At 65.1% G+C, this 54526-nt stretch carries 59 protein-coding genes and 1 pseudogene (1 of these 60 running past the window's edge); 26 read left to right on the top strand and 34 right to left on the bottom strand.

The features are described from left to right. The first annotated feature begins 318 nt into the window (after window positions 1-318). Window positions 319-1830, top strand: coding sequence for a lipopolysaccharide biosynthesis protein (locus IFT67_RS12935; RefSeq protein ID WP_192238627.1), 1512 nt, complete (start codon window positions 319-321; stop codon window positions 1828-1830). 124 nt (window positions 1831-1954) lie between these two features. Here the strand turns inward: IFT67_RS12935 and IFT67_RS12930 are convergent, their stop codons facing one another. From IFT67_RS12930 to IFT67_RS12885, 10 genes are all read right to left on the bottom strand, one after another. Next, the gene (locus tag IFT67_RS12930; protein ID WP_192238626.1) at window positions 1955-2107 is read right to left on the bottom strand and encodes a hypothetical protein; all 153 of its coding nucleotides are present in this window, start codon (window positions 2105-2107) and stop codon (window positions 1955-1957) included. Between the two features lie 117 nt (window positions 2108-2224). Then, window positions 2225-2752 (bottom strand): peptidoglycan-associated lipoprotein Pal, encoded by a 528-nt coding sequence (pal, locus tag IFT67_RS12925; protein ID WP_107964487.1) that lies wholly within the window; start codon window positions 2750-2752, stop codon window positions 2225-2227. A 52-nt stretch (window positions 2753-2804) separates the two neighbouring features. Next, window positions 2805-4190 carry a Tol-Pal system beta propeller repeat protein TolB gene (gene tolB, locus IFT67_RS12920; protein WP_192238625.1) on the bottom strand — a complete coding sequence of 462 codons (1386 nt, stop codon included), beginning with the start codon at window positions 4188-4190 and terminating at the stop codon, window positions 2805-2807. 227 nt (window positions 4191-4417) lie between these two features. Continuing rightward, window positions 4418-5455 (bottom strand): cell envelope integrity protein TolA, encoded by a 1038-nt coding sequence (gene tolA, locus IFT67_RS12915; protein WP_192238624.1) that lies wholly within the window; start codon window positions 5453-5455, stop codon window positions 4418-4420. Between the two features lie 10 nt (window positions 5456-5465). Then, complete coding sequence (gene tolR / locus IFT67_RS12910; RefSeq protein WP_056053220.1) at window positions 5466-5903, bottom strand: protein TolR; 438 nt, start codon at window positions 5901-5903, stop codon at window positions 5466-5468. Between the two features lie 126 nt (window positions 5904-6029). Continuing rightward, on the bottom strand, window positions 6030-6722 hold the full coding sequence (gene tolQ, locus IFT67_RS12905) for a protein TolQ (RefSeq protein WP_056053223.1): 693 nt from the start codon (window positions 6720-6722) through the stop codon (window positions 6030-6032). After that, window positions 6719-7177, bottom strand: a complete 459-nt coding sequence (locus IFT67_RS12900) for a YbgC/FadM family acyl-CoA thioesterase (RefSeq protein WP_056487236.1) — start codon at window positions 7175-7177, stop codon at window positions 6719-6721. Before IFT67_RS12900 ends, tolQ begins: the two co-directional genes overlap by 4 nt. A gap of 216 nt (window positions 7178-7393) precedes the next feature. Then, window positions 7394-8152 carry a hypothetical protein gene (locus IFT67_RS12895; protein WP_192238623.1) on the bottom strand — a complete coding sequence of 253 codons (759 nt, stop codon included), beginning with the start codon at window positions 8150-8152 and terminating at the stop codon, window positions 7394-7396. Window positions 8153-8488: 336 nt separating this feature from the next. Beyond that, window positions 8489-9508: an NAD(P)H-dependent flavin oxidoreductase gene (locus tag IFT67_RS12890; RefSeq protein ID WP_192238622.1), complete on the bottom strand. Its 1020-nt coding sequence runs from the start codon at window positions 9506-9508 to the stop codon at window positions 8489-8491. A 55-nt stretch (window positions 9509-9563) separates the two neighbouring features. Next, window positions 9564-10817: an aspartate kinase gene (locus IFT67_RS12885; RefSeq protein WP_120301595.1), complete on the bottom strand. Its 1254-nt coding sequence runs from the start codon at window positions 10815-10817 to the stop codon at window positions 9564-9566. Between the two features lie 52 nt (window positions 10818-10869). Between IFT67_RS12885 and ubiG the strand changes: the two genes are divergently transcribed. Both ubiG and IFT67_RS12875 read left to right on the top strand, forming a co-directional pair. Further along, window positions 10870-11610 (top strand): bifunctional 2-polyprenyl-6-hydroxyphenol methylase/3-demethylubiquinol 3-O-methyltransferase UbiG, encoded by a 741-nt coding sequence (gene ubiG, locus IFT67_RS12880; protein ID WP_192238621.1) that lies wholly within the window; start codon window positions 10870-10872, stop codon window positions 11608-11610. 209 nt (window positions 11611-11819) lie between these two features. After that, entirely contained in the window at window positions 11820-13253 is a 1434-nt protein-coding gene (locus IFT67_RS12875; RefSeq protein WP_192238696.1) for a DUF2029 domain-containing protein, read from the top strand. On the opposite strand, the gene IFT67_RS12870 is transcribed toward IFT67_RS12875, so the two are convergent. Genes IFT67_RS12870 through IFT67_RS12860 form a run of 3 tightly spaced genes read right to left on the bottom strand, consistent with a single transcriptional unit; the run spans window position 13195 to window position 15820 of the window. Next, window positions 13195-14379, bottom strand: a complete 1185-nt coding sequence (locus IFT67_RS12870; RefSeq protein WP_192238620.1) for a glycosyltransferase — start codon at window positions 14377-14379, stop codon at window positions 13195-13197. The two genes, IFT67_RS12875 and IFT67_RS12870, sit on opposite strands and share 59 nt — an antisense overlap. Then, window positions 14376-14891, bottom strand: a complete 516-nt coding sequence (locus IFT67_RS12865) for a DUF2141 domain-containing protein (RefSeq protein ID WP_192238619.1) — start codon at window positions 14889-14891, stop codon at window positions 14376-14378. Before IFT67_RS12865 ends, IFT67_RS12870 begins: the two co-directional genes overlap by 4 nt. Next, entirely contained in the window at window positions 14888-15820 is a 933-nt protein-coding gene (locus IFT67_RS12860; protein ID WP_192238618.1) for a hypothetical protein, read from the bottom strand. The genes IFT67_RS12865 and IFT67_RS12860 overlap by 4 nt, the downstream gene beginning before the upstream one ends. 155 nt (window positions 15821-15975) lie before the next feature. On the opposite strand from IFT67_RS12860, the gene IFT67_RS12855 reads away from it, so the two are divergent. Continuing rightward, a complete protein-coding gene (locus IFT67_RS12855) occupies window positions 15976-17031 on the top strand; it encodes a glycosyltransferase (protein WP_192238617.1) in 1056 nt (351 codons plus the stop codon). 222 nt (window positions 17032-17253) lie between these two features. Here IFT67_RS12855 and IFT67_RS12850 read toward each other — a convergent pair whose 3' ends face one another. From IFT67_RS12850 to pyrE, 5 genes are all read right to left on the bottom strand, one after another. Beyond that, window positions 17254-18333 carry an AI-2E family transporter gene (locus IFT67_RS12850; protein ID WP_192238616.1) on the bottom strand — a complete coding sequence of 360 codons (1080 nt, stop codon included), beginning with the start codon at window positions 18331-18333 and terminating at the stop codon, window positions 17254-17256. Between the two features lies 1 nt (window position 18334). Next, complete coding sequence (lepB, locus tag IFT67_RS12845; protein WP_192238615.1) at window positions 18335-19315, bottom strand: signal peptidase I; 981 nt, start codon at window positions 19313-19315, stop codon at window positions 18335-18337. Next, the gene (gene acpS / locus IFT67_RS12840; RefSeq protein ID WP_056066237.1) at window positions 19312-19746 is read right to left on the bottom strand and encodes a holo-ACP synthase; all 435 of its coding nucleotides are present in this window, start codon (window positions 19744-19746) and stop codon (window positions 19312-19314) included. Before acpS ends, lepB begins: the two co-directional genes overlap by 4 nt. 177 nt (window positions 19747-19923) lie before the next feature. Continuing rightward, window positions 19924-20652: a pyridoxine 5'-phosphate synthase gene (locus IFT67_RS12835; RefSeq protein ID WP_056066240.1), complete on the bottom strand. Its 729-nt coding sequence runs from the start codon at window positions 20650-20652 to the stop codon at window positions 19924-19926. After that, entirely contained in the window at window positions 20649-21233 is a 585-nt protein-coding gene (gene pyrE, locus IFT67_RS12830; protein WP_192238614.1) for an orotate phosphoribosyltransferase, read from the bottom strand. The genes IFT67_RS12835 and pyrE overlap by 4 nt, the downstream gene beginning before the upstream one ends. 389 nt (window positions 21234-21622) lie before the next feature. Here pyrE and coxB point away from each other — a divergent pair, with 389 nt between their 5' ends. From coxB to IFT67_RS12775, 11 genes are all read left to right on the top strand, one after another. Continuing rightward, window positions 21623-22789 (top strand): cytochrome c oxidase subunit II, encoded by a 1167-nt coding sequence (coxB, locus tag IFT67_RS12825; protein WP_244647348.1) that lies wholly within the window; start codon window positions 21623-21625, stop codon window positions 22787-22789. 1 nt (window position 22790) lies between these two features. Then, window positions 22791-24455 (top strand): cytochrome c oxidase subunit I, encoded by a 1665-nt coding sequence (ctaD, locus tag IFT67_RS12820; protein WP_192238613.1) that lies wholly within the window; start codon window positions 22791-22793, stop codon window positions 24453-24455. 224 nt (window positions 24456-24679) lie between these two features. Continuing rightward, window positions 24680-26173, top strand: a complete 1494-nt coding sequence (locus IFT67_RS12815) for a hypothetical protein (protein ID WP_192238612.1) — start codon at window positions 24680-24682, stop codon at window positions 26171-26173. 59 nt (window positions 26174-26232) lie between these two features. Further along, on the top strand, window positions 26233-27132 hold the full coding sequence (locus IFT67_RS12810; RefSeq protein WP_192238611.1) for a heme o synthase: 900 nt from the start codon (window positions 26233-26235) through the stop codon (window positions 27130-27132). Continuing rightward, window positions 27129-27266, top strand: coding sequence for a cytochrome c oxidase system small membrane protein (locus tag IFT67_RS12805; RefSeq protein WP_165886435.1), 138 nt, complete (start codon window positions 27129-27131; stop codon window positions 27264-27266). Before IFT67_RS12810 ends, IFT67_RS12805 begins: the two co-directional genes overlap by 4 nt. Then, window positions 27266-27817 carry a cytochrome c oxidase assembly protein gene (locus IFT67_RS12800; protein ID WP_192238610.1) on the top strand — a complete coding sequence of 184 codons (552 nt, stop codon included), beginning with the start codon at window positions 27266-27268 and terminating at the stop codon, window positions 27815-27817. Before IFT67_RS12805 ends, IFT67_RS12800 begins: the two co-directional genes overlap by 1 nt. Window positions 27818-27847: 30 nt before the next feature. Continuing rightward, on the top strand, window positions 27848-28774 hold the full coding sequence (locus tag IFT67_RS12795) for a cytochrome c oxidase subunit 3 (protein ID WP_107964469.1): 927 nt from the start codon (window positions 27848-27850) through the stop codon (window positions 28772-28774). 216 nt (window positions 28775-28990) lie between these two features. After that, complete coding sequence (locus IFT67_RS12790; RefSeq protein ID WP_192238609.1) at window positions 28991-29383, top strand: DUF983 domain-containing protein; 393 nt, start codon at window positions 28991-28993, stop codon at window positions 29381-29383. After that, window positions 29380-30000 carry an SURF1 family cytochrome oxidase biogenesis protein gene (locus tag IFT67_RS12785; RefSeq protein ID WP_342450610.1) on the top strand — a complete coding sequence of 207 codons (621 nt, stop codon included), beginning with the start codon at window positions 29380-29382 and terminating at the stop codon, window positions 29998-30000. Before IFT67_RS12790 ends, IFT67_RS12785 begins: the two co-directional genes overlap by 4 nt. Before the next feature lie 183 nt (window positions 30001-30183). Further along, window positions 30184-31584: a threonine synthase gene (gene thrC, locus IFT67_RS12780; protein WP_192238608.1), complete on the top strand. Its 1401-nt coding sequence runs from the start codon at window positions 30184-30186 to the stop codon at window positions 31582-31584. Beyond that, entirely contained in the window at window positions 31581-32450 is an 870-nt protein-coding gene (locus IFT67_RS12775; RefSeq protein ID WP_192238607.1) for a class I SAM-dependent methyltransferase, read from the top strand. Before thrC ends, IFT67_RS12775 begins: the two co-directional genes overlap by 4 nt. A 162-nt stretch (window positions 32451-32612) precedes the next feature. Here IFT67_RS12775 and IFT67_RS12770 read toward each other — a convergent pair whose 3' ends face one another. The 3 genes from IFT67_RS12770 to rpsD form a co-directional block, all read right to left on the bottom strand. Then, window positions 32613-33584, bottom strand: coding sequence for an agmatine deiminase family protein (locus tag IFT67_RS12770; protein ID WP_192238606.1), 972 nt, complete (start codon window positions 33582-33584; stop codon window positions 32613-32615). Continuing rightward, complete coding sequence (locus IFT67_RS12765; RefSeq protein ID WP_192238605.1) at window positions 33585-35216, bottom strand: M28 family peptidase; 1632 nt, start codon at window positions 35214-35216, stop codon at window positions 33585-33587. It lies immediately after the preceding gene. A 129-nt stretch (window positions 35217-35345) separates the two neighbouring features. Further along, window positions 35346-35960, bottom strand: a complete 615-nt coding sequence (gene rpsD, locus IFT67_RS12760) for a 30S ribosomal protein S4 (protein WP_056053294.1) — start codon at window positions 35958-35960, stop codon at window positions 35346-35348. A gap of 191 nt (window positions 35961-36151) precedes the next feature. Here rpsD and IFT67_RS12755 point away from each other — a divergent pair, with 191 nt between their 5' ends. Continuing rightward, complete coding sequence (locus tag IFT67_RS12755; RefSeq protein ID WP_192238604.1) at window positions 36152-36451, top strand: chorismate mutase; 300 nt, start codon at window positions 36152-36154, stop codon at window positions 36449-36451. Here the strand turns inward: IFT67_RS12755 and IFT67_RS12750 are convergent. The 5 genes from IFT67_RS12750 to rpiB all read right to left on the bottom strand — a co-directional run bounded on the left by IFT67_RS12750 (window position 36448) and on the right by rpiB (window position 40247). Then, window positions 36448-37680, bottom strand: a complete 1233-nt coding sequence (locus IFT67_RS12750; protein ID WP_192238603.1) for a TrmH family RNA methyltransferase — start codon at window positions 37678-37680, stop codon at window positions 36448-36450. The genes IFT67_RS12755 and IFT67_RS12750 overlap by 4 nt on opposite strands. A gap of 178 nt (window positions 37681-37858) precedes the next feature. Beyond that, window positions 37859-38323 carry a transcriptional regulator NrdR gene (gene nrdR / locus IFT67_RS12745; protein WP_056487307.1) on the bottom strand — a complete coding sequence of 155 codons (465 nt, stop codon included), beginning with the start codon at window positions 38321-38323 and terminating at the stop codon, window positions 37859-37861. Next, on the bottom strand, window positions 38324-38500 hold the full coding sequence (locus IFT67_RS12740) for a hypothetical protein (RefSeq protein ID WP_192238602.1): 177 nt from the start codon (window positions 38498-38500) through the stop codon (window positions 38324-38326). It lies immediately after the preceding gene. A 5-nt stretch (window positions 38501-38505) separates the two neighbouring features. Further along, window positions 38506-39816 carry a serine hydroxymethyltransferase gene (glyA, locus tag IFT67_RS12735; protein WP_192238601.1) on the bottom strand — a complete coding sequence of 437 codons (1311 nt, stop codon included), beginning with the start codon at window positions 39814-39816 and terminating at the stop codon, window positions 38506-38508. Continuing rightward, the gene (gene rpiB / locus IFT67_RS12730; RefSeq protein WP_192238600.1) at window positions 39813-40247 is read right to left on the bottom strand and encodes a ribose 5-phosphate isomerase B; all 435 of its coding nucleotides are present in this window, start codon (window positions 40245-40247) and stop codon (window positions 39813-39815) included. Before rpiB ends, glyA begins: the two co-directional genes overlap by 4 nt. 145 nt (window positions 40248-40392) lie before the next feature. On the opposite strand from rpiB, the gene IFT67_RS12725 reads away from it, so the two are divergent. Genes IFT67_RS12725 through IFT67_RS12705 form a run of 5 tightly spaced genes read left to right on the top strand, consistent with a single transcriptional unit; the run spans window position 40393 to window position 43193 of the window. Beyond that, the gene (locus IFT67_RS12725; protein ID WP_192238599.1) at window positions 40393-40830 is read left to right on the top strand and encodes a hypothetical protein; all 438 of its coding nucleotides are present in this window, start codon (window positions 40393-40395) and stop codon (window positions 40828-40830) included. A 10-nt stretch (window positions 40831-40840) separates the two neighbouring features. After that, window positions 40841-41410 carry a sigma-70 family RNA polymerase sigma factor gene (locus tag IFT67_RS12720; protein WP_192238598.1) on the top strand — a complete coding sequence of 190 codons (570 nt, stop codon included), beginning with the start codon at window positions 40841-40843 and terminating at the stop codon, window positions 41408-41410. Further along, window positions 41403-42125: an anti-sigma factor gene (locus IFT67_RS12715; protein ID WP_192238597.1), complete on the top strand. Its 723-nt coding sequence runs from the start codon at window positions 41403-41405 to the stop codon at window positions 42123-42125. The genes IFT67_RS12720 and IFT67_RS12715 overlap by 8 nt, the downstream gene beginning before the upstream one ends. Further along, a complete protein-coding gene (locus IFT67_RS12710; protein ID WP_192238596.1) occupies window positions 42125-42589 on the top strand; it encodes a DUF3429 domain-containing protein in 465 nt (154 codons plus the stop codon). Before IFT67_RS12715 ends, IFT67_RS12710 begins: the two co-directional genes overlap by 1 nt. 31 nt (window positions 42590-42620) lie before the next feature. Then, window positions 42621-43193: a Uma2 family endonuclease gene (locus tag IFT67_RS12705; RefSeq protein ID WP_192238595.1), complete on the top strand. Its 573-nt coding sequence runs from the start codon at window positions 42621-42623 to the stop codon at window positions 43191-43193. A 3-nt stretch (window positions 43194-43196) separates the two neighbouring features. On the opposite strand, the gene hemA is transcribed toward IFT67_RS12705, so the two are convergent. Continuing rightward, window positions 43197-44459: a 5-aminolevulinate synthase gene (hemA, locus tag IFT67_RS12700; protein ID WP_192238693.1), complete on the bottom strand. Its 1263-nt coding sequence runs from the start codon at window positions 44457-44459 to the stop codon at window positions 43197-43199. A gap of 136 nt (window positions 44460-44595) precedes the next feature. Continuing rightward, window positions 44596-45384: a glutamate racemase gene (gene murI / locus IFT67_RS12695; protein ID WP_192238594.1), complete on the bottom strand. Its 789-nt coding sequence runs from the start codon at window positions 45382-45384 to the stop codon at window positions 44596-44598. Between the two features lie 156 nt (window positions 45385-45540). Between murI and plsY the strand changes: the two genes are divergently transcribed. After that, entirely contained in the window at window positions 45541-46155 is a 615-nt protein-coding gene (gene plsY / locus IFT67_RS12690) for a glycerol-3-phosphate 1-O-acyltransferase PlsY (RefSeq protein ID WP_192238593.1), read from the top strand. Beyond that, window positions 46148-46975, top strand: a pseudogene (gene dprA, locus IFT67_RS12685) (DNA-processing protein DprA); the annotation flags it as partial. The gene plsY and the pseudogene dprA, both read left to right, overlap by 8 nt. Before the next feature lie 111 nt (window positions 46976-47086). Here the strand turns inward: dprA and IFT67_RS12680 are convergent. The 6 genes from IFT67_RS12680 to IFT67_RS12655 form a co-directional block, all read right to left on the bottom strand. After that, entirely contained in the window at window positions 47087-47485 is a 399-nt protein-coding gene (locus tag IFT67_RS12680) for a VOC family protein (RefSeq protein ID WP_056019274.1), read from the bottom strand. A 555-nt stretch (window positions 47486-48040) separates the two neighbouring features. After that, on the bottom strand, window positions 48041-50512 hold the full coding sequence (locus IFT67_RS20865; RefSeq protein WP_274602686.1) for an autotransporter outer membrane beta-barrel domain-containing protein: 2472 nt from the start codon (window positions 50510-50512) through the stop codon (window positions 48041-48043). Then, on the bottom strand, window positions 50513-51313 hold the full coding sequence (locus IFT67_RS12670) for a hypothetical protein (protein ID WP_197983034.1): 801 nt from the start codon (window positions 51311-51313) through the stop codon (window positions 50513-50515). Between the two features lie 253 nt (window positions 51314-51566). Beyond that, window positions 51567-51881: a hypothetical protein gene (locus IFT67_RS12665; protein ID WP_192238590.1), complete on the bottom strand. Its 315-nt coding sequence runs from the start codon at window positions 51879-51881 to the stop codon at window positions 51567-51569. Between the two features lie 191 nt (window positions 51882-52072). Further along, window positions 52073-52237 carry a hypothetical protein gene (locus tag IFT67_RS12660; RefSeq protein WP_192238589.1) on the bottom strand — a complete coding sequence of 55 codons (165 nt, stop codon included), beginning with the start codon at window positions 52235-52237 and terminating at the stop codon, window positions 52073-52075. Between the two features lie 17 nt (window positions 52238-52254). Beyond that, the gene (locus IFT67_RS12655; RefSeq protein ID WP_192238588.1) at window positions 52255-52839 is read right to left on the bottom strand and encodes a hypothetical protein; all 585 of its coding nucleotides are present in this window, start codon (window positions 52837-52839) and stop codon (window positions 52255-52257) included. Between the two features lie 107 nt (window positions 52840-52946). Between IFT67_RS12655 and IFT67_RS12650 the strand changes: the two genes are divergently transcribed. The 3 genes from IFT67_RS12650 to IFT67_RS12640 all read left to right on the top strand — a co-directional run. Beyond that, the gene (locus IFT67_RS12650) at window positions 52947-53390 is read left to right on the top strand and encodes a lysozyme (RefSeq protein WP_192238587.1); all 444 of its coding nucleotides are present in this window, start codon (window positions 52947-52949) and stop codon (window positions 53388-53390) included. Further along, the gene (locus IFT67_RS12645; RefSeq protein ID WP_192238586.1) at window positions 53387-53719 is read left to right on the top strand and encodes a PDDEXK family nuclease; all 333 of its coding nucleotides are present in this window, start codon (window positions 53387-53389) and stop codon (window positions 53717-53719) included. Before IFT67_RS12650 ends, IFT67_RS12645 begins: the two co-directional genes overlap by 4 nt. A gap of 361 nt (window positions 53720-54080) precedes the next feature. Continuing rightward, window positions 54081-54526, top strand: the 5' portion of a protein-coding gene (locus tag IFT67_RS12640; RefSeq protein WP_192238585.1) for a hypothetical protein. The gene runs 16 nt beyond the window's last position; 446 of the gene's 462 nt are visible here — the first part of the coding sequence; its start codon is at window positions 54081-54083; its stop codon lies off the right edge, out of view.

The raw sequence follows: 54526 nt of genomic DNA, 5'->3' as shown, positions 1-54526 counted from the left end.
CTTCCGGAAAGCTTGCAGCATCTGGTTTTTTGCGACCGTCGCAGAAGCCCGTAAGGCACTCCGCTGCGGTGACACCCCTCTAGGCGGGGTTCCGATTCGCGTCAAACACAATCTTTCATATTTGTGGCAATTTTTGCCGGCTGACGCGTTTGTAACGCCCATGCCCTTGGAATTGGTGCTCATGGCAATCCGCTGCCAACGGATACGGGATTGCTGGTTGCCCTGATCTCTCAAGATCGACTTCGTGAGTCTGAGATATAGAGCGGACGCGTCGCGCTTAAGCGGTTGTGAAGACCGACCCCTTATACCAGCAATACGATGGACACCGTCGACTTCCCCCCAGTTCCCGGCGCCGGATCCGCGGAAAGCCTTCTGCCCGGACAAATTCGGACGGCGCTCCTGTGGCGCTCGGGTAGCCAGATCGTCGCGCAACTCATCCAGTGGGCCGCCACCTTTGCGGTAATCCGCATTCTGGTACCCGCCGATTACGGGCTGTTCGCGATGGGTCAGGTGGTGATCGCGTTCCTGGCAATGCTCGACGGCTATGGGCTCGCCAATGGGCTGATCCGACAAAAGACCGTCGAACACCGCGACGTGCGCCAGCTGTTCGGCATGCTGATCGTCCTCAACCTTGCCTTGGCCATCGGTCAACTGGCGCTCGCTCCTTGGGCTGCCGCATATTACCGGCAGCCGATCGTCGGCGACATGCTGCGCGTTCAGGCCGTGCTGCATCTGACGACGCCGTTCATCGTATTGCCCTACGCGCTGCTCGCACGGGCGATGGATTTCCGCCACCAGGCCAAGGCGAACGTCGTTGCGTCGGTCGCGTCTGCGATCACCGCACTGGGCGGAGCGCTCTATGGGCTCGGGATATGGACGCTGGTGCTCGCGCCGATCGTCCTGTTCGGGATCCGCGGAGCGATGATGACGTGGGGCGCACGGTCGCTCGTATGGCCGAGTTTCGACTTTCGGGGTGCGGGACCGGTCGCGCGGTACGGCGGCATGATGGCCGCGGGCCAGCTATGCCTGTTTCTCCAGAGCCAAGCCGACGTGGCCATCGCCGGGCGTAGTTTCTCCGCCCACATGCTCGGCATCTATACGACCAGTCTGTTCCTGGCGCAGATCTTCGTCGCGAAGTTCGTGCCGCCGCTGAACGAAGTCGCGTTCTCCGCCTATGCACGGATGTATCATGAGCCGGGTGCGATCGGCCGCGCGTTCGTGAAAGGCCTGCGGATGGTGATGATCGTTGCGATGCCGGTCTATATGGGGCTGGCCGCGACCGCCGAACCGCTCGTGCTGACCATCCTCGGTGACAAATGGCACGAGATGGCATCCGTGGTTAGACTGCTGGCACTCGCGATGCCGTTCATGACGCTGCAGATATTGCTGGTGCCAGCATCCGATGCGTGCGGACGACCGGGGATCGGGGTACAGAACGGCGCGGTCGGGGCGTTGATTCTGACGATCGCGTTCCTGGCCGGCGCGCAGTGGGGACCGATCGGCCTGGGCGCCGCGTGGATCGCGGCGTATCCCGTTTATCTCGGTATAAGCGCGTGGCGGACTTTGCCCGTCATCGGCGTGTCCCTGAGCGACTTTGCGCGCGCCATGGCCCCCCCTGCGCTGGCAGCGATCGCGATGGCACTGATCATCGGACTGATCGACCGCGGCATACGACCATTGGGTGTTACGTTGCGACTGACGATACTCGTCATGGCAGGTGCCTCGATTTATGCCGCCTGGCTGTACGTGTTCTCACGGCCGGCGATACGCGACCTGATGGCGGTGGTGCGCAGACAATCGGTGAGAGACCAGGAAACCACGAGTGACTAGAGCGCATGGTTATTCAGTAGCGTGGTTTGGCGAGCATTGCTGACTGGGCGAGATCACCTGCCGGGCGAGGTCACCGGCCCATCCCGCAACCGCCAAGCCACGGCTACCCAAAGCCTATCGAGGGTTACGCGCGTTGCGCTGGGCACGGCGAGTTTCGATCGCCGATGATCGAGATCGTCCTTCGGACGATTTCCTTGGCGTCGAGGATATCGGAGCGGTCCAGTCCATGTCCCTGCTCGTACGCCTGACCGGGTACGCCGAGGCATCGCGTCCTCATAACGAATGCACCCTCCGCCCCGAAACGCCTGCAAACCGGCCGAGGTGATGTGGGCGATGTCTTACGCACCCAGCATCACCTCAATCCCGATATTATCGCACTTTGCGAGGAAACGCCCTAGTTCAGCACTACCGTGACCGCACGACGGTTCGCTGCCCAGCTCTGGTCGTCCGAGCCCATCGCCACCGGGCGCTCCTTGCCGTAGCTGATCGTCGTCATCCGTGACGACGACACGCCCTTTGCCGCCAGATAGTTCTTGGTCGCGTTCGCACGACGATCGCCTAGCGCGAGGTTATACTCGCGCGTGCCACGCTCGTCGGCATGGCCTTCGATCGTGATGCGCTGGTTCGGGAACTTCGCCAGCCACTGCGCCTGGCTGTCGAGGATCGCGCGCGCGGTCGGATCGATGTCGTACATGTCGAGCCCGAAATTCACCGTGTTCGAGCTGACCGAGCGCTGGAAGTCGGCATCCGACCCCGGCACGATCGCACCACCGACATTGCCGCCGTTCTGGCCCGCATTCGGATCGACCGGCGCGTTGTTGTCGACCGGTGCGGGCGGCAGCACTTCGGGACGCTTCTTGGCACAGCCGGCGACGGCGATCAGCGCGGTGCACGCAAGCAAGATGTTGGAAAGCTTCGACATAGATAGTCTCCCGTAGAAAATCACGTTTCCCGTTAGTGCCCCCATAGCAGGTTCAGGGCCGCAGGGGGCCCCATGCCGGATCGGAGCCGTCGAGCGGCGTCGGGATCTTCCGCTCGTTGACGCCCGTGAGGTCGACCGACCAGAGGTCTGCCTTGCCGCCGCTGCCGCGTCCCGAGCGATAGAAGTTGATCACGCGACCGTTCGGCGACCAGCTCGGCCCCTCGTCCTGCCAGTCGTTGGTCAGCAGCTTCTCGCCGCCGCCGCTCGGGCTCATGATGCCGATGCGGAAGCCGCCACCAAGCTTGGTGAACGCGATCAGGTCGCCGCGCGGGCTCCACACCGGCGTCGCATAGCGCCCGCCGCCGAAGCTGATCCGCTGCTGGTTCGATCCGTCCGCGTTCATCACGTAGATCTGCTGCCCGCCCGAGCGATCGCTCTCGAACACGATCTTGGAGCCGTCGGGCGAATAGCTGCCGCCGGTGTCGATTCCCGGCGAATTGGTCAGGCGTTGCGGCGTGCCGCCCTGCGACGAGACGCGGTAGACGTCGGTATTCCCCCCCTGCGCCATCGAGAACAGGATGTTGCGACCGTCCGGCGAGAAGCGCGGCGCAAATGTCAAATTCGCGTTCGCGACCACCAGCCGCTGCTTGCCCGAGCCGATGTCGTAGACATAGATCGCCGGGCGATTGTTGAGATAGCTCATATAGACGATCGACTGCTGGTTCGGCGCGAACCGCGGCGTCAGCACGATCGACTGGCCGTTGGTCAGGAAGCGGTGATTGGCGCCGTCCTGATCCATGATCGCGAGCCGCTTGATCCGGCGTCCCTTGGGCCCGGTCTCGGACACATAGACGACGCGGCTATCGAAATACGCGCCTTCGCCGGTGAGCCGGGTGTAGACCATGTCGGCGCACTTGTGCCCTGCGCGACGCCAGTCCGAGGGCGGTACGACGAATCCGGTGCGGGTCAGTTCGGCCTTCGACGATACGTCGTAGAGGTAGCAGCCGACGGTCAGATTGCCGTCGCCGTTCGCTCGGATGAAGCCCTGCACCAGCGCCTGCGCACCGGTGCTGCCCCAGTAGTCGAACCCGGGTGCTGTGACTTCGGGGAAGGTGATCGGGCGGAGCTGGCCGGGCGAAAGCGGCGTGAACAGGCCCGAGTTGCGCAGATCGTTGGTGACGATGTCGGCGAGCTGGCGCCCGAGCACGTCGGTCGATCCTGCGGGCGTCGAGACGACCGCGGACGTCGGCATGACGGGAATTGCGATCGGCATCGGCGCGGAGATGCCGCCGGTCACGTCGACCACGAGTCCACCGGACTGATCGCCTGCCGGGGCTGGGGCGGCTGGATCGGCGGGGGCTTGCTGTGGTGCTAGGGCGGGTGCGTCCTGCGCGCTGGCGGTACCGGAGACGGACGCGAGCAGCCCAACCGAAGCCATTACCGATCGAACCTTACGCCCACCCCACACAAACCCCACCCCGGCGGAGGCCGGGGCCCAATTGGGGGACGCCACTGAGGGAGCGTTGCGCATCATTACATCGACCTTCCCAATTGGGCCCCGGCCTTCGCCGGGGTGGTTACTATGCGACAGGTGGTCACCCGCAACTGGAAGCAGCTGGCGCAAAGGGAAAAACCCCAGGATCGATCGAGTCATAACGGACATCCTCAGCCGGGAAGTTTGTAGCGCAGGCTGAAATTGCTCCAGCCGTTCTGCACGTCATACAGGTCGTCGGGCAAACCGCGTAGCGGCGAACACCCGACGAAGGTCGCGATCGCCAGATCGTCGACGCGGTCGACATAGCGCCGGTTGTCGTCGTCGACGCCGGCATGACCACTGATCGTCGGCCGCGATTTCAGCGTGCCGTCGCGGTTGAGCTTCAGGTTGATCGTCACGCGAATCCGCTCGGCGCCAGGCCCTGGCGTAACCTGGCGGTTGGCGCACGGCTGCACCTGGCGCAGGATCGCCGAACCGATGTTCGCCGCCGCCTGCGCGCCGAGCTTGGCCGCCTTGGGCGCTTCCGACTTGCTCGGCGACGGATCGGCCGACAGTCCTTTCAGGAAATTGTCGCCGAGCCGCGACCCGCGTGGCCGCGACGCTTTCGCCTCGGCGATCGAGCCGCTGCCCTTGGTCGAGGACGGCTTGGCGGGCTTGGCCGACGATGCGGAAGACGACGTCTTCGCGGGCGCGGCACTCGGTTTCGCCGCAGCCTTGGTCGGCGCGGACTTCGCGGGCGCGGCCTTGGCGGGTGGCGCCTTCTCGGGCTTGGGCTGTGGCTTCACGACGGGCTTAGAGACCGGCGCGGGCTTGGCGACGGGTTTCGGCGGCGCGGGCTTGGGTTTGGGCTGAGGCTTCGGCTCGGGTGCCGGCTGCGGCTTGGCCGCAGGTTTCGGTGGTGCGGGCTTGGGCTGCGGCACAGGCGGCACGGGATCGGGCTTCGGCTCGGGCTCGGCTTCTTCCGGAGCCGGCGGCGCGGCATCCTCAGGCGCACCCTCGTCCAGCGCGACCGACTCGGCCGGCGTCTCCACCGATTGCGGCGCAGTCGCCTCTAGCGCCACATCGGGCACGAGGCTCACGTCGATCGGCTGCTGCTCGATCTTCTTCGGCAGTTCGGGCGCACCGAGAAAGCCGAGCGACAGCGCGCCGAACAGCAGGACGTGCCCGACGACCGCGACGCCAAGGCCGATCTTCTCCGAACGGTCCATCAGCCAGCCATCAGTTCTGGTTACCCTCGACGGTCACCAGCGCGACGCGGTTCAGCCCGGCGCGGTTGAGTTCGCCCATCACGCGCATCACGCGGCCGTAATCGAGCTTCCGGTCCGCACGCAGCAACACCTGAGGCTCGTCGCCCACCGCACGGCTGGCGGCGATCGCGGCCAATCGTACCGGCAGCGCATCGTCGGTCACCTGATCCTTGTCGATGAACAGTGCGCCGGTACCGTCCATCGAGATCTCGACGGGCTTCTGCTCCTGGTCGAGCGCTTTCGCGCGCGCGTCGGGCAGGTTCACTGGTACGCCCGCGGTCATCAACGGCGCGGTCACCATGAAGATGATAAGCAGCACGAGCATCACGTCGACCAGCGGCGTGACGTTGATATCCGCCATCGGCGCGCGACGGCCGCGACCACGGGAAGAGGGAAGGTTCATCGCCACCTTACTCCCCTCCCGCTCGCGGGAGGGGTCGGGGGAGGGCAGTGCCGCGATTACCGTCGTCGGAGGAGAAGGTAGAAGCCCCTCCCCTGACCCCTCCCGCAAGCGGGAGGGGAATGAGAAGGCTGCTCATCGCGAGCCGTCCAGCTGGCGCGAGAGGGTCGTGTGGAAGCCGTCGGCGAACCGGTTGAGGCTCGCCTCGATCCGGTTGATGCCGTGGCTGAACCGGTTGTACGCGATCACCGCGGGGATGGCCGCGAACAGGCCGATCGCGGTCGCAAACAAGGCCTCCGCGATCCCCGGCGCGACCACCGCCAGCGACGTGTTCTGCGCCGCCGCAATGCTCGTGAAGCTTCGCATGATGCCCCAGACCGTCCCGAACAGCCCTACGAACGGCGCGACCGAGCCGACCGTTGCCAGCACGTTCAGCCGGTCCGACAGCTTGTCGATCTCGCCCGCGACCGCAGCACCCATCGTCGTCGCCAGCCGCTCGCGTGTGCCGCTCTTGTCGATCGTGCCACCCGCGGTCGAGCGCCGCCACTCGGTGACGCCGGCGGCGAACACGCGTGCCGACGGCAGGTCGTTCTCGCCCTCCGCCTTGTAGAAGACGTCGATATCCTCGGCCTTCCAGAAATCGCGCTCGAACCGGGTCATGCCCTTGCGCGTCTTGCCGATCCGCCGCCAGAACGCGACGATCAGCGCCCAGGTCCAGATGCTGGCGAGCAACAGCCCGATCATCACGCCCTTCACCACCCAGTCGGCCTGGAGGAACAAGTGGATCGGCGACAGCGTCGCGCTATCCATAGTCAACACCGGATTCATGCTTCCCCCTGCCAGACAAGGCGTTCGTAGATATCGATCCAGGCGCGCGGCTGGCGGCGTGGGCGGCCATTGGGAGCGACCAATGCCGCCACCACGTCCGCCTCGGCCAAGACAAGCCCGTCGCGCATGACCCTTTGATGAATGGTGACCCCGGCCGAGCGGACACGGCGTATCCGCGAGACGACCAGCAAGGCGTCGTCGAGCTTCGCCGGCGCGGCATAGCGGATGGCGACGCTCGCGATCGCGTAGGAGCCCTCGCCCGCCTCGAACGTCGCGCGCTGGTCGATCCCGCCGACCCGCAGCATGTCCGACCGCGCGCGCTCCATGTAGCGCAGGTAATTGGCGTGATAGACCGCGCCCGACAGATCGGTGTCCTCGAAATAGACGCGCACCGGAAACCGGTGCTCGCGCCCTTCGAAGCGGCCTTCCGCCGGACGATCTGAAACCTCAGCCATTCCCGCGGCTGTTAACCCAGTCTTTGCAGGGAAGCCAAGCTTTGCTGCACGATGCCGGTGATGGCGAGGAAAGGGTTAACTCGATCCTCCCCCGCTCGGGGGAGGTGGCTGGCGCTTGCCAGACGGAGGGGGAGGCAAGCGGTCACGCCTGCCCCGTGTCCTCCCCCTCCGTCGCTTCGCGCCACCTCCCCCTGGCGGGGGAGGATTCAAAGGGTCTTACTGGAAGACGCTGGCGTCGAGTTTCAGGCGAGGCTGCGCGGGCGGTACCGGCTGCGAGATCGGCTGGAGACGCGCCTGCGTGATCGTCTGCACCGGCATGTTCGACGCATATTGGCGCGAGACGGCGAGCTGCGGCTGGACCGGACGCACCGTGCGACCGCGCCAGGCATCGACCGCCCGGTAGAAATCGGTGAACGGCCGCTCGAGCACGGGCAAATTCTGGGCGGCGAACGTGGGCAAGGCTTCGGCGGTCAGACCGGCGCTCTGGGCGAGCACCGTGCCGGCCGCGGCGCAGAAGTCATCGCGCGCGGGCGACTGCGAGAAGAAGTTGTAGAGCCGCGTCATCGAATCATCGTAGCGATCCTGCCAGTCGCCGCCGCCCGACTTGTATTCGCTCGCGTAGGTCGCTTCGGCCTTGGCGAGCACCGGCTTCTGCGCCGACAGCAGCGCGTTGTAGCCCGCGACGATCACCACTTCCTGCGGCCCGCGACACGCCAGCGCGGCGACGTTGAGCGCGGCGCGGAGATGCCAGACCTTGGCGGACGTCGTCAGGTTGCGATTCGGCGTGGGATAGGTGCCATCGGCGAGCGCGACCGGGATGACGATGGTCGGCGACGCGCCCTTCGGCATCGTCGGCGCAGGCACCGGCACCATGATCACGGGCGGCGCGACCTGCGCGACGGTCCGTGGTTTCTGTGCGCAACCGGCCAGCAGGCCCAGCGCGGTAACGGACAGCAAAGCAAACCGACGACTCATCGCAACCACCTCATGACGTCCCCCGACGGGACACTCTATGGCGGGGATTAGGTTAACGAGACGTAAGCCGTACGCGCTTTGCGGCGAGTGGAGAGGGGACGGGGTTGGGGGTTCGCGCTGGCGCGAGGGATGTGATGCCGCGTGAACCTCACCCGCTACTCCACCACCCCGGCGAAGGCCGGGGCCCAGTTGGAAAGGTCACAGTAACGGAGCGCGACATCAGTCAGCGACGTTCCCCAACTGGGCCCCGGCCTCCGCCGGGGTGGTGCTGGATGAATACTCAAAAGACGTCGTCCTCTCGATGCTCCCCCGCCAAGGGGGAGGATCAGTACCGCCTCAAACCGCGCGCGCTTCCAGCGCCGCCGCGGCCTGCGCCATCAGCCCGCCGATGATGTCCGCGACCGGCTCCTCGCGCTTGACCATGCCGACCGACTGGCCCGCCATCACCGAGCCATGCTCGACGTCGCCGTCGATCACCGCACGACGTAGCGCACCCGCCCAGTAATGCTCGATCTGCAACTGCGCCTCGGCCATTTCGACGACACCACCGTCGAGATGCCCGGCGACCTCGCGCTGCTTCGCCGTGAACAGCTCGCTCGACGCGTTCTTTAGCGCACGTACCGGAATGACCGGAAGCCGCGCATCGATCTGCACGCTGGCGATCGCATCGCGCGCCGACGCCCGGATGAACGCCTTCTTGAAATTGGCGTGCGCGATCGATTCGGTCGCGCACACGAACAGCGTGCCGAGCTGGACGCCCGCCGCGCCCATGTCGAGATACCCCGCGATCGCCTCGCCGCGACCGATCCCGCCCGCGACGAACACCGGCACCTGCTCCGCGATCTCGGGCAGCATTTCCTGCGCCAGCACGCTGGTCGAGACCGGACCGATATGCCCGCCGGCCTCCATCCCCTCGATCACCAGCGCATCGACGCCGCTGCGGATCAGCTTCTTCGCCAGCGCCAGCGCCGGCGAGAACGCGATCAGCTTCGCGCCCGTTTCCTTGATCGCCTCGATGCTGCCCTTGGGCGGCAGGCCACCGGCGAGCACGACGTGGCCGACCTTGTGCTTGGCGCAGACCGCGATCAACTCGAACAAATCGGGGTGCATGGTGATCAGGTTCACGCCGAACGGCTTGGTCGTGAGAGCCTTGGTCGCGGCGATCTCAGTATCGAGCAGCGCAGGCGTCATCGCCCCGCACGCGATCACGCCGAACCCGCCCGCGTTGGAGATCGCCGAGACGAGGTGTCGCTCGCTCACCCAGGACATCGCGCCGCCGAGAATCGCGACCTCCGACCCGAGGAACGCGGCGCCGCGCGCCATCCGGCGTTGCAGCCGCTCAGTACCGATCGTCATGCATCCATCCCCGTCGTCCCGGCGCCTGCCGGGATCATGTCGTTATGTATCAAGCTCAAGCCGCATCCTCGGCATCGAGCCCGTACGCCGTGTGCAGCACGCGCACGGCCAGCTCGGTATAATCCTCTTCGATCAGCACGCTGACCTTGATCTCCGAGGTCGCGATCGCCTGGATGTTGATCCCGCGCTCCCCGAGCGTGGTGAACATCGTCGCCGCAACGCCCGCATGGCTGCGCATCCCGACACCAACCACCGAAACCTTGGCGACGCGCGTGTCGTGGACGATCGTCGCATAGCCGATCGCGTCCTTCGCTTTGTCGAGCACGTCGAGCGAGCGCGCGAGATCCGCCGCCGGCACCGTGAACGTCACGTCCGTAGAGCCGGTCGAATGCGCGACGTTCTGCACGATCATGTCGACGTTGATCCCCGCATCGGCGAGCGGCGCAAAGATCGCCGCGACCGAGCCCGGGCGATCGCTGACCTGCGTCAGGGTGATCTTCGCCTCGTTCTTGTCGTGCGCGATGCCGGTGATGAGCTGGCGTTCCATATCGTCGATTTCCTCTTCGCCCACGATCAACGTGCCGCGGTGACCATCATTGGTGTCGCCATCCTCGAACGAGGACAATACGCGCACACGCACATTCTCTTTCATCGCCAGGCCGACAGACCGCGTCTGCAACACCTTGGCACCGACGCTGGCGAGTTCCAGCATCTCTTCGTACGTGACCTTGCTCAGTTTGCGCGCGCGGGGCACGATCCTGGGATCGGTCGTGTAGACGCCGTCGACGTCGGTATAGATGTCGCAGCGGTCGGCCTTCATCGCCGCCGCCATCGCCACCGCCGACGTATCAGAGCCGCCGCGACCCAACGTCGTGACGCGCTGGCCGTCCGCGACGCCTTGGAAACCGGGGATCACGGCAACGACACCGTCTGCAAGGCTCGCGTCGAGCGCGGCCGTATCGATCTCGCCGATCCGCGCCGATCCGTGCGCGTCCGACGTGTTGATCGGCAACTGCCAGCCGAGCCACGACCGGGCCTTGCAGCCGGCCGCCTGCAAAGCGATCGCGAGCAGGCCGCTCGTGATTTGCTCGCCGGCCGAGACGACGACGTCGTATTCCTTCGCGTCGTATAGCGACGACGCCTCGCGGCAGAAGCCGACCAGCCGGTCGGTCTCGCCCGCCATCGCGGAGACGACGACGGCGACCTGGTTGCCGGCGTCGACTTCGCGCTTCACGCGCGCGGCGACGTTGCGGATACGCTCGATCCCAGCCATCGACGTCCCGCCGAATTTCATCACGATACGGGCCATTGGCAGCGCAAATCCCTTTGGGTCGAAGCGGCGGCCCTGATAGGTAGCGCGCATGATACTGGCAAGCGACACCGTAACGAACGCAACAATCGATCCGCGCGAGGCCGCGCATTTCGGCACGATGGCGAAGGACTGGTGGGACCCGAAGGGCTCGTCCGCCCCGCTCCACAAGCTCAATCCGCCGCGGTTGCGCTACATCCGCGAACAGGTCGACAAGCATTGGGGTGGCGATGGTTCGACCTTCACGCCGCTGGCGGGGAAGACCGCGCTCGACGTAGGGTGTGGTGCGGGGTTGCTGTGCGAACCGCTCGCCCGTCTCGGTGCAGAGGTTACGGGGATCGATGCGGCGCCCGAGAATATCGTGGTCGCGGAGATCCATGCGGCGCAGAGTGGCTTGGCGATCGACTATCGCGCCGGGGGAGTCGAGGGGCTGGCCGGCCAGTTCGATCTCGTCACCAGCCTCGAGGTGATCGAGCATGTCAGTGACCCTGCCGGCTTCGTGCGGGGTCTCGCGCGGACGTTGGCGGAGGGCGGGTTGCTGATTCTTTCGACGCCCAACCGGACGCCGTTGTCACGGCTCGCGATGATCACGGTGGCGGAGGGTGCTGGGGTTATTCCAAAGGGTACGCATGACTGGAACAAGTTCCTGACGCCCGAGGAACTGACCGCGTTGCTGAAGGACGCGGGGCTGCGGGTGACGGACACGCGGGGGTTGAGCTTCTCGCCGGCCACTGGCTTCGCGCTGAGCGATTCGACGAGCCTCGATTACTTCCTGACCGCGGTAAAAGCCTGACTCGTGCGCGCAGCTACACCACCCCGGCGAAGGCCGGGGCCCAATTGGGGAGGTGGGGGTAACGGAGCGCCGTCTTCAACCATAACCGTTGCCCAATTGGGCCCCGGCCTTCGCCGGGGTGGTGCAGAATAATGGGCGACAGTTTCAGCCAACACTGTTCACCCGCGAAGGCGGGTGCCCAGACAGGGCACCCGCCTTCGCGGGTGAACATGCTTTTGGCGTTTGCGGCGCTGGCGATACTCCTCATCGCCCTCGCGCTCCTCCGCCCCGTCGACCACGACGAGAGCCAGTACGTCGCCGCCGCCCTCCTCACCGCGCACGGCCTGCTCCCCTACAAAGACTTCGCTTACCTCCAGACCCCGCTCCAACCCTATCTCTTCGCCCCGATCGCTTTGATCGCAGGCACTTGGACCTGGCCAGCGCTCCGCATAACCAACGCCCTCCTCGGCACAGCCACGATCGCCGCAGTCCACCGCGCAGCCCGCATCGGCGGCGCTAGCACTCGCGCCGCCATCATCGCCGCCGCGCTGTTCGCCACCTGCGACATCCTCCTCTTCAGCATCGGCACAGCCCGCAACGACGCGCTCCCCGCCGCCTGCCTCGCGCTAGCCCTCCCCGCGATCGTCAGAACCGCGCGCGATCAGGCCAGCCGCTGCGACGCGGTACTGATAGGCCTCCTGCTCGCCGCCGCCGCGACCGCGAAAATCTCCTATGCCCTCCCCGCCCTCACCTACGGCGTCTGGACGCTATTCAGCCACAGCCGGCGTCCGTGGTGGACGCTGCTCGGCGCTTTGCCGTTCGCCGTCTTCACCCTGGCGCTGTTCGCCGCATCGCCCGAAGGCTTCCTGTTCGGCGTGCTCGACTTCCCTGGCCGGGCGCCCACCGAATGGTACCAGGCCCGCCCGTGGAAGCTGTCGAACGCGGCCAAGATCATCGACACCCTCAAGTTCCTCGCGCTCGGCCCAGCCCTGCTCGCGATCGTCGCCACCACCGGCAGGCGCCATCGCTGGCACCTGATCCTCGACCTTCTGATCCTCGCCGGCCTGATCGCCGCGCTCGCACCGGTGCCGACATGGCGGCAATATCTGCTGCCAATGCTGCCAGCGCTGTTCGTACGGCTGGCGCTGGTCTGGCACGCGCACCCACCCGGCAAGGCGATGCGGATCGCCGCAATCGTCTTCGCCTTCGCCGGTCTCGGCCCCACGATCGAAGCCGTCGCAAGCGGCCGCATCCCGATACTCGACGCGATGCACGACGCCGCCGCGGTGCGCGATACGCTGGACCGCGAACACGTCACCGGCCCGGTCGCGACGCTCTCCCCGCAATTCCTGCCCGGCCAGGCGATCGACCCGCGCTTCGCCACCGGCCCCTTCTATTTCCGCAGCACCGCACTCCTGAACGCGGATCAGGAATACCAACTCCGCCTGGTCTCGCACGCACGGATGCCCCTACTCGGCCTGCCGCCCGCGATCATGACCGGCGGCGAAGGCGCGTGGAGCAGTGGCGACGACCGGATCGACGCAGCGCTCGCCACCTACGCGATTCGCGAAGGCTACCGCGCGGTCCCCGTCCCAGACACGCGCTTCACGCTGTACGTCGCACGCCGTGCTTCGCCGCGACCAGCCCCGCATAATAGTCCATAAGCTCCACCGCATGCTCACGGTCGCCCCGCACATGTCGAGCCGCCACCGCGGCCGCGCGGCGCAACATCGCCGGATCGCGAGAGAACAACCGGCCGATCGCCGCCGCCGCACTCTCGGCATCGCGCGCCGCGTAGAGCTCGCTCGCGTAAGGGTCGGCGACTTCCGCGCAGCCACCCGTATCGGGCACGATCAACGGCAGGCCCGACGCCATCGCCTCCGACGCGACCAGCCCGAACGGCTCCGCCTCCGATCCGTGGATCAGCGCATCGCAGCTCGCCATGATCCGCGCGAGTCGCTCGCGGTCGTACACCGGCGCGAACATCCGGATATGCGGCGAGCCCCCGATCCGCCGCTGGATCGCCTTGGTCTGCGCGCCCGCGCCGATCAGGACCAGCCCGACCGGCAGAGTCGCCCCCGCCCGGGCCACCGCATCGACCACCAAAGGCCAGCGCTTCTCGCCGTGATGCCGCCCGAGCCCGAGCAGCAGCATCCCGTCCTCGGGCAACCCGCACTGTCGCAGCAACGCCGCGCGCAACCGGGCATCGCGCAGGTCCGGCGAGAAATGCCCGCGCTCGATCCCCAGCGGCATCGCCGCATCGATCCGCAGCCCGCGCGCGCGCAACCGCTTCTCCAGCGCTGGGCCGTTGGTGACGACGACGTCGTATTTCTCGAGGAAGCGCCGCATGTACCGGCTGTACCAGGCGAAGCCGCGCTCGATCTGGTCGTGGCTCGCGACGCCCGCGAACCAGCGCTGCGCATAGGCCGCGATATTGTCGTTGTGCATGAAGAACGCCTTCACCGCGCGGCCCTGCCAGTCGCCGACGAACCACGCGGGCCGCCACGGCGAGCAGCATTCGACCACGTCCGGATCGAGATCGTCGAGCACGCGGTGGATCGCGCCCTCGTCCCAGAACAGCCCGTAATTGCGATCGAACGGCATCCCCGGCGACTTGAGATAGATGATCCGCCCGCCACCCGGACGCTCCTCGACGCGGTCTTCCTTGCCCGGCGCGACGACGATGAGTTCATGACCCATGTCCGCCATGATTCCCATTTTCCGGTCGACATAAGTGCGCACACCGCCGCCGGTCGGCGAGTAGAACTCGTTGACGTCGACGATCCTCACGGCGTGACAGGCCCAAAGCCACCGAGCCCGCGCAGATACTGCACGGTGATCCGCACCGTCGTCACTCCCGCGCCGACCTCGACCAGCGCCTGCTCGACCTTCGGCCGCGACCGCCCGAGCCTGGTGTTGCTCGCGAACCCGGCGCCATCGGTCCAGAAGCTGAACTTGTTCTTCCCGTCGCGATTATGCGTCAGCAACAGCGCATAGCGACCCGGCCGCGGCACTCGGATGCACAGCATCGGCGCCCCGCTCGGCGGCGTCGGCACCACCACGCGCCGAAACGTCTTTCCCGCCGCGATCAGCACGTGGTCGTCCTTGAGAAAGCCCGCTTCGTCATCAGGATAGAGTTCGAGCTTCAACTCGCCCGTGCGATCCTTCAGGCCGGTGACCTCGACCGCGATCGCCGGCCCCTCGCCCGGCCGACACGCCGCTGCATCGCTACCGAGCACCTGTGCCCCGGCCGGTCCCGCAAGCGCAGCGATCGCGACCAGCGCGACATAGGCGCGGATCACGCGCGCAACCGGGTAAGCCCGGCATGGATGCCGAACAGGATGATCAGCGCGACATGCACCAGCAACGTCAGCGCCGCGGTGAACGCGATCAGCTCCGACAAGGCCTGGTCCTGCCCGATCAACAGGATCGCGGCGTTGGCGAACAGCAGGTCCTTGTTCGGCACCAGCGGCAGGCGCGACACCAGCAGGCGCCCGGCGGCAAGGAACAGCCACATCCCGACCGGAACCCCGGGCAACGCATAATGCCAGGCGAACGCGATCAGCACTGAGCCGCACAACAGCCGGATGCAATGAATCCCGAACACCCACCACAGTTTCGCGCGCGGCAGGGAGAACACGCGGCGCGAGAAGATCAGGAACGGCAGCGAGATCGCCAGCGTCACGCCCGCCGACGCCAGCACCGTGCGGAACTGGTCGTGCGTCAGCAGATGCCGGCCGAGTGGCAACGCGATCGCGACCAACAGCAGCGTGACCGCATTGCCCGCGATCGCCGACAGGATCGACACGTCCTTCACCGCACCGAACGGCGACGCCACCATCCGCGCCTTCGCCCGCGCCCAGGCGTAGAAATACGCGTCGCCGGAGTATCCGAACACGACTTCGTTCGCGATCCGCTTCTTGATCAGCGCGACGAGGCCGCCGAGCGGAATGCCCCAGAGCCGCCGGAAGATGACGTAGTCCCCGGTCGGCGGCGACATGTAGAGCAGGCCGAAGCACAGGTAGAAGCGCGGATCCTGCGGCACCGAGCGCGACAGTCCGGCAAGACCATGCCCGAGCAGTTCGCGCCCCAGCCCGACGATCATCGCGAGCGTGAGCACCGCGCCGATGATCGCGGGCCAGCGGCTGCCGAGCGCCTTCAGCGGCTCGAGCCCGGCGCGCGCGATATCCGCATAGCCTTCGGATTCGGTCGACTTCGCACGCGTGTTCAATTGCCTGTCCTCAACCAATCGCTCTCAAGCCGCTCCACCGTCTGTCGGTCGGCCTAATAGCCGGCCGTCGATGTGCGTGCACGCAAAGTCGGTTTCATTCGGTCGCGATCTCCGCTTTATCCATCGCGCACTATGATGACCCCCATATGTCACCCATGAGCGAGCCGCCGACCGCCCGGCACATCCTGACCTATGCCGAGGATCTGCGCGGCGGCGGGGTCGAGCGCGCGCAACTGCGCCTTGCACGCGGCTGGCTTGCGGCGGGGCGGCGCGTGACGCTGGCGATCGAGGATATTGCCGGGCCGCTGGCGTCGGAACTGCCGGAGGGACTGGAGATCGTCACGCCCTCGCGGTTGCTGGCGTTGCCGGGGGTCGTGCGTCGCTTGGCGCCGGACGTGATCTTTTGCCCCGGTAATTTCTATACCGGCATCGCGGCATGGACCCGGTTGCGACTCGGCAAGACGTGCCCGCCGATCGTCGCGAAGATGTCCAACGCCCCCGCGCGCGCCGATCACGGCCGCCTGATGCACGCCGCGCACCAGCTCTGGCTCGCGCGGCACGGCGGCTTCCTCGATCACCTCGTTGCGATGACCCCGGCAACCGCGGATGAGGCGGCGTTGGCGACCCGGATGATCGGGCGGACGAGCGTGATCCCGAACCCGCCCGCTATGCCGATCCCCGGTGCGCTGCCCGACCTGCCGGCGCGCTACATTCTCGGCGTCGGTCGGCTCGAACCGCAGAAGCGCTGGGACCGCGTGATCGTCGCGCTTCCGCTGCTGGCGGACCAGACGATACCGCTCGTCATCCTCGGCGAAGGTAGCGAGCGGGGGGCGATCGAAGCGCAAATCCACGCGCTCGGCTTGGGGGGCCGCGTTCTCCTGCTCGGCCACAGTAGCGATCCGCTCCCGGTCATGGCCCGCGCCGCGGTACTGGTACTGACGTCGGATTACGAAGGCGTACCGGGGGTTTTGCGAGAAGCGCTGTCGGTCGGAACGCCGGTGATCTCGACCGACTCGAGTGCAGCGGTCGCGGAGATCGTTGATAGGCCAGACCGTGGGACGGTCGTCGCAAGGGATGACGCTGCTGCGTTGATCGCAGCGCTGAACGCATGGCTAGCGCCGACTACGCAGCGACCAGCCCCAGTACCGCAGGCCGGTACAGACTCAGGGGAGCGTTATCTTGCTCTCTTCGACCAGTTGGTAAGGCTGTAACTTCCTACTCGATTACCCGCCCCGTTGACGTACCCGGCCCCCACCTTCCGTCATCCCCGCGGACGCGGGGACCCATACTGGCAAACCTCAGAGGATATGGGTCCTCTCGTCCGCGGGGATGACGGATAGTGAGCTCTATCCCACGACAATTGTAGAACGAGGGTGCGGCCCCCCACCGGAGGGCGGAACGGTTGCGCGCGCCGACCGGACAGGCAGTACCACTCACGCAGTCGCGGCAGCCCCCTCCGCAACATCGGCCTTCTCCTCTTCCCGCTCCGACCGCCGCTCCAGCGCGGTCTTCAACATCGCGGTCATCGGATCGGCCAGCGCCAGCCCCAGGATCCCGAACAGCGCGCTCGCCAGAATCTGCGCGCCTAGGGTCAGTGCCGGCGGGAGATCGACGGTGCGCTTGGCGACCATCGGCACGATTACGTACCCGTCGATCGTCTGCACCACGAGGTACGTGCCGATCGCCCAATAGCCCGTATCGACGCCCGCGCTGAACCCGACTGCGACCATCAGCACGCCGGTCACGATCGCGCCGACGTTCGGAATGAACGCGAGGATACCCGCGATGATGCCGAGCAGCATCGCCATCGGCACGCCGCCGACCGCCAGCGCGATGCCGCTCGCGACACCCTCGACTGCCATCCCGAGCAGGCGTCCGGCGAGCAGCCGCCGCAACGTCGCGCCCATCTTGACCAAAGTCCTGGCGAACTCGGGGCGGAGATCGAGTGGCACCATCCACTGAAGCCCGCGCGAGTATGTCCCCGGATCCATCGCGATGAACAGCCCGAGGATCAGGATCATGAACATGCTGGTGATCGCGCCGATCGCGCTGCCCACCCACGACGTCACGCGCCCGACCGAGCCAAGTGCCTGCTTGACGATCCCGTTGACGTCCGACGCGCCCGGCATCAGCCCCTGCGAGGTCAGATAGCTCGTGAAGCGATTGGCCTGCGATTCCAGCGTCGAGCGCAGCTGCGTCACCTGTTCGGTCACCTGCACGCCGGTCAGCACGAACGTGCCCACCAGGAACGCGAAGGTCAGCAGCACGACGATCAGCAACCGCCAGCCACGCCCGATCGGCAGCACCCGCCCCAGCAGCCGCACGCCGCCATCGAGCAACGCCGCGAACACGACGCCGGCAAAGATGATCAGCAACGGCTGCACCAGCACGATCAGCAGCGCGATCACGCAGGCGAGCCCGAGCCAGATCGCCGCGCGCTTCAGTTCCTTGCGCAGGAACGGATCGCGCATCTCAACCGGGCTCAGTTCGTCCACGGTCTTCGTCTCGGCCATCTCAGTTCACCTTGGCGGGATGCAGCGAGGTGCCGGCGCGATCCGGACGCAGCGAACTCCACCAGCTCAGCGGGTTGAACGTCGCATCGCCGTCGAGGCTGAAAGTGATGAACTCCGCACGGCCGCCGAGATTCTCGTACGGCACCGGACCGCCGAGACCGAGCTGGCTCAGCGCGAACCGGCTGTCGGCCGAGCGATCGCGGTTGTCGCCCATCAGGAAGACGTGGTCCGCGGGGATCGTGATCTCGGCAAAATTGTCGCCCTGGCTGTCCGATTCGAGATCGATCGTCTCGTAGCGGCGGCCGTTGGGCAGCGTCTCGGTATAGGTCGGCAGGCGGCACATCTCGCGACCGTCGGGCAGCGTCTCGCGCGCGCCGGGATAGTCGATCTCGCTGCACGGGCTGTTGGTGTCGACCGGGATCAGCGTGTCGTGGAGCGGGCCGCGCTTCACTGCCACGCCGTTCAGGAACACGATCCCGCCGCGCACGGCCAGCTTGTCGCCCGGCAGGCCGATGACGCGCTTGATATAGTCGTTATGCGTGCCCGGCGGCGTCACGATCACCACGTCGCCGCGCGTCGGCAGCGATCCGAACAGACGGCCGTGGATGAACGGCAGCGACACGCTCCAGCTGTCCTCCTGCTGGCGCAGCACGACGCCCTTGAAGATCGCGACCGGGTTGGGGATCGTCGGCGAGACGAACGACCAGCCATAGGCGAACTTGGTCACCACCAGCCGGTCGCCGATGCGGAGCCCCGGCAGCATCGATTCGCTGGGGATATAGAAGGGCTTGGCGATGAAGCTGTGGAAGCCGAGTACCACCAGGATCAGCCAGAATATGCCCTTCACCTCGCCCCACCAGTCGGTGCCGCGGCGGCGTGTCGTTTCCTGTGCGGTGCCGGCCGGTGGCGCGGTATCGGCCGCGGTCGTCTGCGCGAGGGGCTTTTCGGGGAACTCGTTGCCGTCCAACGCCGCGTCCTTCATCGATTCGTATCCTGGCGCATGTCCGGGGATATCAGAGGTATAGCTTCGATGATCACGAAGGCCTGCGCCCACGGATGATCATCGGTCATCGTCAAATGCACGCGCGCGGCGTGGCCTTCGGGGGTCAACGCGTCAAGCCTCGCTTTGGCGCCCCCGGTCAACGCCAGCGTCGGCGCGCCGCTAGGGGCGTTGACTACGCCGATGTCGCGCATGAAGACGCCCGCGCGAAACCCGGTCCCGACCGCCTTCGAAAACGCCTCCTTGGCAGCAAACCGCTTCGCCAGCGTCCCCGCCTTGGTAAAAGGCCGCCGCGCCGCCTTCGCCCGCTCGACATCGGTAAACACCCGCTGCTCGAACCGCTCCCCGAACCGCTCGACCGACGCGGCGATCCGCTCGATGTTGCACAGGTCCGACCCGAGTCCGATGATCACGACACGGCCTGGAGTCGGAAGACAAAATTAGATTTGCGCGCAGAGGCGCAGAGGCGCGGAGAGTATGAGGGCCGCAAGAGCGGCAAGATCGAGTTAGGCAGCGAGAGAATCCAGTCTGAGGCCAGCCCCCTCTTCTGCTCCGCGCCTCTGCGCCTCTGCGCGAACAAAACTGCCTTACTACCGCGCCGCATCCATAGCCTCACGCATCAGCCGAACCGCCTCGCCAAGCCCCACGAACAGCGCCTCACCGACGAGGAAATGCCCGATGTTCAGCTCCCTAACCTGCCGGATAGCCGCGATCGGTGCGACATTGTCATAGGTCAGCCCATGCCCCGCATGCACCTCGATGCCGTTCTTCGCCGCCAGCGCCGCTGCATCCGTCAGCCGTCGCAACTCCACCGTCCGCGCCTCGCCGGACAGTTCCGCATACAAGCCCGTGTGCAGTTCGATCACCGGCACCTTGAGCCGGACGGCCGCCTCGATCTGCCGCGCGTCGGGCTCGATGAACAGCGACACGCGGATGCCCGCCCCCGCCAGCGCGTCGACCAGCCGCGCCATACGGTCGTAATGCCCGGCGACGTCGAGCCCGCCCTCAGTGGTCAGCTCCTCGCGCTTTTCCGGCACGATGCACGCGGCGTGAGGCTTGTGACGCAGCGCGATGCCGAGCATTTCGTCGGTCGCCGCCATCTCCAAGTTGAGCGGGATCGTCAGCTCCGCCGACAGACGCGCGATGTCGTCGTCGGTGATGTGCCGGCGATCCTCGCGCAGATGCGCGGTGATGCCGTCCGCGCCAGCCGCCGCAGCAACCAGAGCCGCGCGCACCGGATCGGGATACCCCGCCCCCCGCGCATTCCGCACCGTCGCGACGTGGTCGATGTTCACCCCAAGGCGCAGGTCGCGGCTCATGCTGCAGCCCTGCTGCCGGGCTTGATCGCCGGGATCACCGCGAGTTCGGGGGGCAGCGCGTCCGCCGGATAGGTCGGCACGTCGAGCCGGATCAGCGGGAAGAACGGCACGCCCACATCGGCCGTCCCGTTCGAGCGATCGACCAAGGCCGCCGCCGCGACCGTCACGCCGCCCGCGCGCCCGATCGCCGCGATCGCCTCGCGCGACGACAGTCCGGTGGTGACGACGTCCTCCATCATCAGCACGCGCTGGCCCGGCGCGAGCCGGAACCCGCGGCGCAGTTCGAACACGCCGTCGGGCCGCTCGAGGAATACCGCCTCGACACCCAGCGCGCGGCCCATTTCGTGGCCGGCGATCACGCCGCCCATCGCCGGCGAGACCACGATATCGATCTGCGCACGCAACTCGGCCGGGATCGACGCCACCAGCGCTTCCGACAACCGAGCGCCACGGGCGGGATCCATCAACACCCGCGCGCACTGCAGGTAGCGCGAACTGCGCAGGCCGGAGGACAGGATGAAATGCCCTTCGAGCAACGCTTCGGCAGCGCGGAATTCGGCGAGCACGTCGTCTTCGGTCATCGCGGGTCATCGCTCCAAATGGTCTGCGCGTCGGGACTTCGCGCCTTATTAATGAGATATAGGGCAGTTCATTAATGAACGACAATGGCAACGTCCCTCTCAAGGCGCCTCCACCCACGCCGTCACCCCGGACTCGTTCCGGGGTCCACCGTTCCGCGAACCCCGTTCTCTCGAACTTTCGGGACGGTGGATGCCGGAACAAGCCCGGCATGACGGAGTGGATGGATCGGGCGTGCTACGCGCAAGATCAGACAAGGCTTGAGGCGAGCCCCCCCGCTGGGTATAGCTCTTCCCAAATCATAAGCAGACATCCGCGCGTCCGGAATCGGGTTCGCTATAAACCGGGGTCAAGAAAAACGATGCGCAAGATGGGGATGAGAGGATTTGCGATGGCAGCGGGGCTCGCACTGGCGAGTCTCGGTGGCGTCGCTGGGCATGCGGCCCAGCCTGCAAGCACGCCGCCGTCAGCAGCACCCGCACCGCAAGCCGCTGCCGCTCCGGGGGGCGTGTCGAACACTGCGCCGACGACCGCCGCAGCGACGCCGACAACCAACCCGTCCAGCCCCGAGCTCGCGATGGACGGTGCGCCCGCGATGACGGTCAAGCCGATGATCGGCCAGCCGACCGATGGCCTGTTCGGCCTCCAGCCGCAGGTCACCAAGAACGGCCAGTTCGCGCACTGGATGCACAATTCGATCCTGGTGCCGACGATCACGATCATCTCGCTGTTCGTCCTTGCGCTGCTCTTCTGGGTCTCGTTCCGCTATCGCAAGGCACGCAATCCGGTCGCGTCGAAGACCAGCCACAACACCTTCATCGAGATCATCTGGACGCTCGCGCCGGTCGTGATCCTAGTCCTGATCGCGGTCCCGTCGATCGGTCTGCTGCAAGCGCAGTTCAAGCCGGCGCCCTCCGGCGCGGTGACGCTGAAGGCGATCGGCAACCAATGGTATTGGACCTACCAGTATCCGGACAATGGCGGCTTCGAGATCACCGCCAACATGCTGAAGGAAAAAGCCGACGTTGCTGCCGGCGAGCGTCCGCGCACCGATGCCGACGGCCCCAAGCTGCTCGCCACCGACAACCGCATCGTCCTGCCGGTCGGCGTGCCGATCCGCCTGATCACGACGTCGAACGACGTGATCCACAGCTGGGCGGTCCCGGCGTTCTGGATCAAGCTCGACGCGATCCCGGGTCGCTTGAACGAGACCAGCTTCACGATCGAAAAGCCCGGCCTGTATTTCGGCCAGTGCTCCGAGCTCTGCGGCGCGCGCCACGGCTATATGCCGATCGCGGTCGAGGCGGTTCCGCCCGCCGAATACGCGGCGTGGGTCAAGGCCAAGGGCGGCACGATGCCGACCCCCGGCAAGGCATCCGACAAGGTCATCCCACAGCCCGGCGCCGACGGCTCCGCGGCAAAGGTCGAGGAGGCCGCGGAAACCGCCAACGCCACCGGCCCGGTCGAGAACGTAGCGACCCCCGCCAACGCAACCGCCCCCGCGACGACGCAGGGCGCCACCTCAAACCCGGCCGGCGCCGGCAACGCGGGACAGTAAGATGACCGACACCGCTCTCACCCCGTCGGCCTTCGTGTCCCACGAAGCGCACGACCATCATCACGATACCGATCACAAGCCGGGCTTCTTCGCGCGTTGGTTCATGTCGACCAACCACAAGGATATCGGCACGCTGTATCTCATCTTCGCGATCGTCGCGGGGATCATCGGCGGCTCGGTCTCGGGTCTCATGCGCGCCGAGCTCGCGCATCCCGGCATCCAGTATCTGCAGGGCTGGGCGAGCATGCTCCATGGCGGCCCAGCCAGCCTCGACGAATCGCTCCATCTCTGGAACGTGCTGATCACCGCGCACGGCCTGATCATGGTGTTCTTCATGGTCATGCCGGCGATGGTCGGTGGCTTCGGCAACTGGTTCGTGCCGATCATGATCGGTGCGCCGGACATGGCGTTCCCGCGCATGAACAACGTGTCGTTCTGGCTGCTGATCCCCGCCTTCACGCTGCTGCTGGCGTCGCCGTTCTTCGGTGGTGCGGGTAACGGCTGGACGCTCTACGCGCCGCTGTCGACGTACGGCGAGCCAGGGCCGTCGACCGATATGGCGATCCTCGCGCTGCATCTGGCCGGCGCATCGTCGATCCTCGGCGCGATCAACTTCATCACGACGATCTTCAACATGCGCGCGCCAGGCATGACGCTGCACAAGATGCCGCTGTTCGTGTGGTCGATGCTCGTCACCGCGTTCCTGCTGCTGCTGGCGCTGCCGGTGCTCGCCGCGGCGATCACGATGCTGCTGACCGATCGCAACTTCGGCACGACGTTCTTCGATCCGGCCGGCGGCGGCGATCCCGTCCTGTACCAGCATCTGTTCTGGTTCTTCGGTCATCCCGAAGTCTACATCATGATCCTGCCGGGCTTCGGCATCGTCAGCCAGATCATCTCGACGTTCAGCCGCAAGCCGGTCTTCGGCTATCTCGGCATGGCGTATGCGATGGTCGCGATCGGCGTGGTCGGGTTCGTCGTGTGGGCGCACCACATGTTCACGACCGGCCTGTCGGTGAACACCAAGATGTACTTCACCGCGGCGACGATGGTCATCGCAGTGCCGACCGGCATCAAGATCTTCTCGTGGATCGCGACGATGTGGGGCGGCTCGCTCACCTTCAAGACGCCGATGGTGTGGTCGATCGGCTTCATCTTCATGTTCACCGTCGGCGGCGTGACCGGCGTGGTGCTCGCCAATGGCGGCATCGACGACTACATGCAGGATACCTATTACGTGGTGGCGCATTTCCACTACGTGCTGTCGCTGGGTGCGGTCTTCTCGCTGTTCGCCGGGTTCTACTACTGGTTCCCGAAGATGACCGGCAAGATGTACAACGAGTTCCTTGGCCAGCTGCACTTCTGGGTGTTCTTCATCGGCGTGAACGTGATGTTTTTCCCGATGCACTTCCTCGGCCTCCAAGGCATGCCGCGCCGCATCCCGGACTACACGCCGGAATACGAGCATTGGAACACGGTCGCGTCGGTCGGCTACATGATCATGGCCGCGGGCATGGTGGTGTTCTTCGTCAACCTGATCTGGTCGCTGGCGGCCGGCAAGAAGGCGGGCGACAACCCCTGGGGCGACGGCGCGACGACCCTGGAGTGGACGATCTCCTCGCCGCCGCCGTACCACCAGTTCGAGACGTTGCCGCGAATCGACTGAGGCGGACAAGGGCCATCGGCGGATCAGGGCCATCAGGCCCCCGCCCGGCCGACGCGGCAACGACGCGTCCGACGACACGGGACTTGCTCGTGTCGGGGCCAGCCAAGCAAGAGAACGCCTCGGGGAAACCCGGGGCGTTTTTTCGTCAATCCCCCCACCGACACGCCCAGCGCCAGCAAAACCAGATTCATCTTTCCGGAGGAGAATCGCGCTATCCCTCCCTCATGACGACGTCGCCAAGCATCCTCCCCTCGGCCCCGCCCACACCCGCATCTGAGGTCGCAACCACGACCATCACCACCCCGCGCGCGATCTTCGCGCTGCTCGTCGGATTTGCGGCGTTCGCATTCACGATCGTCCTCCCGACGCTGCTGCTCGACGGCGACACCGGCTGGCATCTCGCGACCGGCGCGTGGATCGTCGCGCACGGCAGCGTCCCGACGCACGATCCCTTTTCGTTTACCGCCGCAGGACGCCCCTGGGTCGCGCATGAATGGCTCTCCGAACTGGCGATGTACGCAAGTTATCGCGCGGCGGGATGGACCGGCCTCAACCTGCTGACCGGCGCGGCGATGGCAGCATTGTACGCGCTCGTCGCCCATGAAATCTGCCGCTGGATGAGCATTCGCGCAAGTATCGTCGCATTGCTGCTGACCGCCCCGGGCATCGCGCCGTCATTGCTCGCCCGCCCGCATATCCTCGCTTTGCCTCTACTCGCGGGCTGGCTGATCGCTCTTCTCCATGCACGCGAACGCGGCCGGGCACCGTCGCTTGTCCTCGTGCTGCTGATGCTCGTCTGGGCGAACGCGCATGGCAGTTTCATCTTCGGCCTGGCGCTTGCGGCAGTCTTCGCGCTCGAAGCGCTGATCGCTGCCGCCCCCGCCGACAGACGCGCTGTCGTCCTGGGCTGGGGCATATTCGGCGCGTGTTCTGGCATCGCAGCCCTCGCGACCCCGGCGGGTTTCGACGGCATCGTCTTCCCATTCTACGTCAACGGCCTCAAGCTCCTCGCACATCTCGGCGAATGGCAGCCCGCCAATTTCTCGACCTTCGCAGCGCCCGAGGCAATCCTGCTGGCGACGCTGTTCTTCGTACTCGCCAAGCCCGTCCGCATTCCCCCGGTTCGCCTGCTGCTCCTGCTCGGGGTCCTGCACCTGGCCTTGCAGCATACCCGGCAGGAGATCGTTCTCGTGGTCGTCGGCGTCCTGATCCTCGCCGAACCGATCGGCAGAGCTTGGACGCCGGCGACGGCTACCGTTGCACGCATATCGCCTACCGCGCGCCGCGATACCTATCGGACCGGCCTGGCGGTCCTAGCCATCGCGCTCGCGCTGGTCGCCTATCGGATCGCGGTCCCGGTCGCCCGTACCAACAGCCCTGGCGTCCCCGCCGCCGCGCTGCGCCGCCTGCCGCCATCGTTGCGTACTCAACGCGTCTTCAACGAATACAGCTTCGGCGGATCGCTCATCTTTGCCGGTATCCGCCCCTATATCGATGGCCGTTCGGACATGTACGGCGACCCGTTTACGCTCGATTACATCGCGATCCTCGGTGGCGACGCGGCACGCTGGCGGGCCGCGAACGCCAAATGGAAGTTCGGCTGGACGATCCTGCCGCAGCACTCGCCGCTGGCGAAGCGGCTCGATCACGATCCGGCATGGCGACGGATCTACGCAGACGATACCGCGGCGATCCACGTCGCCCGGCCAACCCTTTGAACCGCCACGACGCGAAGGGTTTCCGACGCTCGCCGCAAGGCGTATAGCATACCCGAACCATGACTCCTGCCCCCCCCCTTCTGCCACCGGCGCATTGGCGCGATTTTCTTGCGCTGACCAAGCCGCGCGTGATGACGCTCGTCGTCTTCACCGGCCTTTGCGGGATGCTCGCAGCCCCGGTCGGCGTGCACCCGGTGATCGGCTTCACCGCAATCCTCTGCATCGCGCTCGGCGCAGGCGCGGCGGGCGCGCTCAACCAATGGTACGAGTCGGACATCGACGCGGTTATGCGCCGCACGCAGAAGCGCCCGCTTCCCGATGGCCGCATGGACCGTCAGGCGGCACTGCATTTCGGCGTCGGGCTCGGCGCATTCTCCGTTCTGTTCATGGGCGTTGCGGTGAACATCGTCGCTGCGGCGATCCTGACCGTCTCGATCCTGTTCTACGTCCTCGTCTACACCGTCTGGCTCAAGCGCCGCACGCCGCAGAACATCGTCATCGGCGGTGCCGCGGGTGCGTTCCCACCGCTGATCGGCTGGGCCGCCGCGACCGGTGACATCGCGCTGCTCCCCGTCCTGCTGTTCCTGTTCGTGTTCCTCTGGACGCCGCCGCATTTCTGGGCGCTCGCGCTGTTCATGAAGAGCGATTACGCCGCCGCGGGCGTGCCGATGCTCCCGGTCGTGTCGGGCGAGCGGACCACGCGGACGCAGATCGGGCTCTACACGATCCCGATGGCGGCGGTCGCGATCCTGCCCTGGCCGCTTGGGCTGACGGGGCCGATCTACGGCGTCGCGGCCGTCCTGCTGACCGGCTGGTTCGCGCTGCTTGCCGTCCGCGTCGCGAAGCGCACCACGCATGCCGACGATGCGATGAAACCGGAGAAGGCCTTGTTCAAATACTCGATCCTGTATCTGTTCGTGATGTTCGGCGCGCTGGTCGTCGACCGGTGGTTCGCATGAGCCTACCCGACCCCGACCTGATCCGCAGCCGCCAGCGCGGTCGCGCCCGCGTCATGGCGCTCTTGCTGGGCGCGTTCGTCATCCTCGTCTTCGCCATCTCCATCGCCAAGATCCGCGCAGGCATGCCGCACTGATGGCTGGCTGGAAGGCCATGTCGCGCACCAACCGCACCGCGGCACTAGCGGTGCTCTTCATCTGCTTCATGACCGGCCTCGCCTGGGCCAGCGTCCCGCTATACCGCCTGTTCTGCGCCGCGACCGGGCTCAACGGCACCACCAACCGCGGGCTAGCCGCCCCCGGCGCGGTCGACCACAAGATCACCGTCGACTTCGACACCAACGTGAGCCCCAAGCTGCCGTGGAAGTTCGTGCCCGAGAATCGCTCCGACACGATCGACGTCGGCGCGCGCGACATGGCGTTCTTCACCGCTACGAATACCTCGAACAAGCCGCTTACCGGCACCGCGACGTTCAACGTCCAGCCCGCGCAGGCCGGCAAGTATTTCACCAAGATCCAGTGTTTCTGCTTCACCCAGCAGACGCTCAAGCCCGGCGAGACCGCGCGGATGCCGGTGATCTTCTTCGTCGATCCGAAGATCCTGACCGACCCCGACGCGGCCGATATCCAGACGATCACGCTCAGCTATACGTTTTACCCGGTGGATTCTGCGAAAACAGCCAGCTAGAACGTCGCCAAAGAAAATAGGGGAGTACCGATGGCCGGCGCCAAGAACCATGATTACCACATCCTGCCGCCGAGCATCTGGCCGCTGGTCGGATCGTTCTCGGCGCTGATCATGGCGGTCGGCGGCATCATGTGGATGCACGGCGGCCATATCGACAAGCCCAATGGCGGCGGCTGGATCTTCTTTATCGGCCTGACCGGGCTGCTTTTCACCTTCTACAGCTGGTGGGCGCAGGTCATCAAAGAAGCGCACGCGGGCGACCACACCCCCGTCGTCCAGCTCCATTTCCGCTACGGCATGATCCTGTTCATCGCCTCCGAAGTGATGTTCTTCGTCGGCTGGTTCTGGGCGTTCTTCGACTTCTCGCTGTTCCCGACCGCGATGACCTATGCCGACGGCAGCGTAACGCGCGCGGTCGAAGGCGGCGCGGCGATCGTCGCGCAGTGGCCGCCAAAAGGCCTGACGGTCATCAACCCGTTCGAACTACCGCTGCTCAACACGCTGATCCTGCTCACCTCGGGCACCACGGTGACGTGGGCGCACCACGCGCTGATCCACAACCAGCGCGGCGGCGAGAAGACGGGGGCTTGGGGCCTGATCGGCGTCGGCAACCGCGACGGCGTGCTCAAGGGCCTGTGGCTGACGGTAATCCTCGGCGCGCTGTTCAGCTCGATCCAGGCTTACGAGTACGTCCACGCACCGTTCCCGTTCAAGGGCATCAACTACGGCGCGGCGTTCTTCATGGCGACCGGCTTCCACGGTTTCCACGTGCTGATCGGCACGATCTTCCTGATCGTCTGCCTGGTCCGCGCGTACCGCGGCGACTTCACCCCGCGCCAGCATTTCGGCTTCGAGGCGGCGGCGTGGTACTGGCATTTCGTCGACGTCGTGTGGCTGTTCCTGTTCGTCACCGTCTACGTCTGGGGCGGCTGGGGCGCCCCCGTCCACGGCGGTTGAGCTTTTTCCACCCCGGCGAAGGCCGGGGCCCAAGTGGAGAGGTTGCAGTAACGAAGCGCCGTCCTCCGTTAGCGACGTTCCCCAATTGGGCCCCGGCCTTCGCCGGGGCGGTGGCTAATAAGACGGCCGTCTCCCTTACCTTGTTCTCCCGCGAAGGCGGGAGCCCAGTCTGGGTCCCCGCCTTCGCGGGAAAACAAGGATGGGAGAGCTGACGCCATGACTTACGAACCCAACGACCCATACCCACTCGCAACCGCCCCCTCGATAGCGCAGGTCGCGCTCAAAGGCCTTTGCCCCCGCTGCGGCAAGCCCGCGCTCTTCGCGAAATGGTCCAACTTCGCCGAGCGCTGCCCGAACTGCGGGCTCGACTTCAGCAAGTTCAACGTTGGCGATGGCCCCGCGGCCTTCCTGACCCTGATCCTGGGTGCAGTTGTCGTTATCCTCGCGATCACGCTCGAACTCAAGGTCCACCCGCCACTCTGGCTGCACATGCTGATCTGGATCCCCTTCACCGCCGGCGGAGTCGTGCTGTCCCTAAGAGCAGCGAAGGGCGCGCTCATGTCCGCCGAATACCGCAACGCAGCCCGCGAAGGCCGAATCGACCCGTGACCCGACGCATCCCCGTTATCCCGACCATCCTCGTCACGCTCGCGATCGCGGCGATGATCGGCCTCGGCCTGTGGCAACTGCTGGACCGCCTTCCGAAAAAGGAAGCTTTCCTCGCCCAGCTAGCCGCCAACCCCGCCAAACCGCCAATGGCGTTTCCGCGCATTCCCGACGAGACGCTGCTCTTCCGCCGCGCCTCGGGCCTCTGCCTCCAGCCGACCGAGATCAAACTCGCCGGTGCCGGCAAATCCGGCTTCCGCGCGATCGCCGAATGCCGCACCGGCGCAGAAGGTCCCGGCATGGTCGTCCAGCTCGGCACCACGCGCGATCCGATGGCGAAGGTCGCCTGGGCGGGCGGCGAAGTCTCCGGCTTCATCAGCCACGCGCCCGACGGCCGTTCGCTGATCGGATCGCTGTTCGATCATACCCCGCAACGCCTGATGCTGGTCGCGGACACCCCGCAGGCCGGCCTTAGCCCCAACGGCAAGCCCGACATCGCGTCGGTGCCGAACAACCACCTCGCCTATGCCGGCCAATGGTTCTTCTTCGCCGCCATCGCCGCGATCATCTACACCCTCGCGCTCCGCCGCCGGCCATGGCCGCGGTCGGACGTGCGATAAACCAAACACCGTCATCCCAGCGAAGGCTGGGATATCCCCGTTTGGCCCGCGTCATCCGCCCCACGGGATACCCCAGCTTCCGCGGGGGTGACGAACTGGGGGGCTGGAGCGATAGGGCCAGGATCGTCGGCACACCCTTCGAACGCTTGTCGCCCTCCCCCCCATTCGCTAACCGGCTTGGCCATGCGTTACATCAGCACCCGCGGCTCGGCCCCCGTCCTCGATTTCGAAGCGGCAACGCTCGCCGGCCTCGCCTCCGATGGCGGCCTCTACCTCCCCGACGCGTGGCCGACGATGACCCGCGACGAGATCGCCGCGCTCGCCGGGCTATCCTACGTCGACACCGCGGTCGCGGTGATGGCCCCGTTCGTCGGCGACGCGATGACTCGCGAGGAACTGAAGGCGCTCTGCGAACAGGCATACGGCCGCTTCTCGCACGCAGCCGTGACACCCCTCGTACAGCTCGACCACGACCAATGGCTGCTCGAGCTGTTCCACGGCCCAACGCTCGCGTTCAAGGACGTCGCGCTCCAGCTGCTCGGGCTGTTCTTCGAGCGCTTCCTCGCCGGCACCGACAAGCGCCTGACGATCGTCGGCGCGACCAGCGGCGACACCGGCTCGGCGGCGATCGACGCGGTCGCAGGGCGCGAGGGCATCGACATCTTCATGCTCCACCCGGTCGGCCGCATTTCCGACGTGCAGCGCCGCCAGATGACCACGGTGCTCAGCCCCAACGTCTACAACATCGCCATCGAGGGCAGCTTCGACGACGCGCAGGCACTGGTGAAGGCGATGTTTAACGATCGCGCCTTCTCGACCAAGTTCGCGTTGTCGGCGGTGAACTCGATCAACTGGGCCCGCCTGATGGCGCAGGTCGTGTATTTCTTCTACGCCGCCGTCCGCCTCGGCGCGCCCGATCGCGAGGTCGCGTTCGCAGTCCCCACCGGCAATTTTGGCGATGTCTTCGCCGGTTATGTCGCGGCGAAGATGGGGCTTCCCGTCGCTAAGCTGGTGGTCGCGACCAACGTCAACGACATCCTCCACCGCGCGCTCAGCACCGGCGACTATTCGAAGGGCGGCGTCCAGCAGACCCCGACCCCGTCGATGGACATTCAGGTGAGCTCGAACTTTGAACGCCTGTTGTTCGACCTCGGCGACCGTGACGGTCCCGCGTTGGCATCCCAAATGAGCGGCTTCGAATCCTCGGGAGCAATGCGCCTGACCAACGCGCAGTCGCAGGGTGCCTCGGCCCTCTTCCAGAGTGAGCGCATCGACCTCGACGACATGACGCTGGCAATGCGCTGGGCACACGAGCACGCCGGCCAAGTGATCGACCCGCACACCGCGATCGGCCTCGCCGCAGCCCTGCGCACCGAAGTCCCTGCCGGCGTACCGATCGTCACGCTCGCCACTGCTCATCCCGCCAAGTTCGGCGACGCGGTCGAGCGCGCCACCGGCGTGCGTCCCTCGCTGCCCACCCGCGTGGGCGACCTGTTCGACCGCGAGGAGCGCTACGCCACGCTGCCCGCAACGTTCGAAGCGATCACCGCCTACATCACCGAACGCGCGAAGCCGTCGGCATGAAACTGGAAACCCTCATCGGCGAGCCCTGGGCGGATTACGGCCTGATCGACTCCGGCCACGGCAAGAAGCTCGAACGCTATGGCCGCTTCCGCTTCATCCGCCCCGAGCCGCAGGCGATGTGGGCGCCTGCCTCGACCGACTGGCAGGCACAGGGCGAATTTGTCCCCGGCTCGGACGAAGACGGCGGCGGCCGCTGGGAATTCTCCGAACCTGTCCCGCGCGAAGGCTGGACGCTCAAGTGGAACGAGGTGTCGTACACCGCGCAGACGACCCCGTTCCGCCACCTCGGCTTCTTCCCCGACATGGCGCCGGTGTGGAGCTGGATGCGCGAACGCGTCGCGGGGCTCGACTCGCCCGAATGCATGAACCTGTTCGGCTACACCGGCGTCGGCACGCTGGCGATGGCGACCAAGGGCGTCCGCATGGTCCACGTTGATGCGTCGAAAAAGTCGGTCGAGGCGGCCAAGGCCAACGCGAAATTGTCGGGCATGGCCGACGCGCCGATCCGCTGGATGACCGATGATGCGGCGAAGTTCGTCGCGCGTGAGGTGCGGCGCGGGCGGCGATATGATGGGATCCTGCTCGATCCGCCGAAATACGGGCGCGGGCCGGAGGGCGAAGTCTGGCGGCTTGAAGAGGACCTCCCCAAGCTTATCGCCGACTGTCGGAAACTTCTCGACGAGAACTCCCGCTTCCTGTTCCTGACGGTCTACGCGGTCCGGATGTCGGCGCTGGCGATCGGCGAGTTGCTGAACCAGGTCTTCGCAGACCTCCCCGGCAAGATCGAAGTTGGCGAACTCGGCGTCCGCGAAGAAGCGCGCGGCCTGGTATTGCCGACGGCAATCTGGGCCCGCTGGAGCCGCTGAGCCCGCTTTTATTAGGCACCACCCCGGCGAAGGCCGGGGCCCAATTGGAAAGGTTGGCGTAACGAAGGACGGTCCTCCGTTGGCTACGTCCCCCAATTGGGCCCCGGCCTTCGTCGGGGTGGTGATTGGTTTAGAGCTTATCGTCCATGGCCGCGGACGGACCTACCCCGGAATCTGCTGCGAGATGCAGTGGAAGCTCCCGCCCCCCGTCAGGATATGATCCGCACGTTGCCCGACCACTTCGCGGTCCGGGAACAGAGCCTGGATCGCCACCACCGCCGCCTGGTCGTTCTCCGCTCCGTACAAAGGCACCACCACCGCGGCATTGCCGATATAGAAGTTCATGTAGCTCGCCGGCACGACCTCCTCGTCGCGCAGCACGCGGCCCGGCGACGGGATCGTCACGACCTCCAGCCCGGCAGCCTCGGCGTCGCGCGCGGCGTTCTGGTACACCTGCCAGTTCGGATCGTTATCGGTTGCCTTCGGGATCGCCACCCGCCCCTCGCCGACGAACCGCGCGAGGTTGTCGACATGGCCGTCGGTATGATCGTTGACCAGTCCGTCGCCCAGCCACACCACGCGGGTATAGCCGAGATCGGACGCCAGCCGCGCCTCGATATCCGCCTTGCTCAGCGACGGATTGCGGTTGCGGTTGAGCAGGCACTGCTGCGTCGTCACCACCGTCCCGGTACCATCGCCATCGATCGCACCACCTTCGAGGACCCAGTCACACGCCTCGACCCGCTTGTTGCGGCTCTCCGCCAGCCGCTGCCCGATCGTGTCGTCGCCCGGCAGATCGTACTTCCCGCCCCAGCCGTTGAACCGGAAGTCCCGCGCGCTGCCGTCACCGACGATGATCGGCGCGGTATCGCGCAACCAGATATCGCCGAACGGCTCGACCACCACGTCCGCGAACGGCGCCAGCTTCTTCGCCGTCGTCGCCGACCCGACGTCGGCCGCGACCAGGATCACCGTCTCGCCCTTGCCGCCGGCATGCACCGCCTTGGCGAACGCCACGACCTCGTCCCGTGCGGGTTCGAGATCCTCCAACCACAGGTCCGCATGGCTCGGAAAGCCGATCCAGACGGCCTTGTGGTGCGCCCATTCGGCGGGTGTCGAGACGGTCGTGGTCACTTACTTGGCTCCTGCGCGATCGCGGTCACGGATGCCGCGGAATTCGGCGGTCTTATACCAGTTCGGCCACAGACTGGTATCGTCCGCGAGCTTGCGCCCAAGCCCGTAATAGATCGTCAAATCCTCGACCGCGCCCGACCAGTCCCACTTCGCGTCATATTCGTCCGCGGGCTTGTGATAGCGGTGCGCGACATAATCCTCGCGCGCCGCATGTCCCGCAGCCGTTCCACCGACGACAAGGTCCTCGCCGCTGCCGCCATCGAGCATCGGCACGCCCAGCTTGGCGAAACTGAAGTGATCCGACCGGTAGTAGCCGCCGCGCTCCGGGTTCGCCTCGACACCGATCACGCGGCCCTCGGCAGCGACGAACGGCTTCACCAGATCCTCGATCTCGGATTTCCCCGCGCCGGTCAGCACGAAGTCCTTTGCCCGGCCATCGACATTCAACACGTCCATGTTCACGCCGCCGACGGTGTGCGCGAGCGGATAGATCGGATGCTCGGCATAATAGCGCGACCCGAGCAGCCCGGACTCCTCCGCCGTCACCGCCAGGAACGCGATCGAGCGCTTGGCCGGCCCCGCCTTCACCTGAGCCTCGGCCAACGCCACCAGCCCGGCGACACCGGTCGCGTTATCCGCCGCCCCGTTGCATATGTCGTCGCCATCGACCGCGTCGCAGCGCCCGAGATGATCCCAATGCGCGGAGTAAAGTACGTAGTCGTTAGGAGCCGCGGTACCCGGCAGCACGCCGATAACGTTCTTCGATGCCTGCCGCTTGATCGTGTTGTCGAACCCGCCGCCGAACTTCAGCCCGAGCGGCACCGCCTTGAACCCCTTCACCTTCGCCGCCGCCGCCAGCGTCGCGTAATTCTTGCCAGCGCTCGCGAACACGCGCTCGGCGGCCGGCTTCTGCATCCAGCCGACGATCTGCGACTGGTCGAGATGATCGCCCTTCTCGTCCAGCTCGAGCTGCGGCCCGGTCCAGGACGACTGCACCACCGCCCAGGGATACGCCGCCGGCTCGGTATCGTGGACGATGATCGCCGCCGCCGCGCCGTGCTTGGCGGCGTTCTCGAACTTGTACGGCCAGCGCCCGTACCACGTCATCGCGCGGCCCTCGAAGGGCCCCTCGCGCGACATCGTCTGCCAGTCGGCGTCGTTGATGAGGATGACCACGGTCTTCCCCTTCACGTCGGTGCCGGCATAATCGTCCCAGCCCTTTTCGGGCGCGGTGATGCCGTAGCCGACAAATACGACGTCGCTGTTCGCCACCGCGGACTTCGGCGCCACGCGGTACGTGCCCGCGACCATGTCGGTGCGATAGGCGAGGCTGACGGGCGCCTTGCCGCCGGTGAACTCGTACGGCTGCACGTTCGTGGCGGTGATTTCCACCATCGGCACGTCCTGCGTCCACGACCCCTTGTTGCCAGGCCTCAGCCCCGCCGCCTTCATCCGCTCGACGATGTACGCGACCGTCTTCGCCTCCGCAGGCGTAGTCGGCGCGCGGCCTTCATACGCGTCGGACGACAGCACCTGCGTAACGGTCTTCAGCGTCTCGACCGAGATGGCGGGCGTAGTCTGCGCGGACGCGGCGGTCCCGAGCAGCAGGAGAGGCAGGATGGCAGCGCGCATGGTCATTCCCCGTTTGGTTGCGCGCGTTCTGGCAAAGCCGGGCGCGCATGTCCACGAGACGACATAGGGCAACGAAAAAGGGCGGCCCCACAGGACCGCCCTTTTCCTCGTATAGATCGTACCGAAAGATCAGCGCGAGTAGAACTCGACGACCAGATTCGGCTCCATCTTGACGGGGTAGGGAACCTCATCGAGCGTCGGGACGCGCGTGAAGGTGACCTTGGCCGCGCCGTCGGTGGCGACGTAATCGGGGATCTCACGCTCGGCGAGGCTCTGGGCTTCCATGACCAGCGCCATTTCCTGCGCCTTCGAACCCAACGTGATCTCGTCGCCGACGAAGCAGCGACGCGAGGCGATGTTGCATTTCACGCCGTTGACGCGGATGTGGCCGTGCGAAACGATCTGGCGGGCCGCGAAGATCGTCGGCGCGAACTTGGCGCGGTAGACGATCATGTCGAGGCGCTGCTCGAGCAGGCCGATCAGGTTCTGCGAGGTATCGCCCTTCAGACGCGCAGCCTCGTGGTAGCATGCACGGAACTGCTTCTCGGTCACGTCGCCATAATAGCCCTTGAGCTTCTGCTTGGCGCGCAGCTGGATACCGAAATCGCTGACCTTGCCCTTGCGGCGCTGGCCGTGCTGGCCCGGGCCGTATTCGCGCTTGTTGACGGGCGACTTGGGACGACCCCAAATGTTCTCGCCCATACGGCGATCGAGTTTGTACTTCGCGCTTTGACGCTTCGACATAGTAAGTCCTTGGCAAATGCTAACAACGTTGTTCCCGGTATCGCTCTGCTGGCTGTACGAGACGGATGTCCAGACAGGGCAGGGCCACCGCTTCACCGGGGTGCAGGGCCATTGCGAAGGCGGGCGCCTAGACGGGGGGCGGTCCAGAGTCAAGCTGGACAGGCCGGATGGGGCTCGGCAAGAGACGGCGCATGACCATTCTCCCCGGCCCAGATTGCACCACCATGACCGACGTCCGCGCAGGCGTCGACGCGCTCGACCGCGACTTGGTCGCGCTGCTCGCCAAGCGGTTCGCCTACATGGACGCCGCCGCGCGGATCAAGCCCAAGCGCGGGCACGTGCGGGATGAAGCGCGGAAGGCGCAGGTGATCGACAACGCGCGGGCCGAGGCGGTGAGACTGGGCGTTCCGGAGGCCGTGGTCGCGGATCTGTGGGAACGCCTAGTCGAAGCCTCGATCGCCTACGAACTCGCCGCCTTCGACCGGCGCTAGGTTCGCGGTCGCTTCCCCGCCAGCGACGACAGCACCCCGCGGAGAGTCCGGATTTCCTGGCTCGACCAGCCCGGCTTGGTCAGCAGCGTGCGGAGAGTCCGCCGCGTCGACTGCATCTTGTCGGGCAGGTGGAAGAACCCCGCCCCCATCAGCATCGCATCGAGCTGCCCGATCATCCCGTCGAGCTCCTCCTGCGGTGCGGGCGGCATGATCGGGTTGATCGACGGCTGCGACAGCTCGCGCTCGGCGGTCAGACCCTTCGACCATTCATAGGCGACCAGGATCACCGCCTGGGCGAGGTTGAGCGAGCCGAACTCGGGGTTGATCGGCACCGTGATGATCGTCCGCGCCACCGCGACGTCGTCGGTTTCGAGGCCGGAGCGCTCGGGCCCGAACAGGATCGCGGAGCGGCCGGGGGCGGCGTGGATCTCGGTTGCGGCTTGTTCGGGGGTGACGACGGGCTTGGTCACACCGCGTTTGCGGACCGTGGTGGCGAACACCTGCGCGCAGTCGGCGGTGGCGGCGGCGACGCTGTCGTAGACCTTCGCGTTCTGGAGCACGATGTCGGCGCCACTCGCGGCGGGGCCGGCGGAGGGGTTGGGCCAGCCGTCGCGCGGGGAGACTAGGCGCATTTCGGTGAGCCCGAAGTTGAGCATGGCGCGCGCCGCCTTGCCGATGTTCTCGCCGAGTTGGGGGCGGACGAGGACGATGACCGGGGGCGGGGTTTCGTCCGCCAAGGTGCTTCGACTTCGCTCAGCACGAACGGGAGGGGAAGATGGCGCATCCTTCTCTTGTTCCGATCGAACACGGTTCTCCCCGCCCGAGCGGATACGCTTCTCCCCTTCCGACGGGATGCCCTGCCCATTTTCCGAAAGGACTCTCTCCCGAGCTTCCGAAGAGATGCCTCCCCCCCCTTCCGTTCGCCCTGAGCGAAGTCGAAGGGCACGCTCCGGCGGGGGGATCGCCGCATCGTGCAGATCCGCCCAATCCTCGCGCGCGAGCGCTTCCTTCTTGCGCCGCGACCAGCCCTTGACCTGGAACTCCGCGGCGAGCGCGTCCTGCCGGCTGCTGAAATCCTGGCACCACATGAGCGTCACCGGCCGGCGCGTCTGGGTGTATCCCGATATCTCACCGAGGTTGTGCTGTCCGATCCTGCGCTCCAGGTTATCGGTGTGTCCGGTGTAATAACTGTCGTCGGCGCAGCGCACCACATAAGCCCAGAATGTCATCGGGGCGGCTTACGCGGGGGCGTGGTGTCCGGACAAGTCCTTCGACTTCGCTCAGGACGAACGGGGATGGGGAGGTGGACTTACCATCGGGGGCGGACATCATCCCTACCCGCCCCCTACCCGATCGCCCTGAGCGAAGTCGAAGGGTGCCTCACTTGGGTCACAGGGCAGGCCCAAATCACTCCGCCCGCCCAACCTCCTCGACACTCCCGGCAAAAGCCTCGAAGTCCTTCGCCTCGCTAAAATCCCGATACACACTCGCAAACCGGATATACGCGACCGAATCGAGCCCCTTGAGCCCGTCCATCACCATCTCGCCGATCCGCTTCGACGTGACGTCGTTCTCGCCCAGCGTCTCCAGCCGCCGCTGGATCCCGCTCACCAGCTTCTCGATCCGCCCCGCCTCGATCGCCCTCTTCCGCGTGGCGATCGACAACGACCTGAGCAGCTTCTCCCGGTCGAACGGCTCGCGTCTGCCCTCGCTCTTCAACACGAACAACTCACGCAGCTGGATCCGCTCGAACGTCGTGAAACGCGCGGCGCACCCTTCGCACTGGCGCCGGCGTCGGATCGCCGCCCCGTCTTCGGTGGGGCGGCTGTCCTTTACCTGGCTGTCTTCATGTCCGCAGAAGGGGCAGCGCATTCAGACCTTCTTCTTGCCCTTGTAGTACGCGTAGGTCGCGCCGGCGATGGCACCGAGTGGCATCGTAAACGGGAGGGGAATTGCGATCACCGCGCCCAATGCGCTCCACTTGGCCATGCTCTTGCCGAGGCCGGGGGTCGCCTTGATGTCGTTCTGGACGTCGTCGAACTTCGACATGCTGTTTATCCTTGATAGATCGGGAAGCGCGCGCACAGGGCCCGCACGCGGGTCCGAACGTCCGCCTCGACTTCCGGGTCCCCATGCTCGCCCTTTTTCGCGAGGCCGTCCAGCACGTCGGCGACCATGTTGCCGATCTCGCGGAACTCCGCCGGGCCGAAGCCACGCGTCGTACCCGCGGGCGAACCGACGCGGATGCCGCTGGTCTTGACCGGCGGCAAAGGATCGTTGGGGATTCCGTTCTTGTTGCAGGTGATCCCCGCACGCTCCAGCGCCTCGTCCGCATCGCGGCCGGTGATGCCGAGCGGCGTGAGGTCGATCAGCGCGAGATGCGTGTCGGTGCCACCCGAGACGACGTCCGAGCCGCGCTCCTTGAGCGTCGCCGCCAGCACCTTCGCGTTCTCGACGACGGCAGCGATGTAGCTCTTGAAATCAGGCTGCAGCGCCTCGCCGAACGCGACCGCCTTCGCCGCGATCACATGCATCAGCGGCCCACCCTGGAGCCCCGGGAACACCGCCGAGTTGATCTTCTTCGCGATCGCCTCGTCGTTGGTCATGATCATGCCGCCCCGCGGGCCCCGCAGCGTCTTGTGCGTGGTGGTCGTCACGACATGCGCGTGGCCGAACGGCGTCGGGTGCAGGCCCGCTGCGACGATCCCGGCGAAATGCGCCATGTCGACCATGAAATACGCGCCGACCCTGTCCGCGATCGCGCGGAACTTCGCGAAGTCGATGACGCGGGGATAGGCCGAACCACCCGCGATGATCAGTTTCGGCTGGTGCTCGACCGCCAGCGCCTCGACCTGGTCGTAGTCGATCAGGTGCGTGGTCGCGTCGACGCCGTACTGGACCGCGTTGAACCACTTGCCCGACATCGCCGGCTTCGCGCCATGCGTCAGGTGACCGCCCGCATCGAGGCTCATGCCGAGGATCGTGTCGCCCGGCTTGACCAGCGCGAGCATCACCGCACCGTTCGCCTGCGCGCCCGAATGCGGCTGCACATTGACGAACCCGCAGCCGAAGATGGCGCGCGCCCGCTCGATCGCCAGCGTCTCGACGGTGTCCGACGGCGCGCAGCCCTGATAATAGCGCTTGCCCGGATAGCCCTCGGCGTATTTGTTCGTGAACACCGAGCCCTGAGCCTCGAGCACCGCCTTCGAGACGATGTTCTCCGACGCGATCAGCTCGATCTGTGTCTGCTCGCGTTCCAGTTCGGCAGCGACGCCGGCGAATACGGCAGCGTCCGCATCGGCGAGGCCGCGCGTGAAAAAGCCGTCGGGCTGGACGTCGTGGAGTTCGCGGGGCTGAGTGCTCATGCGGGGACCTTTAACTTGTCGACACGGAGTTGATGACGGCCGCCGGCGAATTCGGCGGACAGGAAAGCTTCGACGCACGCCTTGGCCATTTCCTCGCCGATCAGGCGTGCGCCCATCGCGATGGCGTTGGCGTCGTTGTGCACGCGCGCAAGGCTAGCCGACAGCGGTTCGGAGACGAGCGCGCAGCGGCAGGCGAGATTACGATTGGCAGCGATCGAAATGCCGATCCCGGAGCCGCAGAGTGCGATGCCGCGCTCGGCGCTACCATCGGCGATCGCCGCCGCGAGCTTGAACCCGTAATCGGGATAATCGACGCTGGCGGTGCCTTCGGGACCGAGATCGAGCACGTCATGCCCCGTCTCGCGCAGCCACGTGGCGAGCACCGCTTTCAACGAAACGGCGGCGTGATCGGACGCGATGGCGATGCGCACCTGGCGTATTCCTGTGACGGGAGATCGGGTGCCCAGCCCCCTACCCCCCCGAGCCGGAATTTGCCACACCTGTTCGCGGGCGCTTTCGTCAGGATGACGCGTTAAGGTCGGGAATGCGTAGAACGAGACCGTGAAGGAGACATTCATGAAGGCCCTCACTCTGCTTGCCGCCGCCGCGCTGACCGCATGTTCCGGCCCGGCCCCCGATACCAGCAGCGACGGCAACATGACGTCGGCGGGATCGGTCGAACGCAAGGTCGCCGCTCCCAAGTCCGACGCACCCGAGCCCAAAGCGCCTGACTACACCGGCCGCTGGATCGGCGTCGAAGGCATGGTCCTCGACGTCGCCCCGACCGACACCCCCGGCCATTATGCGCTGACTATGCAGTGGGACCTAGACAACAAGGGCAAGTTCGACGGCATCGCGAGCGGCGACACGATATCGTTCGATCGCGGTGGCACCCGCGAAACCCTCCGCCCGACCAACGGCGATGCGACCGGGCTCAAATATCTTGCCGGCAAAACCGACTGCCTCACCGTCAAGCCCGGCGAAGGCTATTGCCGCGACGGGCTAAGCCGCTAGGTTCCCGTCCGTGACTATCGCACATGCCAACGCCGACGCCGCCCGCGCGCACCTTTCCGAAGTGCTGCTGCGGACCGGCCAAGAGGACCGCGACGCGTTTCGCGAACTCTATTCGCTGACCAGCGCGAAGCTTTTCGGCATCACCCATCGTATCTGCGGCAACGCCCAAGCCGCGGAGGATGTGCTGCACGAGGTCTATCTCACGATCTGGAAACGCGCCGGTGCCTGGGAACCCGGCCGCGCGAGCCCGATAACCTGGTTGGCGACGATCGCGCGCAACCGCGCCATCGACTGGCAGCGCGCGCAGGGCGTCCGCCGCACGAGCCCGCTCGACGACGCGCCCGACATCGCCGATCCCGGCGAGGGTGCCGAAGCGGGGATGCTGGCGAGCGAATCGTCGCGCGAATTGATCGAATGCCTCGACGGCCTCGAACCACAGCAGCGCGACGCTATCCGCACCGCGTTCTTCGACGGCATCACCTACGCCGAACTCGCGATCAAGCGCGCCGTGCCGCTGGGCACGATGAAGAGCTGGGTCCGCCGCGGTCTCGCTCGCCTGAAGGATTGCCTCGATGGTTGATCCGACCACCGATACCGGCGTGCCTGAGGACGTTGCCGCCGCCGAACTCGCACTCGGCCTGCTCGACGGCGAAGAGCGCGGGGCAGCGCTGCGCCGCGTGCTCGCCGAACCCGGTTTCGCCGCGCAGGTCGAATGGTGGCGGTCGCGCCTCGCAGTCCTGTTCGACCTCTGGCCCGAACACGCCGCGCCGCCGCATCTTGTCGCTCGGATCGAAGCCAGTCTCGACGGAACCCCGCCCCCCGCGCAAACGAGCCGCTTCGCTTGGCCGGCGCTCGCCGCCGTCACCAGCGCGATCGCCGCATCGTTGTTGCTGTTCGTCATGGTCCGCCCAGAGCCGACCGTGCCCGTCTCGCAACCGATCGCCCCCTCAATACCGGCCGCGCGGCCGACCAGCGTGCTCGTCGCGATGCTCGGCGATGCGAAGTCGCCGGTTGCCGCGGTCTACGATCCTGCGAACGGCGCACTCCGCGTCGCGGCAGGCCCCGGCGTTCCGGACGCCCGCGTCGCACAGCTCTGGGTGATCGGCGGCGACGGCGTACCGCATTCGCTCGGCCTGCTCTCGGGCCGTCCGACCTCACTGGCACCCAAGGGCGTCGATCGCGGTCGCATAACCCCCGGCGCGACACTCGCGATCTCGGTCGAGCCACTCGGCGGCTCGCCGACCGGCCTGCCAACCGGCCCGGTCGTCGCTACCGGCGTGGTCGCGCGCGTCTGATGACAGCGCGACCCGCCGCAACCGGCGGCATTCCACCGATCGCACGCCTGTTGGGGCTGAGCGGCCTCCTGCCACAACTCGCGGCGGTCGCGCTGCTGCTGAGCGGCGATCCGCAAAGCCGGTTCTCCGCGCTGGCGATCGCCTACGCCTACGCCGCGACCATCCTGAGCTTCCTCGGTGGTCTCTGGTGGGGCCTCGCCGCGCGCACCGACTCGCCGCCGCGCTGGCTCTGGTTCGCCAGCGTCGCGCCCTCGCTGGTCGCGCTCGCCACCGCGTGGCCCTGGATGGTCGGCCTGCGCTGGCCCGGCCCCTCGCTGGTCGTGCTCGGCGTCAGCCTGATCGCCGCGCTGCTCGTCGACCGCGCGCTGGTCCGCGCCGGCATCGCACCACCCAGCTGGATGGCCTTGCGCATACCCCTGTCGCTCGGCCTCGGCGTCCTGACGTTACTGGCGGCTATACTGTGACTCGGGTGCGGGAAAATGTTATACCAACGCTATGAGCGTTGCCGAACACATCACTCAATTGGCTTCCGGGCCCGCGCGTTTCACCACCGCCGAGTTCATGGAACTCGTCCGTCATCCGCCGATAGCCGACTGGCTGGGCAAGGTCGAACTGGTCAACGGGGAGATTATGCGGATGTCACCGGCAAACGTACCGCACTGGAACGCGCAGCGGATCGCTTCCCTGCGCTTGCAGTCCGCCTTCGCCGCGCTCGGCACCGAATGGATCGTCGGGCAGGAACCGACCGTCCGCCTGACCGCCGACACGCTGCGCGAACCGGATGTGGCGGTGCTTCGCGACCCCGATCTGCGCGCGACATTGTTCGACCGCGTTGCGCTGTTCCTCGCTGTCGAGATCGCCGATACGAGCCTAGCGCTCGATCTCGGTGCAAAGCGGAGCGATTATGCCGAGGCGTTCGTGCCGCATTATTGGGTCGTCGATATCAACGCGCGTCGGACGCACGTGATGGCCAAGCCCCGCGCTGGTGATTACGAGGACAAACGACTGATCCCGTTCGGCCACCCTATCGCAATCCCCGAACTGAAGATCGACATCGTCGTCGACTGAGCCTCAGGCGGCTTTGCGCAAGTCCAGCCGGCTCCAGATCTCCACCAGCGCATCGGTCAGCTCGCGCATCATCGCCTCGGTATGCGCAGGGCCCGGCGTGAACCGCAGCCGCTCGGTGCCGCGCGGCACGGTCGGATAGTTGATCGGCTGCACGTACACGCCGTATTCAGCGAGCAGCACGTCGCTGATCTTCTTCGCCTTGACCGGATCGCCGACCATCAGCGGCACGATATGCGTATCGCCGATCATCACCGGCAGCCCGGCGTCCTTCAGCATCACCTTCAGCATCGCCGCGGAAGCCTGCTGCCCCTCGCGCTCGACGCTCGAACTTTTCAGATGCCGCACGCTCGCCAGCACGCCAGCGACCAGCACCGGCGACAGCGACGTCGTGAAGATGAACCCCGGTGCATAGCTGCGGATCACGTCGACAATCGTGCGATCGGCGGCGATATAGCCCCCCATCACGCCGAATGCCTTACCGAGCGTCCCTTCGAGGATCGTGATCCGGTGCGCGACCTCGTCCCGCTCCGAAATCCCGCCGCCGCGCGCGCCGTACATCCCGACAGCATGGACTTCGTCGCAATAGGTCAGCGCGTTGTACCGGTCGGCAAGGTCACACACCGCCGAAATCGGCGCGATGTCGCCCTCCATCGAATACACGCTCTCGAACGCGATCAACTTGGGTGCCGCCGGATCTTCCGCGGCCAGCAATTCTTCCAAATGCGCGAGGTCGTTGTGGCGGAACACCCGCTTCTCGCAGCCCGAATTGCGAATGCCCGCGATCATCGAAGCATGGTTCAGTTCGTCGGAAAAGATGATGCAGCCCGGCAGCACCTTCGCCAAGGTCGCCAGCGTGGCCTCGTTCGAGACGTACCCGCTCGTAAACAGCAGCGCTGCTTCCTTGCCGTGCAGGTCGGCGAGTTCGCCTTCCAGGTCGACATGGTAATGCGTGTTGCCGCCGATGTTGCGCGTGCCGCCCGAGCCCGCACCGACGTCGTGCAACGCCTCTTCCATCGCCGCGATCACCTTCGGGTGCTGGCCCATCGCGAGGTAATCGTTCGAGCACCAGACCGTGATCGGCTTCGGCCCGTTATGCCCGGCGAAGCAGCGCGCGTTCGGAAACGCACCCTTGTTGCGGAGAATGTCAATGAACACGCGGTAGCGCCCTTCGGCATGCAACCGGTCGATCGCCTGCGTAAACACGCGCGAATAATCGACTCGCGGACCCAAGGTAGAATCCGTTGCCGAGATGCCGTTGGTAATCATAGGCTTGGGCACTACGCCTCGCTTTCACTCGTTTCCAGCGCAATACCGCTCTTACGGTGATCGCTTTCCTCATCCTGGCAGCACATTGCCACGATGCGGCCGCGACGCAAGGTGGCACATTGTCCCAGGTTACCGCTTAAAGCTGCTCGATACTGCCAAACCCGTGCGCCGCCAGAGCCGGTCCGAGCGCGCGCTCCTCGTCACCCAACCGGGTGAAGACGGCAACGCCCTCCCCCGCTCCCGACCATGATTCGCCCTGCATGAGATGCACGATCCGCCGCGCGATCCCCGGTCCGCCATCGACGAAGCGCACGCCGGGAGCAGCGGCCGCAAGCTCCGCCTCCACCAGTGGGAAATGCGTGCAGGCGTTCACGATTACGTCGATCGCGCCGCCGCCGGGCTGCGAAAACAAGCCATCTAGCACCGCGGCATAGCGTTCGGGCGCGACGACTCGGCCGTGCAATTTCGCCTCCGCCATCTCGACCAACGCCGCCGACCCGTAGCGCAGCACCGTGCAATCGGCCGCGAACCTCGCCGCCAGATCATCGACATACGCCTGCCGCACGGTCGCCTCGGTTCCCAGCACGCCGATCGTCCGCGTCTTCGAAAGGAGCGCGGCAGGCTTGATCGCCGGTACCGTCCCTACCACCGGCAGGTCGAGCGCGGCGCGCACCACCGGCAGCGCGATCGTCGAGGCGGTGTTGCACGCGATCACGATCAGCCGCGGCCGATACCGCTCCGCCAACCGCCCCAGCAACACCGGCACCCGCGCCGCGATCTCCGCCTCGCTCTTGGTCCCGTAGGGGAAACCGGCCGAGTCGGCGGCATAGACGAACGGCGCATCGGGCAGCGCCGCGCGCGCCGGCCCAACGATCGACAACCCGCCGACACCGGAATCGAAGAACAGGATGGGGCGCGTGTCCATGCGCGCTCTTAGGCCGGTTCGGCCCGTGCAAACCAGTCCCCGTCGTCCCCGCCCCACTTCGTCATCCTGACGAAAGGCGTGAGATCAACGCCCACTCGACGCCATTTGCCGTCAGCCCCGGGTCGTTTATAAGCCCCTTCAGAACGGGGGACATAGTTGCAGACGGAAATTCTCTGGGTCGCGCCCACGCTATCGCTCGTGCTGAGCTATCTGCTCGGCTCGATCCCGTTCGGCGTCATCCTTACGCGGCTCGGCGGCGCAGGTGATCTGCGCACGATCGGCTCGGGTAACATCGGTGCGACCAACGTCCTGCGCACCGGGCGGAAAGGTCTCGCCGCTGCCACGCTGCTGCTCGACATGGCCAAGGGCGCGGTCGCCGTGCTGCTGGTCGTACACCTGTTCCCCGGCAACGCGCTGCTCGCGGCTGCCGGCGCGTTCATCGGCCATTGCTACCCCGTCTGGCTCAAGTTCAAGGGCGGCAAGGGCGTCGCAACCCTCATGGGCATTGTCGTCGCGCTCCATTGGCCGCTCGGACTAGTCTACGCGGTCGTCTGGCTAGGCCTGCTCGCAGGTCTGCGGATTTCCTCGGTCGCCGGCATGGCCGCCGCGCTCAGCGCGCCGTTTGCAGCCGCGCTGTTCGGCCGGTTCGACCTCGTCCTGCTGCTTCTCGCGCTAGCGCTGATCGTCCTGTGGAAGCACCGCGAGAACATCGAACGCCTGTTCTCGGGCACCGAGCCGCGCATTGGCTCCAACCGGCAAAAGAGTGGCTGACCCGACGGTCTCAAGACTTCGGCTCATCCGCACGACCGGGATCGGACCGGTCACCTATCGCCAGCTCATCGCCCGCTTCGGCAGCGCCGACGCCGCGATCGACGCACTCCCCATGTTCGCCCAACGCGGCGGCGGACGCGTGCCGAAAATCGCAGACGCCGCCCTCGCCGAACGCGAAATGGCCGCCACCGCAAGGCTCGGCGCACGCTACCTCTTCCTCGACGACCCCGACTATCCCCGCCTTCTCGCCGAGATCGAGACCGCGCCCCCCGCCCTGATCTTCTGCGGCGACGTCACCCACGCCACCCGCCCCTGCATCGCCATGGTAGGCGCGCGCAATGCCTCCGCCGCCGCCTGCCGCTTCGCCCGCCAGCTCGCGCTGCAACTCGCCGAGGAAGGCACGACGATCGTCTCCGGCCTCGCCCGAGGGATCGACACCGCCGCGCACATCGGCGCGCTCGGCGGCGGTTCCAACGGCGCGACGATCGGCGTCATCGCCAGCGGCATCGACATCGCCTACCCGCCCGACAACACCGCGTTGCAAGAGCGCATCGCCACCGAGGGCCTCCTCCTTGCCGAACAGCCCCCCGGCACCGAACCCAAGGCGCGCAACTTCCCCTCGCGCAATCGCATCATCGCCGGCCTCGCGATCGGCACGGTGGTGGTCGAGGCCGTCCCCAAATCCGGCTCGCTCATCACCGCGCGCCTTGCCAACGAGTCCGGCCGCGAAGTCATGGCCGTCCCCGGCAGCCCGCTCGATCCCCGCGCGCAAGGCTGCAACCTGCTGATCAAGCATACTACAGTTTACGTACGTAAATCTTTCAACGATCTCAGTTGGTTAGTGAATGTCCGATTTTGGTGGAGAGCGGACATTCGCGGGATCCGATGATCGGGGTCCGCTATAATTAGAAGCGGACCCGTGTCGGACAAATCAGGCAGGAAAATGAATTCCGCACAATTTGTTGCCGTCGGGGTCACGAAAATAGGCCAGCTCGATGGTGCCCATGGAGGCAGTTTCGCGCGGTCCGGGCGGAGCTTCGATCGATGTCCCGCCAGCGGCAACGGCGGTATCGTGAAGCTGCTTCACCTGTTCGGGCGAGTCGCAGGAAAAGGCGACGGTGCTGCCGTTGGCGACGCTTGCCGGTTCGTCGTTGATCGGCTGGCTGACGATAAAGTTAGTTCCGTCGCCGTTATTGTAGATCAGACGTGTATGGCCGCTGTCGGCGATATTTCGCGTCCCTTCCCCTGCACCCAAGGTGCCGAGCACCGTGTCGTAGAAGCGCTTGGACCGTTCAATGTCATTGGATCCGACCATGGTGTGAAAAAGCACAGGCACTCTCCTGAAGGCTGATCGACTTCCGATCGCTATTAGCAGTCTCACCTAGCCGGCGGGTAACCTGCAGTCACCCCGGCCCGTGGAATGTCCGCAATTGGGCGTTAGCGGACGTTCAGTGGTAAGCAGCGACCCGAGTTTTTTGCGCTCCATCGCCGATCATACATGCGACAGTTTACACACCCGGAAAGTCGCAGTTTTGGGCGGTTTTTAGCCCCGCAGCTTTCTCTGAAGCCGCTTGAAATAGTTGTCGGTTCCCCACTTGGGAATGCTTGGCGGAAGCGGCGTGGGAGCGAGCCGACTTGGTCGAGCACCACATTTCGTACAGCGCAGATATCGGGGCAGGTTTTCGATTGCGACGTTTGCCCGCTTTAGGAATGCCCAGCGGGCAAACAAATCGCGATGCACGACTCCCTTGTGACCACATGAGCCGCAGATGCATCCCACGTTCGCGTTGTGGTGGCTAAAATCGTTCAGCGATCGGAAGCGCGCGTTGCCCATAACCTTTGGTACAAAACAGGAACATGATTCGGCAAGCGGATCCCGGCCCCGTTAGAAATCCGTCAGGTATTCGATGTAGATGCGATTCATGCTGAGGGTGATCGTCGTGGCGGATGCCGCGTTACCGACCCACGCAACGGGATACCAAAGACCCGCCGTAACGGTGGCGCTGTTCGCGTAATCGTAGCCGCCTTGGGACAGGCCGCCGAACATCTGCGTCGAACCCGGATTGCAGTTGAACGTAAACGTGACGTTCTCACCTCCCAGATCGCCCGGTACGGTGATGCCCGTTTTGGTCACGGAGCCAGTACCGCGCGACATCCATTTCGCCGTCGTGTCCGTGCTATCGCAGCCAACGCCAAAGATATTGGTCAAGCTGCTGGGCTCGACGTTTCCCGGCGCTGTCGTGCTCATCGTCATTCCAACGAACCACCGCTTGCCCGACGCCCAGTTTTTCACGCTCATGCGAACGATCACCGTAAAGCCGCCCGTGTTTGCCGTGCTGCTCGCAACGACCGGATTAGTGACGTTGAAGGTTGCCAGCGTTCCAGCCGTCGCGGACGAAACGTAATTGAGCGTGGGCTCCGCGAGCCATCGACTGTTACTGATATTTTGTGCGGTCGCGGTGCCGGTCGTGGCACTGTTCATCGCCTTGCTAAAAGCGGTCGTACCTGTCTGCGGAAGCCATTCACGGGTGCTGGTGTAACCCGTGTGATAACCCAGTGCGCGCCACGGGGCCAAAGCGTAGGAGTCGGTGACTTGGAGGACGCTATGCTGGCCAGGATTAGCGCCGCGCAATCTGGTGCCGCCACCAACGTCCATGATGCCGGTTGCAGGATCAAACGATAGGTAGCTAGCACCCAGCTTTCCGGCCGAATTAAGCTGGATTTGATTGGTGCTGCCTGCCGCTGTGACGGCGCCAGCCGTTCCCGCCGGGCCGGTCGCACCCGTCTCGCCCGTTGGACCAGTCGCGCCAGTGTCGCCTTTGACACCTTGGATTCCCTGAATGCCCTGCGCGCCGGTATCACCCTTCGCTCCTGTTGCTCCATTCGTGCCGTTGGTACCGGCTGCGCCCGTGTCGCCTTTGGGTCCGGTTGCGCCTGTCGCGCCGGTATCACCTTTGACGCCCTGAATACCTTGGATACCTTGCGGACCCATCGCGCCAGTATCGCCCTTGTCTCCCTTCGCACCAGTTCCCCCGGTCGTAGACGTTCCCGGCGTGTTGCTGATGACCGCGCCATAATCGTTCGTCACCGAGGCAGTTTGCGCCGTCGAGGAGTTCGTTACCGTAAGCTGATAGGACGGGCTCAAACGTCGGGTGAATACCTCAGTGACGAGGTTGTTCACGGGCTGATAGGTAGCGAGGCTGGAAAGGTTTACGGCCACTGGCAAGCCGGGGATATTCGCTTCGATAACCATCGAACTGCTGCCAATGGAGCCGCCTGCAACACCCAGCAGATCAATGTCGTACATCCACGCATTAGCAGCGATGTAGTGAGTTGCCTGATCGAGTGTCAGCGATCCCATCTTGGACGTATCGAGTACGCCGGGGCTGCTCTCTGGCAAAACCGTGAGAGCCCACAAAGCCAGAGGTGCGGCACGGTTCTTGTTCCGCTGTCGGATAAGCTCAAAGCGCTCCTGCGCGCTGAACTTGTTCGTGACGCCGTTGCGGTCGTATGCAAAATTCTCAACTAGGTAGTTGTCGCCAGCGCGAAGCGGACTGGGCAAGTCACCGGGATTATACTGAACGAAACGCTTGTACCGGGCATCGTCGGACGACCAAGGCAACTGCGCTTTGGTGTCAACGACAGCCTCTTCAAAGACCCAACTGTTGGCCGTCACTGGTAGCTGTTTGCCGTGAACGTAGTTGACGATATCAATCTGCTGACTGCGGGTAACAGCGAAATCAAATCCGTACTCATCTAGGAAAATGCCATCGACACCGATCGTTACCCAGCGGTCGATTGCGGTTTTGCGCTGCGCATCGGTGTTGCTTGGCCCCATGCGGACATAGCCATAAACCTTCGTACCGCGCGCCCTGAGTGCAGTGATAATCTGAACCGTGGAAGCGTACACTTCTTGGTCTGGATTCTCGTAACCAGCGCCGCAAACATAAACCTGATACTTCGACATTGCGTCGATAACCGCGTTCGCTTCCCAGATGCCCTTAAAGCCGATGGGGTAGCCGTAATAGAACAGCACCGATGGCTTCCGTAGCGGTTGAGCAGCGGCGGTCTTCAAGTTGTCGAAGCGAACACTCTTCATCGTCGCGGAGTTTGCGTCCAGCAACACGATTTGATCCGCGCTCGCAGGTTCGGCCTTTAGCGGTGCATTGCGGACTGCCTGTTCGGCTTCACCTTGCTTGGCAAATGTCTGATACGTCGATGCGCCGGTTCCAACCGCATAACGGTTCTCGTCCGTGATAAAGTAGGGCTCACCCATATAAAGCGCGTTCGCTGTAGCTTGCGCATTGAGGTTTGCCTGCGTCGTTCGAATAAAGCGAATAGTGGAGTTGCGACCCATTTAGAATGTGCCTCCATCCAGCATCACGCCGTTGATCGAGCCACCGGTAATTGCGACGGCAGATGCGTTCTGCGTTGCCATCGAGCCAAGGCCGAGATTGCCGCGCGCTGCGCTGGCATCCGTGAGGTCGGAGAGATTGCTGGCCTTTGCCAGCTTACCGTCAACCGTCGTGGTCAATGCAGCTAGGCCGCTGGCATCGTTCTGCATCAGCGCCTGCAATTCCGACAATGTGTCGTAAGCTGCGCTTGCGCCGCCAATCAGGTTGCTGATTGCCGTTCCAACGAATGCCGTTGTCGCCAACTGGGTGTTGTTCGTTGCCGATGTTGCCGTAGGAGCCGTAGGCGTACCCGTGAAAACAGGGCTGGCGATGTTCGCCTTGGGGCTGACTGCCGTGGTTACAAAGGCCGTGGTGGCAAGCTGCGTGGTGTTCGTGCCGGCGGATGCTGTTGGCGCTGCGGGCGTTCCCGTAAACGTGGGCGATGCCTTATCGGCCTTGAGCGCGAGGTTTGCGACCGTGGCGACGATCGACGTATCGGCTGCAATCGTGCTGCCCGTGATCGTGATGCCGTTGCCAGCCGTGTAATTGGTGCCGGTCTGTGGAGCTGGACCCCAAACGGCGTTGCCGCTTCCATCGACCGTGAGAACCTGCCCCGACGTGCCGTTGAGGGGGAGGCGTTGCCTTACGTCGAAGTCGTCTTTTCCAAACGTCCTGATGCTGGTTGCGTTGCCCGCGCCATCATCGCCATAGCCGCCGTACAGGTAGCCATCGACCATGTTCCAGGCGAGTTCGCCGACCTTCAATGCACTGGGGGAACCTGCGACGCCGGTAACGCGGCGCTTAATCTGTAGAACTGTTGCCATTAGAAGTTACCTCCATCGAGGGCTGGTGGAATGAGGGCTGCGCCCGAGGGGCCGGTTTCACCGCGATCACCTTGCGGGCCGCGCGGACCACTGCTGACGAGACGAACTGTTTGACGCGGTGCTGTCTGCACGGTCAGTCGGGGTGTGGACGTTCCGCGTAGTTGGATCGTCTGTTTGACTGTTTGAAACTGCATTACAGCGCGAACCCGATGGCACTGATTTTGCCACGCAAGAGAACCGTGCTGTCCTGATCTTCGATTTGCAGAAGCATGTAGTCGCGCGTGGCGCTTTTCAGACTCTGCGCATGGGCCTCTGTGAAGTGTAGCAACCGGCCTTTGGGATTGCTGGGGTTCAGTGTGGGGATGAGCGTAAAGCCCTTTTCCACCACAAAGCGGATATCCGCTCGGCTGATGTCGATCTCAACTCCGGCGTCATCGAACCTCTCAAAAGGGAGGTATTCGTCTGCGGCGCGGTCGAGTGTGATGGTGCCTGATGCGTCGATACTCATGTGTCTATTTAAGCTCTGGCACTCGTGGCAAAGGGCGGATTCCTAGTCCGCCCTCCTTTCAACCATACTGTTGTTCGATTAAGTCCATGAGCCGTTGCCCAAGTAGGTTTGCAAACGGACAGTGAGGGTCCTGTTTTAGCAATGCGAACATCGTGTCGCGTAGTGTTGCCATTTCCTCGTAGGGCGAGATATTAACGCTGCGGGGCATTGAGTGGAACTCCTAGCTTGGCAATCGCTTCGTCAACTGCGTTCTTGAGTGCGCTGGGGTCCTGCTTTATCTGCGCCACGTTCGCTTCCACACGGTTCAGCTTGTCGAGAATCTGGCTTAGAAGCGCTTCGATGTTATCGTTGGCCATTGGAGATTTCCTCTCTCTTAATTGATGGTTGGATTGCTTGGCGCGACGAGTGCGCGAATGTCCGCCGATGATTTTCGGGTTTGTCCAAAGCGTGTTGTGGGAAGCGTGAACACGTCTTCAGGTGTCATGCCGCGCATAAGTCGCTGGCGAACCGTAAACGACCGCATTCCGGCATCACGCGCGGCTTCTACGATCGTCCACAAACTACCTTTGTAGGGAACAAGCGCGCTGCGTCGTGGTCCGCGTGCTGTTGGCGCAGTGTAGCCAACTCCCCAGCCTAGGTCCTGACACTCTGCACGAAAGTTGCGGCGATTGTTCTGCTGCGTCTTTCGATCGGTCCAGCGGACGTTACCGGGTTCGTAGTGTCCGTCATTGTCGATGCGATCGAGACTATGGAGCGGACTTGGTCGCTGTCCAACATGCTCAAGGAATAGGTAAAAGCCGACCTTGCTGCGCCATGCTTCACATACCTGAATGCCACGCGCGCCGTAGTTAGGAAATGCTGAATGATCTGGATTGTGACAACGGTGGATGGCGTTTGTGAGCGCCTGATACTCCACAAAGAATGTCTTCCGGAAATTAAACTTCTTGCTCCTGCCCATGTTTGGGTCTCCTTTTGCTTTCACAAAAGTATTTATTCAATGGTATGTTGACTAATGTGCGCGCTTAACTCCCAAAGTCAGAAAGTCGCGTTTTAGATAGATACTGGATGAAAACATCATCCACTGGACGTGCCCTCATCCGTAAAGCCGAGGGCGACAAACTTACTCCATACAAGTGCCCTGCGGGTATATGGACTGTTGGAGTTGGACACACAGGACCGGACGTTAAACCGGGAGTGTCGATCACACAGGCACAGAGCGATGCTCTGCTAGTTGCCGATCTGACTAAGTTCGAAGCTGCTGTTGGTCGGAACGTCAAAGTTCCGCTGACACAGAACCAGTTCGATGCCTTGGTGTCGCTGACTTACAACATCGGAGAGGGCAATCTAAAGTCCAGTACGCTGTTGAAGCTGCTGAACGGCGGACACTATGACGAAGCAGCCGCGCAGTTTGCCAAATGGGACAAGGCGCGTGTTGCCGGAGTTCTAAAAGCCCTTCCGGGTCTGACCACTCGTCGCGCAGCCGAAGCGGCGATGTTCCGCAAAGCATGAGCGGCTATCGTAATCCGTACGAAAAGCGCTGCGCTCGCGATCTAGGCGACGGATGGGAATATGAGGCCGTCCGTCTGCCCTACGTGATCGAGCATTATTATGTGCCCGACTTTATCGACCGGGCGAATAAGCGGATCGTGGAAGCAAAGGGCCGGTTCCCCGCCTCGGATCGGAAGAAGATGCTGGCCGTAAAAGCCGCGCATCCCGATTACAGCTACGAAATATGGTTTACGAACCCCGATGCCCCGATCAACAAGGGTTCGAAGACGACGAACCGCGCGTGGGCAGAGAAACACGGCTTCATCGCCAAGTCCGGTCCCCGTAAATAGTCGGCCTTATAGGCATAGACCCGTGTGGTTGTTCGCACGTCGTAGCAAATGACCCCGTTCCGCGCTTTGCGGGGCGGGGTTTTGTGTGTGTGATAGTATGCTCATGCGCGCGAGGGCCGACCGCGCTGCATTTTATTGTGTCGAATTGTGTTGCAATCCGCCGAATCATCGGTATCAGGGCGTCATTGCTTTGAGGGACGGGTTGTCTCCGGTGGTTAGACCGCCGCGCCGAGGTTCGAATCCTCGTCATCGCGCCAACAGATGAGCCCGTTTTGCGGCTGTTGCTCTCCCGGTCGAGGATCGGTGAAAAGCGCAAGTTGGTGCCAATAAAATGCAAAATCCTACCGTAAACATCAGTGGCGTGCCGTATCTTCTGTCGTCCTACCCGCAGGACTATGTCCAGACGGTTGAGCGGTACATCGGGGATGCCGAGTGTGACCTGGAGGTTCATGGCCTCACTCCGGACACCTGCCCGCACAACCTGATTCCGCTCTTTGACGGGGCGCGTCTCTTGAACGGCAAGCTGGTTACCGAGCCTCGGTGGCATCATGTCGGCGTTACTTGCGACCGCATCGACCTAGACGAACACGAGCAGTGGGGCGTTTGGGAGGTCGACGGCTATCCGGGCGACGCACTGGCGATCATGACAGCCTATGCGTGGGCGGATACGTTCACGAAGGGCAACTGGCATGTTCGGTTCACTGACGTAGACGAGTATTCGTCTAACCATCACGTTTGGTTCGGCTTCGAAGACGCCGACGACGAGATTGGCTTTCTCGCCGAAATGACCCGTTTCTTCCGTACGGC

It is taken from the genome of Sphingomonas sp. CFBP 13728, from assembly GCF_014841895.1.
Lineage (GTDB): Bacteria > Pseudomonadota > Alphaproteobacteria > Sphingomonadales > Sphingomonadaceae > Sphingomonas.
This window is presented reverse-complemented; position numbering and strand designations above follow the sequence as displayed.

Coding starts and splice junctions, on each gene's coding strand:
- IFT67_RS12935 (WP_192238627.1), top strand. CDS start 319: ATGGACACCGTCGACTTCCCCCCAGTTCCCGGCGCCGGATCCGCGGAA.
- IFT67_RS12930 (WP_192238626.1), bottom strand. CDS start 2,107: ATGAGGACGCGATGCCTCGGCGTACCCGGTCAGGCGTACGAGCAGGGA.
- pal (WP_107964487.1), bottom strand. CDS start 2,752: ATGTCGAAGCTTTCCAACATCTTGCTTGCGTGCACCGCGCTGATCGCC.
- tolB (WP_192238625.1), bottom strand. CDS start 4,190: ATGGCTTCGGTTGGGCTGCTCGCGTCCGTCTCCGGTACCGCCAGCGCG.
- tolA (WP_192238624.1), bottom strand. CDS start 5,455: ATGGACCGTTCGGAGAAGATCGGCCTTGGCGTCGCGGTCGTCGGGCAC.
- tolQ (WP_056053223.1), bottom strand. CDS start 6,722: ATGAATCCGGTGTTGACTATGGATAGCGCGACGCTGTCGCCGATCCAC.
- IFT67_RS12900 (WP_056487236.1), bottom strand. CDS start 7,177: ATGGCTGAGGTTTCAGATCGTCCGGCGGAAGGCCGCTTCGAAGGGCGC.
- IFT67_RS12895 (WP_192238623.1), bottom strand. CDS start 8,152: ATGAGTCGTCGGTTTGCTTTGCTGTCCGTTACCGCGCTGGGCCTGCTG.
- IFT67_RS12890 (WP_192238622.1), bottom strand. CDS start 9,508: ATGACGATCGGTACTGAGCGGCTGCAACGCCGGATGGCGCGCGGCGCC.
- IFT67_RS12885 (WP_120301595.1), bottom strand. CDS start 10,817: ATGGCCCGTATCGTGATGAAATTCGGCGGGACGTCGATGGCTGGGATC.
- ubiG (WP_192238621.1), top strand. CDS start 10,870: ATGATACTGGCAAGCGACACCGTAACGAACGCAACAATCGATCCGCGC.
- IFT67_RS12875 (WP_192238696.1), top strand. CDS start 11,820: ATGCTTTTGGCGTTTGCGGCGCTGGCGATACTCCTCATCGCCCTCGCG.
- IFT67_RS12855 (WP_192238617.1), top strand. CDS start 15,976: ATGAGCGAGCCGCCGACCGCCCGGCACATCCTGACCTATGCCGAGGAT.
- IFT67_RS12850 (WP_192238616.1), bottom strand. CDS start 18,333: ATGGCCGAGACGAAGACCGTGGACGAACTGAGCCCGGTTGAGATGCGC.
- lepB (WP_192238615.1), bottom strand. CDS start 19,315: ATGAAGGACGCGGCGTTGGACGGCAACGAGTTCCCCGAAAAGCCCCTC.
- IFT67_RS12835 (WP_056066240.1), bottom strand. CDS start 20,652: ATGAGCCGCGACCTGCGCCTTGGGGTGAACATCGACCACGTCGCGACG.
- pyrE (WP_192238614.1), bottom strand. CDS start 21,233: ATGACCGAAGACGACGTGCTCGCCGAATTCCGCGCTGCCGAAGCGTTG.
- coxB (WP_244647348.1), top strand. CDS start 21,623: ATGGCAGCGGGGCTCGCACTGGCGAGTCTCGGTGGCGTCGCTGGGCAT.
- ctaD (WP_192238613.1), top strand. CDS start 22,791: ATGACCGACACCGCTCTCACCCCGTCGGCCTTCGTGTCCCACGAAGCG.
- IFT67_RS12815 (WP_192238612.1), top strand. CDS start 24,680: ATGACGACGTCGCCAAGCATCCTCCCCTCGGCCCCGCCCACACCCGCA.
- IFT67_RS12810 (WP_192238611.1), top strand. CDS start 26,233: ATGACTCCTGCCCCCCCCCTTCTGCCACCGGCGCATTGGCGCGATTTT.
- IFT67_RS12805 (WP_165886435.1), top strand. CDS start 27,129: ATGAGCCTACCCGACCCCGACCTGATCCGCAGCCGCCAGCGCGGTCGC.
- IFT67_RS12800 (WP_192238610.1), top strand. CDS start 27,266: ATGGCTGGCTGGAAGGCCATGTCGCGCACCAACCGCACCGCGGCACTA.
- IFT67_RS12795 (WP_107964469.1), top strand. CDS start 27,848: ATGGCCGGCGCCAAGAACCATGATTACCACATCCTGCCGCCGAGCATC.
- IFT67_RS12790 (WP_192238609.1), top strand. CDS start 28,991: ATGACTTACGAACCCAACGACCCATACCCACTCGCAACCGCCCCCTCG.
- thrC (WP_192238608.1), top strand. CDS start 30,184: ATGCGTTACATCAGCACCCGCGGCTCGGCCCCCGTCCTCGATTTCGAA.
- IFT67_RS12775 (WP_192238607.1), top strand. CDS start 31,581: ATGAAACTGGAAACCCTCATCGGCGAGCCCTGGGCGGATTACGGCCTG.
- IFT67_RS12765 (WP_192238605.1), bottom strand. CDS start 35,216: ATGCGCGCTGCCATCCTGCCTCTCCTGCTGCTCGGGACCGCCGCGTCC.
- rpsD (WP_056053294.1), bottom strand. CDS start 35,960: ATGTCGAAGCGTCAAAGCGCGAAGTACAAACTCGATCGCCGTATGGGC.
- IFT67_RS12755 (WP_192238604.1), top strand. CDS start 36,152: ATGACCATTCTCCCCGGCCCAGATTGCACCACCATGACCGACGTCCGC.
- IFT67_RS12750 (WP_192238603.1), bottom strand. CDS start 37,680: ATGACATTCTGGGCTTATGTGGTGCGCTGCGCCGACGACAGTTATTAC.
- nrdR (WP_056487307.1), bottom strand. CDS start 38,323: ATGCGCTGCCCCTTCTGCGGACATGAAGACAGCCAGGTAAAGGACAGC.
- IFT67_RS12740 (WP_192238602.1), bottom strand. CDS start 38,500: ATGTCGAAGTTCGACGACGTCCAGAACGACATCAAGGCGACCCCCGGC.
- glyA (WP_192238601.1), bottom strand. CDS start 39,816: ATGAGCACTCAGCCCCGCGAACTCCACGACGTCCAGCCCGACGGCTTT.
- IFT67_RS12725 (WP_192238599.1), top strand. CDS start 40,393: ATGAAGGCCCTCACTCTGCTTGCCGCCGCCGCGCTGACCGCATGTTCC.
- IFT67_RS12715 (WP_192238597.1), top strand. CDS start 41,403: ATGGTTGATCCGACCACCGATACCGGCGTGCCTGAGGACGTTGCCGCC.
- IFT67_RS12710 (WP_192238596.1), top strand. CDS start 42,125: ATGACAGCGCGACCCGCCGCAACCGGCGGCATTCCACCGATCGCACGC.
- IFT67_RS12705 (WP_192238595.1), top strand. CDS start 42,621: ATGAGCGTTGCCGAACACATCACTCAATTGGCTTCCGGGCCCGCGCGT.
- hemA (WP_192238693.1), bottom strand. CDS start 44,459: ATGATTACCAACGGCATCTCGGCAACGGATTCTACCTTGGGTCCGCGA.
- murI (WP_192238594.1), bottom strand. CDS start 45,384: ATGGACACGCGCCCCATCCTGTTCTTCGATTCCGGTGTCGGCGGGTTG.
- IFT67_RS20865 (WP_274602686.1), bottom strand. CDS start 50,512: ATGGGTCGCAACTCCACTATTCGCTTTATTCGAACGACGCAGGCAAAC.
- IFT67_RS12665 (WP_192238590.1), bottom strand. CDS start 51,881: ATGAGTATCGACGCATCAGGCACCATCACACTCGACCGCGCCGCAGAC.
- IFT67_RS12660 (WP_192238589.1), bottom strand. CDS start 52,237: ATGGCCAACGATAACATCGAAGCGCTTCTAAGCCAGATTCTCGACAAG.
- IFT67_RS12655 (WP_192238588.1), bottom strand. CDS start 52,839: ATGGGCAGGAGCAAGAAGTTTAATTTCCGGAAGACATTCTTTGTGGAG.
- IFT67_RS12650 (WP_192238587.1), top strand. CDS start 52,947: ATGAAAACATCATCCACTGGACGTGCCCTCATCCGTAAAGCCGAGGGC.
- IFT67_RS12645 (WP_192238586.1), top strand. CDS start 53,387: ATGAGCGGCTATCGTAATCCGTACGAAAAGCGCTGCGCTCGCGATCTA.